Below are 57,671 nucleotides of genomic sequence, written 5' to 3' on the forward strand. Positions count from 1 at the left end.
GCCTGCCGATGCCGTCGGTCACCGTCACCGGGCACGGCAACCGCTCACAGGCCAGCGGCCGGGCGCGGGCCGACGCCGTCACCACGGCACTCGCGGCCAGGCTGGCCCGGATCCTCGGCACCTTCCAGGCGGGAGCGGACGGACCCCGCGTCGGCGTGAGGGACTTCGGCCTCACCAAATCCGCGAAGCGGATGCGCAGCGCCACCGACCCCGCCCGGGGACGCGTGGTGACGATCGACATCGACGACCACCGCACGGTCACGCCGACGCCGTCCGGCCGCACCACGCCGACCGGGGCACCGGCCCAGTCCGGCGAACCGGCCCAGTCCGGCGAACCCGTGGCCACGCCGCCGACGACCACCGAGCCCGCGACGACCGCCGAACCGGCAGTCACCCGGCCCGCGACCCCGGAGTCCGTGACCACCGCCGAGCGTGCGAGGTCCCGGCCGCCGGGCCGTTCCGCACAGCCGAGCCCGGAGCGCAGGAACAGCGAGGCGCCCCCGTGGGTCCTGGCGCGTATCCGCTATGCCGAGGAGTCCGTCGCCTTCGACAGGCGGCTCGGTGAGTATCTGGCCGAGCACGAGGCGGTGACGAAGGAGTTCCGGAAGATGGCGAGCGCCGCGTGGGCGACGGCGCGCCGCCAGTATCCACGCGAGCTGGCGACGTTCGGCGACATCAACAAGGCGAAGGCGGGTGTCGTCGGCAAGACCCGCGATGCGCTCCAGCGTGTCGTGAGGAGCGGGAACCTGCGCGAACTCGTGGCGTTCCTGTACGAGGGGATCTCCAGCGATCTCGTGCCGGAGATGCTCGGCGGCGCCGAGGAGATGCACCCCGAGATCACCGCGGAGCGGCCGGACCGGCGGCAGCGGGAGGTCTACGCCGAGTTCATGCGGCAGGCCATGGAGATCCAGGCGTCGGACATGCCTCTCGCGGAGAAGGAGGCCGCGATCGCGGAGTTGCAGCTGTCGGTGGTGACCCCGGCGGACCCGGACACCGCGCGTCCGCCGTTGAGCGCGGCGGAACGCCGGTTCGCGGTCAACGGGGCCGGGCTGACCTGGATGCCGGCGAGGTCGGTGTACGACCTCCCGATGAACACCGGCTTCCAGGGTGGTTCCGAGGACTCGGGCGGCCTCGTGGCGACCGGCACCGCCGGATCCACGTACCGCTTCATGCTGCAGGCGGCCCGGATGCGGGAGCAGTGGGGCCTCGACCTGGATCTCGGTCTGATCCGGGCCGGAATGCTGGCCATCTCGCTGACGGTGGGCCACCACACCGTCCACGAGGTGATGCGCGGAGCCCAGCTGGCGCTGAACGACGTACCGGGCCACGATCCGGCCCTGGACTACACGGACAACTGGGGCCGGTACTGGAACATCCATCCCCTCACAGAGCAGGAGCTGCGCGAGAACGTCGCTCGGGACGGGCTCTTCCCCGACGAGCACGCCCAGGCCCTGCTCGACGAGAGGGACGCCGGGCCCGCGACGGACACGGGGACGCGTCAAGGCGGAGCGGGCACCCACACCGTCCTCCCGCACCGTCCGGGACCGGTCCGGCCGATCCCCACCCGGCCCGTCGCCGAGCCGGACCGCCCGGTGCCGCAGGCACCGAACCCGCCCGGAGCCCCCGCCACCGGCCGGGCCGCCGCTTCCACGGCGGAGGCCGTGGACGAAGCCGCCGACGCGGACGAAAGGACCCCGGTCGTTCCGAGGGACGCAGGCCTGCGCCGCTGGATCGCGGGACAGCTGACCGAGGGCGACCTGCCGCTCGCCCCGCCGGGGCCCGCCGAGGGCGAAACGGTGGGCCGGGACGAGCTGGGTGCCGTCGGCATCACGCTCTCCCAGGGCCAGCGGACCGAGATGGCGCTGCGCGGCGACGGCCGGTTGCCCGCGGGCGAGCTGTCGCCGCTGGACCTGTTCCGGGTGCGTATGACACGCCCCGGTACCTGGTCGGACACCATGGACACGGCCGCCGCCCGGGCGTCACGGCGGCTGTGGGCGCAGGCCTACGCCGACTTCGAGGACGCGGCACCCGACGGAACGGACCCGGCCGACACCACCCGTGCCTGGGCCGGCGCCGTCTCCCTGGTGCTGCCGGCGGAGCCGCACCCGGTGCTCGCCGACTCGCGGTACGCCGGCGACGGCTTCCGCGACGCGGTACGCCGTGTCGCCGGCCACCTGCTGGGCGGGGCGACAGGCACCGGGGCCGCAGGGGAGCTGGCCGACACCCTCCGCTCCGGGCTGGGCCTGCCGCAGCGCCGGACCCTGCCCGCCACGGCGCCGGACACCACGGGAGCCGCCGGTGCGGGAGCGGAGCCGGCCCCGGCGACACAGTCGGGGACGGGCGCGGACATGCCCGGCCTCGACCTGTCGCTGCTGGACCACATGGACCTGGACACCCTCGACGCCGGAGACTTCAGCTTCGACTTCGACTTCGACGTCGACATGTCGGGACCGGACTTCCCCGACCTGGACATGACCGACCTGGACATGACCGCTCTGACCACGGGCAGCGGGCAGCCGGTGTTCGTCGCGCCGGCGGCCGCCTCGTCGGCCGGCCCGCTCGCCGCCCTGCCCCGGCTCAGCCTCGTGACGTTCGGCCAGGAGGCGACGAGCCCCTCGGCCGGGGCGCGCGAGGACATCGAACGGCTGGCTTTCCGGGTGGCGGAGGCCGGTCTGCGCAACCGGCGCACGCGGGTGCCGCTGCCGAAGACCGACATCGCCGGGTACGGTGCCGACGCACGCGGGATCGGAACCGCGCAGGAGCGGGAACAGGCCGCCCGGGGGAGGGGCGACCAGCGCGCACACGCCGCGCACGAAGTGTTCGTCCAGCTTCTGGACGAGTCACTGCGCACCCTTCAGCAGCACCAGCCCGCGGGACAGCCACGGCTGACCGCGAAGGACTTCACGATCACCTCACGCGGCCGTGCGCGCGTACCCGCCCAGGGCGTCACCCTGGGCTCCTCCGAGACGGTGAGCCGCGCGGACCTCGGGAGGCAGGCCACGATCACCGTCACCTCACCGGGGCACGCGGCGGCGGTCGAGGCCCTTGACGCACTGCGCCGCAAGGACCCTGCCCTGCGCGCCGGGCCGTTCGACGCGGACGCGTCCGTCCGGCGGATCCTCCACCTGGCCCCGCACGTGCTGGTCGACCCGGAGACGCGCAGGGACTTCTACACGATGGCCGGGCGCGCCGTCGCGGCCGGCCGGGCGTCCAGCGCCGCCGCACTGACGGCGTTCCATCTCGACGAGGAGGGCGTACTCGCCGAGGACCGTGCCCAGTACGTCTCCGTGGGCGGAAACCGGATGCCGGGCCTGAACTGGACCGGGACCGACACCGTCGAACTGGACAGCCTCTTCATCGACGACCTCGCACCCGACCCCGCGGGCGGCTACCTGCCCACGGGGGCCTCCGGCTTCTCCCCGTGGCCGGGGGACGTGACCCCCTACGCCGTCCTGGCCGACGGACGCCACGACACGGTGACGGCACGGCTGCCCGACGGGACGACGCGGGACCTCGACGCCGACGACTTCGCCGAACTGGTCGCGGCCGACCTGGAACGGCAGGGCGTGCCGGTCACGACCCCGATCGTGCTGGCCGTCCCCTTCGCCGGGGACCGGTACCTGGAACTGCCGAGGAAGCTGGCGGAGCGCACCGGCCACACCGTCTGGGCGCACAGCGGCCTGGCGCGGCGTCACCCCGATCCGGCCGGACCGAGCGCCATCGCCGTGATCCAGCGGGACGGACTGCCGCACGGCTCCTGGGTCCCGGTCCGCCCCGGCCTCGCCCCCGACGCCGAGGACGGCGCCCCGGACTGGCACCGCGACGTACTGACCCAGCCCATTGTCAGCGCGCTCACCGGGCAGCAGACCGGCCGCAGCCTGCACGAGCCCCGCGAACTCGCCGGGGCGCGCGAGGAGAACTTCGGCCGGCTCGACCAGATGACGATGTACGTCCACTACAACCCGGCCACGGGCACGTACTCCGCCAAGCTCCCGCTGGAGGACCCGGGTCCGAAGGACAAGGCGTACCACCTGGCGGGCCACGGACTGCCGGGCCGCCTGACGCTGCCGATGGCGGACGGCACGTCGAGGACCGCCGGCCGTCGCCAGGCGGGGGAGTGGCTGCGGCGGCGCAAGAGCCTGTCGAGCCTGCCCCAGGACCACTGGATCGACATGGTGGTCTGCAGCGCTTCGTCCCTGCGGGACAGGGCCACGCAGGACCTCTCGCAGACCGGCGCCTCCTTCTTCGTCCCCTTCGCCGCCGACCCCCTCGCGGACGACGCGATCTCCATGGGGCAGCACCTGGCGAACGTGACGGGGCGCACGGTGCGCCTGTCCTACTCTCTGCAGGCGGCGTATACGCACCAGGGCGACCCCGTGCGTGTGCTGTTCACCGACGCGAGCGGACACCGGTCGTGGTGGGACACCAGCCGTCCCGAGCCCCGCGAGGCCGAACTGGAGCGGCTGGCCCGCTCGGCCGGGTTCGAGGGCGAGCCGTCACCGGGGAACCGGGCCAGGACGCTGCGCCTCGTGCGGGCCCTGCGGATGGTTTTCGGACACGACGTCGAGGACGCCGCCGACTACGCGGCACTGATTCGCGGGGCCGGTGCGCTCGACAGCATGTGGCACGCCGATCCGGACCTCGGCCCGACCGGCCCGTTCTCGACGGAGCTGCTGCGCCGCGTGGTCGCCGCGCGTCCCGAGGCCGCCTCCGGGGTGGACCAGCAGGTCACCCGCCGGGTGCTGGCGGCGGCGGCGCAGGCAGGGCAGCCTGGATCCGCCCTGCCCGTGAGCTGGTTCGTGGACCTGCCCGTGCTCCACACGGCCGCCCGGTGGCTCCAGGACACGACGGCGGTGGACGAGGCGGCCGTCTATGTTCTGGATCTGTCCGGCCCCGACGAGGTGGGCGGGACAGAGCGGGCGCGGATGTTCTGGGCGCGGGTCAAGGCCGAGGAGACGCTGTCCGCGGCCGGCGCGGACGCGGACACGCTCGCCGCGAGGGTGCAGCACCTCGATCCCGCCGTCGAGGTGAACGACGCGATGCGCGATGACGCGCTGGACCTGTTCACCCGAGGGTTCGCGGTGGGCCGGGCCATGGCCGACCCTGACGTGGCCGCGGCGTACGACCTGGAGGAAAGCGGCGCCTTCAGGAAGCCGGTGCCGCTTCCGGGCACGGGGCCCGCCACGAGCGGTGGCCGCGACTGGAAGGACGAGCCGGCCTCCTCCCCGCCCGAGCTGGGGCGCTTCCGGGCGCCGAGCGGGCTCGTCGACGCGCCCTGGGCCGGGCAGGACGTGTCAACCGGCAAGGACAAGCCCGTTCCCTACCTGGTGCGGGCGTCCGTGGACTTCCAGGACGACGACCACCTGGACGTGAGCTTCGACGGCGCGTCGTACCGGATCCCCGCCGCGGAGTTCGCCGAACTGCTCGCCGCCGACGAGAAGTTGCGGGGCCTGCCCCTGACGACCCCGGTCCTCCTGGCGCTCGACGGGCTCGGCGGGCCGGCGCCGGGAGTGGCGGACCTGATCGCCCGGCGGCTCGGCCGGAGCGTCTGGTGGAGCCCCTTCCCGGTGGAGCTGTCCGGCACGGACGACGCCGGGAACCCGGTGCCCACGTTGACCGACTCGCTGGCCACGATGACCAACCCGACGGCTGCCGACTGGCACGAGGCCAGGCCCGTCGACCCGACCGGTACCCATGAGGTCCCGCGCCCTGTCGCGCCGGCACCGCCCCCGGGCCCGCAGTCCGGCACGGCGGGCCCGGCCGCCGACGGCCTCGAAGCCACGAACGGCGTGCCACCTGGAGACGGCACGGCTTTCGTTGCGCAGACGGGACAGCCGGGACAGACCCCGGCCTGGTCGGTGGACGGCCGCTTCGACGGCCGCTTCGCGCAGACGCTGGAGGAGTTCCCGGTGGCCGTCTCCACCGACCGGCACACCGTGTGGGGCTACGGCCAGGACGATCCGGACTTCCACGTGTTCGTTGCGGAGATTCCGTCGCTCGGACTGCGAGGCGAGTACAACCCCGGCGGTCCCTCCGCCGGAGGCGTCACCGACATGACCGGGCGGGTGTACTCCGAGGGGCCGGCCTGGGACTGGTACCTGCCCGGCCGCGGACTCGTCGCCTCCTCCCGCCTGTCGACCGTGCCGACGGCCCCGGACGCGCCGGACCCCTCGCCGGTGCCGACGGCCTGGCCCGCCACCGGGCCCGTGAGCCCGACCCCACCCGTCGATCCGGCCACCGTCGCCGCGGACCCGGCCTCGCTGGCGGACGGCGCGCTCCCCGAGGCGCTGTGGCGCGACCACGACGGCCCGCTGTACCGCTTCACCCCCGACGGGCCCGAGCAGGTCTTCCACCAGGGGCTCGAACCGTACGGCTCCGACATGGTGCACATCATCGACCACGTCTACGGCGGCAGCGCCCAGGTCCCGCACACCGTCTTCGCGAGCGCGACCGCGAACCGCGACTACGTGCGCGACAGCGCCCGCGCGAACCCGATGGGCGCTCCCGCCCTGCACCGCCGATACCGCTGGCGCTACGACCTCCAAGTCCCCGGCGGCATCGACGTGAACGCCACCCTGGGCCTGGCCTCGCCCTTCCCCGACCAGGAGGAGGTGCTCTTCCCCGGCGGTGTCGACCGCCGGTACATCCGTGGCGCGCAGCCGATGGAGTACGGCATCCCGGTCGGACCGTACGTCGCGAACCCGCACTTCGCGCCGGGCGCGCAGACCGAAGGAAGCGGCGAGGCATCCGGCCCAGGTACCCCCAGCAAACGAGGAACAGATGAGTGAGTCCGGCGCCGAGACCCCCGTCGCCCCCATGGACCCCGCGCCGCCCGAGGAGTTCGTCCAGGCGGCCAGGCTGGCACCCGACCACTGGCTCTACCTGACCGATCCCGCGTGGCAGGGGGAGGACCCACCGCCGTCGTGGGCCGTGGTCGGTCAGTGGCGCTCCGATACCCGGGGCGAGATCGTCGAGTGGGAGGACAACGAGGACTACAGGCCGTCACCCGAGGCGATGGGGTGGCCCGAGCCCGTCGATGACGTGGACCGCGCCATCCAGCTCGCCACCACCGGGTACGGCCCGGCGGAGGACGTCACCGCCGCCCTGGCCGGAGCCGAGGTCGCGGTGCTGGTCACGGCGGACGGCGAGCCGGTGAGCGCGTCCGCGCCCGACGGCACGGCGGTGGTCCCGGTCTACACCTCGCCCCACTACCTCCAGGCCGCCGGGCGGCTGGGCTTCGAACGGCTGCCGGTCGTGGATCTGCTCGCCCGGGTGCCTCCGGGCCACAGCCTGTGCCTCAACAGCTCGGCCCCGGTCAGCATGGTGCTGGGCACGGAGGGGCTCGCGGAGATGCTGCACGAGCCGTCGTAGAGGCAGGCCGACGCCGAGCGGACGAGAACCTCCGAGAAGACGTCTCCGGACTGGTGCAGCGAGGTGGCCGCCGTCGTCCGGCTGCTTGGCCGACTCGATCAGAGCGCCGAGCTCGTCCACGAAGGCCGCGCCCGCCCCCGGGCCGCTGCTCCGGCCGAAGAGTAACTCCTCCGAGTGGCGGCCAGGCCGTACGAGACTGCGCTCGCGCCGTTCGGGAAGAGCGGCAGCGGGGCACCGGCCAGGCTCTTCTCCACGCGTTCCCCGGGTCGGCCGCACTGGGGACGCAGGGGTGCGCGAGCGGGAGTCGCAACGTTTCAGGGGGCATGTCGACGAACCGAGATCAGCGAGCGTTCGGCTTGACGTAGGGACCTGCGCGGTGCCGCGTCGAGAGTCGTGCACGGCCCGGTGATGTGCGGGCCCGGGCCCGGGACTCAGCCACGCTGCGGGTGGTGGCCGCCCCGTCCTGACCCGGCGTGGGCGAGGACCCCGGAGCGGACCGCGGCGGCTGACTTCCGTACGGTGTACGGGTAGATATGAGCGGGGTCCCACCCGGCGTCCGTGGTGAAGCCGGACATGGCCCATTCCGGGGCCGCGGAGCCCGCGGCTTCCGCTTCGGCGATCGCCGTCGCCGAGGCCGTCCGGTACTTCGCCCGGGCCACCGCGATCAGGTCCACGGGCCGCCCGTTGAACCAGGAACCGTGATCGGTGATCTGATTGCCCTTGAGGTTGGCCACGGTGATGTCCGGGCTCGCGCCCGGGCCGGTGTATTCGAAGGCGTTCGCCTCCGAGACGATCCTGGACTCCAGGCCCATGCCCAGGAAGTACGAGGAGCCGCCCGCCGACTGGCTCACCAGAGGGTAGTCCGGATCGCCGACGGAACCCCGGAAGTAATTGCCGTACAGGTGGACCTGACCGAAGCGGACCCGGGGGCTGCGCTGCTGGGTGCTGTCGAAGAGGTTGCCGTGGAAGGTGACACGCAGGTGGCCGCGGTCGCGGTCGCCCTTGCCGTCGCCGGAGCCGATCATGATGGTCTTGTCGTGGCCCTGGAAGCGGCTGTGGGAGACGGTGACGTAGTCGGTTCCGTCCTCCAGATCGAGGAGGCCGTCGTGGCGGCCGACCGGTTTGCCGTGGAAGCCGGTCGGGGCTTCGCTGTCCGGGAAGTCGCCGTCGTCGAAGGTGCAGTGGTCGATCCAGAGATGGGTTCCGGTGACCACGGTGAACGCGTCGAAGCGGGCGTTCCACGAGCCCTGTGCGCCGTCGTCCGGGGACCAGCTGGGGAAGTGGTCCACCGGTGCCTTGAAGCGCAGATTGCGTACGACGATGTTGCTGCCGGTGTTCACCGTCAGATAGACGCTTTCCAGGACGGCGTCCGTGCCTTCGCCCACCAGGGTGGTGTTGGAGGGCACAGTGAGCTGGATCTGTTTCTTCTCCGCGTTGGAGCCCTGCACCCGGAGCCCGCGTTGTGCCTTGCACCATTCGTGCGCCGTATCGCTCCAGTCCCGTCCGTCCACGAAGCAGGCCATGTACGCGCTGAGGTCCCAGCCCGGGGCGTAGTCCTGCTCGCCGAGGAGGGTGCCGTCACCGGCCTCGTGCCCGTTGACCGTCCCTTCGATCCGGATGACCTTCCGGCCCGCCGGATCGCCGCCGTTGTCCAGGGCGGCGAGCAGCTCCGCACGGTCGCGGACCACGTACTCCGTGCCGCCCGCGCCGCCGGTGGTTCCGCCCGCGACGGAGGCCCAGCCCTGGGGCCGGTCCTTCTGCTGTGGGGTGGCCGCGGCCGGAGCCGCGACCAGCAGGGCGGCGCCCAGCGCCAGGGGCAGAGTCAGGGCTACAGCTCTCAACGTGACGCTCCCGCAGTGGATTTGAATCGTTACAGGCGCCCTGACGTTACCTCGCTGGATCGCCGCGGCGGAAGGCTCGTGTCACGGGATCGGCCATGCCGCTGCGCTCGGCGTGCCAGGGTGCGCGTCCGCTCCGCGGGGCGTCCACGCACCTCGTGGGGGGCCCGGGCCGCAGCAGCAGGTGCGGGTGCTGCCGAATCCGTGCGGTGCCGCCGTGCGCGACCCGATCGGGGTCGATCCTCGTTCGGGTGCGAGGTGAGGCGGGCGCGCAGCCCGGGTGGTGGTGACCGGGTCGAACATCGTCGGGTTGCAGGCGTTCCCGGCCGTGCCGTGGCCGCTCGCGCCGGACCGCCGTCAGGCCCGTGCCGGGTCTCAGCCGGCGGCGCGGTGGGAGGTGCGGGGCGTGGCGGGCAGGGGGGCCTGTGCCGTGCGCGTCACGTCGCCGACCAGCTCGACCACATCGGGGCCGTACGCCTGGGAGTTGACCACTTTCAGGAGCAGCACGAAGGATCCGCCGCGGTGCTTGCGCTGCAGCTTCTCGTAGTTACGCATCAGGTAACGGGAGGCGGCCTGGTTGGTGATGGCGCGCTGGCCGCAGAGGAGAAAGACGGGCCGGGCGTCCTGGCCGCCGGTGAGCCGGGCGAGCAGGACGTGTTCGGAGGTTCCGGGTTCCAGCCGGTAGCGTTCCGAGCCCACCTGGAAGGCCGCGCGGTCGGGGCCCGGTTCCGGCCCGGTGTTGATCTTGACTCCCGGCAGCAGGGACTGCAGGTGCGCGGCCATGCGCCGGTTGGACCCAGGGCCGCCGACGCAGAACTCCGTACGCTCGCCGAAGCCTTGCTGGGCGGTGTCGTGGGACACGATCTGGGCGTGTGCGGCGCAGTCCTTGATGAGAGCCGAGAGTTCGAGCAGAGCGAAGACGTCGTGGCGGTGGACCGCGCCGTCGCCACCGGCGTCGCGGTTGACGACGAGCAGGCACTCGGAGTTTCCCGGCAGGCCGAAGAAGGCCTGCTTGCGGCGGAGTCGGCGCCGCCACAGGTACGTCCGGGCGAGCCAGCCGAGGGCGGCGCTGATCCCGGCGGCTATGAGGCCGAGCACGATGTTGCGCACGTCGTCATTCATGAGCGGGCATATTAGCGGTCCGTTCGGACGTGCGACCGAGGCGGTCGAGGGCCTGGAGCGGCCCCCCTAGGGGGTCATAGGGGATGCGGCTCTCGGAGGCGCGTTCGTACGCTGCCCACCGGTCACCTTCATCCGACGCCGGAAAGCAGGCGGTACACCATGACGTCGGTCCTCATCACCGGTTGCAGCAGCGGGATCGGCCTGGAGACCGCGCTGGCGTTCGCCCGCAGGGGAGACCGCGTCCACGCCTGCGTACGTGATCCCGCCGGCGCCGGTCAACTGCTCGCCCGTGCCCGGGCGGAGAACCTCACCCTGGACGTGCCCAGGCTCGACGTCACCGACGACGCCTCGGTCGCCGCCGCGGTCGACGGGGTGCAGGAACGGCACGGCGCCATCGACGTACTGGTCAACAACGCCGGCATCGACCGCACCGGGCCCGTGGAGACCATGCCGCAGGACGAGGCGCGGGCGGTGCTGGAGACCAACTTCTGGGGGCCGGTACGCACCGTGCGCGCGGTGCTTCCCGCCATGCGCGCCCGCGGCAGCGGCGTCATCGTCAATGTCTCCTCCCTCGCCGGCCGTACGTTCGCCGTACCGCACGGTGGTTTCTACGCCGCCGGCAAGGCCGCCCTGGGCACGCTCAGCGAGGCGCTGTCCGCCGAGGTGCGGCCCTTCGGGATCCGCGTGGTGTGCCTGGAGCCCGGCAGTTTCGCCTCCCGCATCAACCGCGAGAGCACCTCGGGCGCCGCCCCGGCGGAGCGTTCCGCGGCAGGCGCCTACGCCGCCGACCGCGCGTGGACCGCGCACTTCCTCGCCCGGGTCCAGGAGGGCGCCGGGGACTGCGGCGAGGTGGCCGAGGCGGTCATGGCCGCCGTCGACGACCCCGGGACGCCGCTGCACATGCCCGTCGGCAAGGACGCGGAAACGGCACTGCGGTACCTGGGCACCGCTTCCTACGAGCAGTGGCTGCCGCTCTTCCTCCAGCAGGCCGAGTCCCTCGTAGGCCCCCGGCCGGAGGCGGGCCGGGGGTGAAGGATCCCCGCGCGGCCGGTGGCCCCGGGGGCGGTCCGGCCGAGGGTCAGAAGAGCTCGCCGGGGGTGTACGTGCCCCAGATCTCGCGCAGCGCGTCGCAGACCTCTCCCACGGTCGCGCCGACGGACAGGGCCTCCTTCATCGGGTACAGCACGCTGTCGTCCCCGGCCGCCGCCTTCTGCACCTCGGCGAGGTGACGGTCCACCCGCTCCTGGTCCCGCCAGGCTCGGAGCTTGGCGAGGCGTTCGGCCTGCTGAGTCTCGATGGAGGGGTCGACGCGGAGGGGGTCGTAGGGTTCTTCCTCGTCGAGCTGGAAGCGGTTGACCCCGACGACGACCCGCTCGCCGGAGTCGGTCTCCTGGGCGATGCGGTAGGCGTTGTCCTCGATCTCCCTTTTCTGGAAGCCGCGTTCGATGGCGGCGACGGCCCCACCGAGGTCCTCGATCTTCCGCATCAGTTCGACCGCCGCCGCTTCGACGTCGTCGGTCATCTTCTCGACGACGTACGACCCGGCGAAGGGGTCCACCGTCGCCGTCACGTCCGTCTCGTACGCCAGGACCTGCTGGGTGCGCAGCGCGAGGCGGGCCGACTTGTCCGTCGGCAGGGCGATGGCCTCGTCGAAGGAGTTGGTGTGCAGCGACTGCGTGCCGCCCAGGACCGCGCCCAGGCCCTGCACGGCGACCCGGACCAGGTTGACCTCGGGCTGCTGGGCGGTGAGCTGGACCCCGGCGGTCTGGGTGTGGAAGCGCAGCATCAGGGACTTGGGGTTCTTCGCGCCGAACTCCTCCCGCATCACCTTCGCCCAGATCCGGCGGGCGGCACGGAATTTGGCGACCTCCTCGAGGATCGTCGTACGGGCGACGAAGAAGAAGGAGAGCCGGGGCGCGAAGTCGTCCACGTCCATGCCGGCCGAGACGGCGGTGCGGACGTACTCGATGCCGTCCGCGAGGGTGAAGGCGATCTCCTGCGCGGGCGAGGCGCCGGCCTCCGCCATGTGGTAGCCGGAGATGGAGATGGTGTTCCACTTCGGGATCTCGGCCCGGCAGTACTTGAAGATGTCGGCGATCAGCCGCAGTGAGGGCTTCGGCGGGAAGATGTACGTGCCCCGGGCGATGTACTCCTTGAGCACGTCGTTCTGGATGGTGCCCGTCAGCCGGTCCGCGGGGACGCCCTGCTCCTCCGCGACCAGTTGGTAGAGCAGGAGGAGGAGCGCGGCCGGGGCGTTGATGGTCATCGAGGTGGAGACCTCGTCCAGCGGGATCCCGCCGAACAGGACGCGCATGTCGTCGAGCGAGTCGATCGCCACGCCGACCTTGCCGACCTCACCGGAGGCGATGGGGGCGTCCGAGTCGTGCCCCATCTGGGTGGGCAGGTCGAACGCGACGGAGAGTCCGGTCGTGCCGTTGGCGATCAGCTGCTTGTAGCGGGCGTTGGACTCGGTGGCGGTGCCGAATCCTGCGTACTGCCGCATCGTCCACGGCCGGCCCGTGTACATCGACGGGTACACACCACGCGTGAACGGGTATTTCCCCGGCTCACCCAGCTTCTCGGCCGGGTCCCAGCCCGCCTGGGTGTCGGGCCCGTGGACCGGCTCGATGGGCAGCCCGGATTCGGAGGAGCGAGGTCGGTTCGTCACACGGGTTCACGTCCTCGGTTGTCGTCATCGTGCGGGGCGGACGGCGCGCCCCGCAGTACGCAGGCCGGGCGCCCGCGCCGCGGTGCCGGGTGGGACCGCGGCGCGAGGGGCGGAACGGATCAGCCGGTGACGTGGATGGACCGCGACGGGCACAGGTCCGCAGCACGGTGGACATCGTCGAGCAGCTCCGCGGCCGGCCTCTCCTGGAGGACGACGACGAGACCGTCGTCGTCCTGGTCGAAGACCTCAGGGCTGAGCATCGCGCACTGGCCGGAGCCCACACACCGGTCGTGGTCCGTGGTGACATGCATGACAGGGATTCCGATCGGGTCGGCCGTCACCAGGTGACGGGCAGTTCGTAGACGCCGTAGACCATGGCGTCGTCCTTGAAGCGCAGTTCCTCCGAGGGCACGGCCAGCCGGAGGCCCGGAACGCGGCGTAGCAGGGTGCCGTAGACGATCTCCAGCTCCGCGCGGGCGAGGTTCGCGCCCATGCACTGGTGGATCCCGTACCCGAAGGCGAGGTGGCTGCGCGCCTCCTTGCGGTGGAAGTCGAGGGTGCCGGGGTCGGCGAAGACCGCCTCGTCGTGGTCGGCCGCGTTGTTCAGCGCGAGGATGCCCTCACCGGCGCGGATGGTGACACCGCCCACCTCTATGTCCTCGACCGCGACGCGGGCGGTGCCCGAGTCCGAGATGGAGAAGACCCGGAGCAGCTCCTCGATGGCGTTCGGCAGCAACGTGTGGTCCGACCGGAGCTCGGCCATGTGGTCCGGGTGCTCCAGCAGGGCCAGCACACCGAGCGCGATCATGTTGGCCGTCGTCTCGTGGCCGCCCACCAGCATCATCCGGGCCATGGTCACCACGTCGACGTGGTCGGCGGCCTGCTCGGTTCGGTTCTTCTCCAGGAACCGGCTGATCAGGTCGTCACCCGGCTCGGTCTCCTTGAGGGTGACCAGCTTGTCGAGGTACATGTCCAGGGCCTGCACCGCCGCCCCGTACTCCTCGGGGCTGAGGTCGTGGTTCATGAGCGCCCCTGACCACTCCTCGAACTGGGCGTGGTCCTCGTAGGGGACCCCGAGCAGCTCGCAGATGGTCAGGGACGGCACCGGCAGGGCGAGGGCCTGGACCAGGTCCACCGGGCCGCCCGCGGCGAGCATGGCGTCGATGCGCTCGTCGACGATCTCCTGGATACGCGGGCGCATCTCCTTCGTCCGCCGGGCCGTGAACTCCGGTATCAGCATGCGGCGTTGCGCGGTGTGGTCCGGCGGGTCCATGGACAGCATCATGAGCCGGACGTGGGCCAGCATCTCCTCGGAGATGTGGAACTGGTGCGGGTAGCCGGGACGCTTGAGGTTGGAACTCACCCGCGGGTCGCCGAGCACCTGCTTGACGTGCTCGTGCCGGGTCACCAGCCAGGCCGGCTTGCCGTTCACCTTGAGCGAGGCGCGCGACACGGGCTCGTCCGCGCGCAGCCCGGCGTACTCCCGCGGCTCGCTGAACGGGCAGGTGCGTCGCATCGGGAACTGCGGATACGGCGACGCCGTCTCGCCGGCCGGGTCTGCGGACTGGGTCATGGCTGCCTCTCGAACGGAACGGTGGGGGAAGGAATGCTCATCGGGGTGTGCCCGGTGTCACCAGGTGACGGGCAGCTCGTACAGGCCCCAGACGATGGCGTCGTCCTTGAAGCGCAGCTCGTCGGCCGGTGTGGCAAGGCGCAGTGTCGGCACCCGGCGCAGCAGCGTGGAGTAGACGACGTCGAGTTCCATCCGGGCCAGGTTCTGGCCGACGCACTGATGGACGCCGTACCCGAAGGCCACGTGGCTGCGGGCCTCGCGGCGCACGTCCAGCCGGTCCGCGTCGGGGAAGACCTCCTCGTCGTGGTTGGCGGCGTTGTTCAGCGGCAGGATGCCGTCACCGGCGCGGATGGTGACACCCCCGAGCTCGATGTCCTCCATGGCCACGCGCGCCGTGCCGGCGTCCGAGATGGAGAACAGACGCAGCAGTTCCTCCACCGCTCGTGGCATCAGCTCGGGCTCCTCGCGCACGGCCGCGAGCTGGTCCGGGTGCTCCAGCAGCGCCAGCACACCCAGCGCGATCATGTTCGCCGTGGTCTCGTGACCGGTGACCAGCATCAGCTTGGACATGCTGACGATGTCCGAGTGCTCCACCGCCGGAGTCTCCCGGTTGAACTTGATCAGCCGGCTGATCATGTCGTCGCCGGGCTCGCTCTCCTTCGCGGTGACCAGTCCGTCGACGTAGCGGTCCAGCTCGTAGTGGGCCATGCCCCGGTCCTCGTCGCTGACCTCGTGGTTCATGATGGCCCACGCCCACTGCTCGAACCGGGCGTGGTCCTCGTAGGGGACGCCGAGCAGTTCGCAGATCACCAGGGACGGCACCGGCAGCGCCAGGGCCGTGACGAGGTCCACCGGACCGTCGCAGCCCTTGGCGAGCATGTCGTCGATCTGCTCGTCCACGAGCTGCTGCACCCGGGCGCGCAGCTCGCGCATACGGCGCACGCTGAACTCCGGTGCCAGCATGCGGCGTTGCACGGTGTGGTCGGGTGGGTCCATGGACAGGAAGGTGAGGGGGACCGACTGGAGCGTCTCCTCCGGCACCGGCACCTGGAGCGGGTAACCCGGCAGCTTCAGGTTGGCGCTCACCCGCGCGTCGCCGAGCAGCTTCTTGTACAGGTCGTGGCGGGTGACCAGCCAGGTCGGCTTGCCGTTGACCTTCAGCTGCGCCCGCGAGACCGGTTCGTTCTCGCGCAGCCCGGTGTAGGCGGCCGGCGGACTGAAGGGGCAGGCCCTACGCATCGGGAACTCCGGGAGAGCGCCCTCGGCGGCCGCTTCGGCAGGTGCAGTCATGGTGTCCTCTTCGCGCGGGAGGGAGCGGGCCGCGCCGATCACCCCGGGGGAGGGCTCCCGGCCCGGCGCCGGCGCGGTTGCCGCCGGCCGTTTCCCGCACGCTAAGGAGCGGCGCCCGGGATGGCCCACCCCTATGTGCCCCTAGCGGCGCGACCCGCTCAGGGGTGCTGCCGTGGCCCCCGTCACTCCCCGTACCACTAGGGGCGGTTAGGGGTCCGTCGAACGTCTGGGCGACGGTTAGCGTCGGCTGCGGACCACGGCGGAAGCACGGTTCGCCCAGCACCACACGCTCCGCGGTCCCGGCCGGATCTCCCGACCCGACGGCCGCCGCACTCCACAGCCGACCAGAGGTGATCAGCGTGTCCCCGAAACCCAGCGCGCAGGGTCTGGTACCCGGCGTCAAGGGCACCGTCCCCTTCGGGGAGTACCGGACCTGGTACCGCGTGACCGGGGAACTCGGGGCGGGGCGCCCCGCGGTGGTCGTCGTCCACGGCGGCCCCGGCAGTACGCACGACTACCTGCTGCCGCTCGCCCGCCTCGCGGAGGACGGCTGGCCGGTCGTCCACTACGACCAGCTGGGCAACGGAGGCTCCACCCATCTTCCCGACAGTGCACCGGACTTCTGGACGGTCGACCTCTTCCTCGACGAACTCGGCAATCTCGTACGGGAACTGGGCATCGCCGACGACTACGTCCTGTTCGGCCAGTCCTGGGGCGGTCCGCTGAGCGCACGGCACGCCATGGGCCGTCCCCCCGGCCTCCGCGGTCTCGTCGTCGCCAACGCGCCCGCTTCGTACCCCATCTGGCTCCAGGAGATGGCCCGGCTGCGGGCCGCACTGCCGCCGGACGTACAGGACGCCCTCGTGCGGCACGAGAGGGCCGGCACCTACGAATCCGAGGAGTACCTGGCCGCGATGCGGGTCTTCTACGACCGCCACGTGTGCCGCCTCACGCCGTGGCCCCGCGACTTCCTCTCCTCCTTCATGGAGATCTACAACGACCCGACGGTCTACTACGCGATGAACGGCCCCACCGAGTTCCACGTGATCGGCTCCCTGAAGGACTGGTCGATCGTCGACGAACTGGACACCATCCGCACGCCCACGCTGCTCCTGAGCGGACGTCACGACGAGGCCACCCCGGCCGTCGTCCAGCCCTACATGGACCGTGTCCCGGGGGCCCGCTGGGAGATCTTCGAGGAGTCCAGCCACCTGCCGCACCTGGAGGAACCGGACCGGTTCTTCGAGGTGCTGACCGACTTCCTCGCCGGCCTGTGACACGCCGCGCCACGACGCCGGCCCGGGCGTCGCAGACCACCGTGAGAGGGGGCGGGGACACCGCCATGGCGTACGACACCGCTCTCGTCTTCCCCGGCATGGGGCCCGTCCCGTTCGCCGAGGTGGGCCGCTTCATGGTGGCCAACCCCGTGGCCCGGGACCTGGTCGCCGTCGCCGACGACGCCCTCGGCTACTCGCTGGTGGACACCTTCCGCCGTTCCGAGGGCGACTACTCGGAGGCCGCCCAGGTCGCCTTCTTCGTGAACTGCCTGGCCAGCGCGTACTGGGCGACCGAGCACCTGGACGTCGTCCCCGACATCGTGGCCGGCCCCAGCTTCGGGGAGAAGGCCGCCCTCGCCTACACCGGCGCCCTCGAACTGCCCGACGCGGTCCGGCTCACAGCCGAGATCGCGCGGTGCCTCGAGTCGTACTTCGCCGAACACCACAAGGACATCGTCACCCTGTCCTTCGTCCGTGCGCCGAGCGAGGAACTGGACCCGATCCTCGCCGAACTCGACGAAGCCGGCGAGTGGCACGAGATCTCCTGCCACGTCGACGACGGCTTCTGGATGGTCTCCCTCGCCGAACACCGTGTGGAGTGGATGCGGGAGCGGCTGCGCGGCATCGGCAGCCTTCCGCTGTACACCATGCGTCCCCCCATGCACGCGTCCGCGTTCGCGCCGCTGCGCGCCAAGGCGGAACGCGAGGTCATCTCGCGCTACACCTTCGCCGATCCCTCCCTGCCGGTCGTCGCAGACCAGGACGGCAGGCTGCTGCACACCGGCGCGGAACTGCGCACCATGCTGCTCGACGGCTTCGACCACGCCATGAACTGGCCGAGCGTCACCACGGCCCTGCGGGACGCCGGAGTCCGGCGGATGTGCGTCGCCGGCCCCGACAGTCTCTTCGGCCGGGTTCCCTGTACCACCCGCACCTTCGAGGTCGTCGCCGCGCACCCCCGCCTGGCGATGACCCCCCGGCGCCGTGCACGCGCCGCCTGAACCGTCCGATCCGCCCTATCCGCAGGAGGCACACCCATGTGGGACGACCAGTTCGAAGAGATACTCCGCACCTTCCTGCCGTTCCTGCCCCCGCAGGAGCCGCTGACCACCGACGACGAGCTGAAGGACCTCGGCCTGGACTCGCTGGGCATGGTCCAGCTGCTCGGCACGCTGGAGGACGCCTACCAGGTGCGCTTCCGTGACAGTGCGCTGACCATGGGCACCTTCCGCAGCGCGGGCACGCTGTGGGAGACCGTCGAGGGCATGCTCCAGCGCACCACGAGCTGACGGGACGGACCCCTTGGACGCCACCATGGACGGAGCCCTGTCCGGACGGTTCCTGCGCGGGCTGGCCCTGGCGCCCGACCGGCCCGCGCTGCGGGCCGACGGCGCCGCCCTCACCTACCGCGAGCTGCACGAGCGGGCCCTCCTGCTCGCCGGCTCCCTGCTGTCCGGTCTCCCCGGCCAGCCGCCCGCCGTGGGCGTGCTGGCAGGCAAGGGAGCGTCGGCGTACCCGAGCCTGCTGGCGGGCCTCTACAGCGGGGTCACCGTCGTCCCCCTGCAGCCGGCCTTCCCCGCCGCCCGCACCCGGCAGATGATCGAGGCCGCCGGAGTGGGCGCCCTGCTCGCCGACGACGACGCCCTGCCCGCGCTGACCGCACTGCACGAGGAGGGCGTCACCCTGCCCACCCTGTTCGCCCCCGGCGGGCAGCCGATGCCGGCGCTCGCCGTCGACCCCGACAGCGTGCTGAAGGCACCGATGCCCGCCCGCCCGGACGACACCGCCTACGTGTTGTTCACCTCCGGCTCCACCGGACGGCCCAAGGGCGTGCCGGTCACCCACGCCAACACCGCGCACTACTTCTCCCTGCTCGACGAGCGGTACGACTTCGGCCCCGAGGACGTCTTCTCGCAGACCTTCGACCTCAACTTCGACTGCGCGATGTTCGACCTGTTCTGCGCCTGGGGGGCCGGAGCCACCGTCGTACCGGTCCCCGCGCGGGAGTACGCGCGCCTGCCCGAGTTCGTGGCCGAGCAGGGGGTGACCGTGTGGTTCTCCACGCCCAGCGCGATCTCCCTGGTGCGGCGCACCGGCGGCCTCGCACCCGGTGCGCTGTCCTCACTGCGCAGGAGCTTCTTCGCGGGGGAGGCGCTCAGCTGCCGGGACGCCGAGGACTGGGCGGCCGCGGCCTCCGGCACGGTGCTGGAGAACATCTACGGGCCGACCGAGCTGACCATCACCGTCACCGCGCACCGCTGGCAGCCGGGCCACCGACACCTGCACGGAATGGTGCCGATCGGCACCGTGCACCCGGGCCACACGGTCCTGCTGCTGGACGCCACCGGCTCGCCGAGCACGACCGGCGAGGGCGAACTGTGCATCGCCGGGCCCCAGCTGACTCCCGGCTACCTCGACCCGGCCGACGACACCGGACGCTTCCTGGAACGGGACGGCCTGCGCTACTACCGCACCGGCGACCGGGTCCGCAGCACCGAGAACGACGGACTGCTGTACCTGGGCCGCCAGGACGCCCAGGTCCAGGTGCACGGCATCCGGACGGAACTGGCCGAGGTCGACGCCGCGGTACGTACCTGCCCGGGTGTCGAGGACGCGGTGACCGTCGCCGTGCCCGTGGACGGCACGGTCGAACTCGCCGTCTTCCACACCGGCGACCCGGTGCCGGCCGCCCGGCTCGCCCGTCACCTGCGGGAGCTGCTGCCGGCCGCGGTCGTCCCCCGGGCCTACCACCACCTGGACACACTTCCGCTCAACCCCAACCGCAAGACCGATCGCAGGAAGCTCACCTCCCGCGCCGCGGCCCTGCGACAGCAGCCCGCCGGAGCCGGGACCAGGACCGAAGGACGGCAGGAGTCGCAGTGAACGGTCAACCGACAGCGCAGGCCCGCACCGACGCCCGGATACATGACCTGCTCGACGAGGCCACCGCCGAGCACCCCGACGCGGCGGCCGTCACCGACGGCACCGGACGATGGACCTACCGGGAACTCACCGCCTGGAGCCACGCCGTCGACGCGTGGCTCCAGGCCCAGGGCATCGGCCACGGCGACCGCGTCCTGGTGCAACTGGCCAGCACCCGCGAGCTCGTCGCCCTGCTGTACGGCACAGCCCGCCGCGGCGCCGTCCTCGTCCCCGTCAACACCGGCATGAAGGACTACCACCTCACGGCCGTCGTCGAGAACTCCGAGCCGTCACTGGTGATCGTCGACGGATCCGCAGTGTCCCGCGTCTCCACGCTCGCCGAGCCGGTCTCCGTCCTCGGCCTGGACGAGGTCTGGCAGGGGGTCACCGACCTGCGCGACAAGGACGCCCGGGGTGACGGCGCTCCCGTCCACAGCGACGACCTCGCCGTCCTCGTCTACACGTCCGGCTCCACGGCGGCCCCCAAGGCCGTCGTCTGCCCGCACGGCCGGATGGTCTTCGCTACCGAGGCCATCAACCTCGAACTCGGCTACCGACCCGACGACGTGGTCTTCTGCCGTTTCCCCATCTCCTGGGACTACGGCCTCTACAAGGTGCTGCTCACCGCGGCCGGCCGCAGCGAGATCGTGCTCGCCGACGGGGAGTCCGACCTGGTGCTGCTGCGCCGCATGCGGGAGACCGGGGCCACCGTCGTCCCCATCGTGCCGTCCCTGGCCACCATGATCTGCGCGCTCGCCGAACGCGAACCGCGGCAGGACTCCACCGTCCGCATGTTCACCAACACCGGGGCCGCGCTGCCGAAGCCCACCGCAGACGGGCTCCGCACGGCCTTCCCCGGATCCGAGGTGGTCATCCAGTTCGGCCAGACCGAGTGCAAGCGCGTCTCCGTCCTGCCGCCCGACCAGCAGGACGCCAGGCCCGAGTCCGTCGGCCGGCCGCTGCCCGGCACCCGGGCCTTCACCGTCGACGACGACGGCAACGCGCTGCCGCCCTGGCAGACCGGGGAGATCGTCGTCGAAGGGCCCCACGTCATGCCCGGCTACTGGCGCGCGCCCGAGCAGACCGCACGCGCCTTCCGTCCCACGCCCGACGGCGGACTGCGCCTGCACACAGGCGACTTCGGACACGTCGACGAGGACGGGTACCTGTACTACGAGGGCCGCCGGGACGACATGTTCAAGCACAAGGGCGTCCGTATGAGCACCACCGAGATCGAGGCCGCGGCCACGGACGTACCCGGTGTCCGGGCCGCCGCGGTCCTGCCGCCCGCCCCCGGCCGCGATCTCGCGGTCTTCGCCGAGGGCGGCATCGACCCGCACGTGCTGCTCCGGGAGCTGTCCCTCCGGCTGGAGCCCGCCAAGGTGCCCGGCGTCAGCCGTGTCGTCGACGAACTGCCGCTGACCGCACACGGCAAGCACGACCGCAAGCAGCTCCTCAGCCTTCTGGAAGGAACCACGCCGTGACCGGCACCACCGACCTCGCCCGGCGCTTCGGCACCCCCTCCTACGTCTACGACCTGGACCGGGTCGCGGCGGCGCGGGACGAGCTGTTCGCCGCGCTGCCCGACGAGGTGGCCGTGTACTACGCGGCCAAGGCCAACCCGCACCCCGAGATCCTTCGTGAGATGAGGGCCGGCGGCCCCCGGGTCTGCCTCGCGGAGATCAGCTCCGTCGGGGAACTCGACGCCGTCCTGCGGGCCGGCTTCGAGGGGACCGAGATTCTGTACACCGGCCCCGGCAAGACCACCGAGGAGCTGGCCGAGGCCATGACCCGGGGCGTGCGGACGTTCTCCGTGGAGTCGCCCGGCGACCTGAGGCACGTCGGCGACACGGCCGTGCGGCTCGGCATCACAGCCGACTGCCTGATCCGGGTCAACAACCCCACCGGGGCCGCCGCCACCAGCATCCGCATGACCGGGGTGCCCTCACAGTTCGGGTTCGACGGAGAGACCCTGGCCGGTCTCGCCGCGGAACTGCGCGACGTACCCGGCACCACCCTGGCCGGCCTGCACTTCTTCCCGCTGAGCAACGCCAAGGACGAGGCGAGCCTCATCGCCGAGTTCCAGCACACCATCGCCACCGCCGCCGCACTCCAGCGCGAGCTGGGCGTCGACTTCCGCATCGTCGACCTCGGCGGGGGCTTCGCCGCACCGTACGCGGTCCAGGGACGGCGGCCGGTCTACGGCGAACTGCGCGAAGCCCTGGCCACGTCGCTCGACGAGCACTTCCCCGGCTGGCGCGACGGTGGCCCGCGCATCGCCTGCGAGTCGGGACGGTATCTGGTCGCCGACAGCGGCACCCTTCTCACGAGCGTCGTCAACGTCAAGGACAGTCGGGGCACCCGCTACGTCGTCCTCGACGCCGGCATCAACACCTTCGGCGGCATGTCCGGCCTCGGCCGCATCCTGCCGGTCTCCATCGAGCCGCACGAGTCCGTCGGCACCGGCGGAGTCCCGGTCCAGCTCGCCGGACCGCTGTGCACGCCCGGCGATCTGCTCGGACGCCAGGTCCCGCTGTCCGACCCGGCCCCCGGCGACCTGCTCACCGTTCCCAACGCCGGTTCCTACGGGCCCACCGCCAGCCTCCTGATGTTCCTCGGCAGGCCCGCCCCCACGGAGATCGTCGTCCGCGGCGACGACCTCGTCTCCGTGTCCCGCATCGAGCACACCCGAACCTACGAACACGGACAGGCCCTGTGATGAGCAATCCCCTCACCCCCGCCCCGGGCGACCAGCCCGTCCTCGTGGCGGGCGGTATCTCCGACTCGCACACCTGGAACCTGGTCTACCTCCAGCTCCTCGTCGAGGAGCACGGCCACCGCGTGGTCAACCTCGGCCCATGCGTCCCCGAGGACCTGCTGATCGGCGAGGCCCTCGCGCACGACCCCGCACTGATCGTGATCAGCAGCGTCAACGGACACGGCTACCACGACGGCATGCGCACCGTCACCCGGCTGCGTGAGCACCCCGGCCTCGGCGACGTGTCCGTCGTCATCGGCGGCAAGCTCGGCATCGCCGGGCCCTGCGGCGACGAGGAGGCGGCCGCACTGCTCGCGGCCGGCTACGACGAGGTGTTCGAGGAGTCGGCCGACGGCATAGCGGCCTTCCGCCGGATGCTCGACGCCCTGCCCCAGCGGGCCCTGGTGTGACCGGTGCCGGATTCGGCGCGTTCGTGCGCCGGGCCCACGACGCCGGCCGGCTGGTGGTGCAGCCCCGGATGGGAATGAGCAGCCCGCAGCGCATGCGCGCCGGGCTGCTCGCCACCCGGGACGCCGACGCGACGACCGTCGGCACTCTCACCCTGGACAGCTACACGCGGGTCGGCGACCTGGAGTCGGCGCAACTCGCCGTCCTCGAAGGGGTCGACCTCAACGGCTATCCGCTGGTGAGCCATGAAACGGCCACCACGCGCCGGGTCCTGGACGGCATCCACGGGCCGGAGTTCCCGGTGCAGGTGCGGCACGGCTCGGCGGCGCCCCAGTACATTTTCCGGGCACTGACGGCCGTGGGGCTCGACGCCTCGGAGGGCGGGCCCGTCTCCTACTGCCTCCCGTACGGCAGAGTTCCGTTGCGCGAGTCCGTCGCCCACTGGACGGAAGCCTGCGAACACTTCGCCACGCTCCGCCGGACCGGTGCCGAACCACACCTGGAGACCTTCGGGGGATGCGTGCTCGGCCAGCTCTGCCCGCCCGGCCTGCTCGTCGCGGTGAGCGTGCTCGAGGCGCTGTTCTTCCGCCGGCACGGAATCCGGAGTATTTCGGTGAGTTACGCCCAACAGACGAATCGACGTCAGGACTCCGAAGCCGTCGCGGCGTTACGCAGCCTGTGCGCGCGGTTCCTTTCGGACACCGAATGGCACGTGGTCGTCTACGCCTATATGGGATTGTTCCCGGAAACCGAGCACGGTGCCCGCCGACTGCTCGCGCAGGCCGCCGAACTGGCCGTCGGGAGTGGCTCCGAGCGTCTCATCGTGAAAACCGTCGCAGAATCCCGGCGCATTCCGTCGGTGGCGGAGAACGTGTCCGCGCTGGAATACGCGGCCGCGGTCGCCGCGCACACCGCCCAGGATCCCTTGGAGGGCACCGGGACGGAGACGTACGCCGAGGCGTACGCGCTGGTCGACGCGGTGCTGAACCTGGACGACGACCTCGGCACCGCACTGCTGAAGGCGTTCGCCGAGGGCCGGCTGGACGTGCCCTACTGCCTGCATCCCGACAATGCCGGACTGAGCCGGAGCTATATCGCGGAGGACGGCCGGCTGTGCTGGTCCGACGTGGGAAAGATGCCGCTCTCCGGTGCCGTCGACACGCGCCCGGCCCACACCGTCACCTCCGCGGAGCTGCTCGCCTCCCTGTCCTACGTCCGGCGTTCGTTCGACGACCACAACGCCTTTCCGTAAGCCGCGGATCAGCCCGGACCGGCCCCTAGGGGTGCCTAAGGGTGTGGGCCTTCAGGGGTCGTCATTACCGTGAGAAAAAAGGTGGAAAACGGTGTCGGTCGAAAGTGGAGATGCGTGGATGAACGGGCCCGGATCCGAATCAGCCCTGGCACGACTGCTCGCCGAGGCCGCACCGACGCAGCACCGCAGACTCGTGACGGATCTGGTGCGCACCGCCGTTACCGAGGCGGTCGAGGCGGCCAGGCCGGGCACCTCGCAGACCCTGGACCCGTCCGTACCGCTGGCGGAACAGGGGCTCGACTCGCTCGCGGCGGTGGACCTGCACCGGAGGCTGACCGAGCGGACCGGCCTCGACCTGCCGGTCGGTCTCGCCTACGACTGCCCCACCGTGCGCGATCTGGCCGACCGGCTGCTGGCCGGGGACGGTGCCGCCGACGAGGCCCCGCCGGAGCCGGCCGGTGACGGCCACACCGACGAACCCGTGGCGATCGTCGGCATCGGCTGCCGCTTCCCCGGGGGCATCGAGACCCCGGCCGACCTCTGGCGCCTGCTGACCGACGGTGGCGAAGTGCTCTCGGACTTCCCCCAGGACCGGGGCTGGGACCTGAAGCAGCTGTTCGACGAGGACCCGGACGTCCCCGGCAGCTCCTACGCCCGCACCGGCGGATTCCTCGACACGGCAACCGAGTTCGACGCAGAGTTCTTCGGCATCAGCCCGCGCGAGTCGATGGCCATGGACCCGCAGCAGCGACTGGTCCTGGAGACCTCCTGGCTGGCCCTGGAGGACGCCGGCATCGACCCCACCGCACTGCGCCGCACCGCGGCCGGCATGTTCTTCGGGGCCGAGGTGCAGGAGTACGGTCCGCGCCTGCACGACGCGCCGGACGGACTCGACGCCCATCTGCTGGCCGGCAACGCCTCCAGCGTCATCTCCGGCCGCGTCGCCTACGTGCTGGGCACCGAGGGACCGGCCGTCACCGTCGACACCGCCTGCTCCGCCTCCCTGGTCGCCGTCCACCTGGCCTGCCGCTCGCTCCTGCAGGGCGAGTCGTCCCTGGCGCTGGCCGGCGGGGTCGCGGTGATGGGCGGGCCGGGAGTCTTCACCGCGTTCAGCAGGCAGCGCGGTCTGTCCGCGGACGGCCGCTGCAAGGCCTTCGCCGCCGCCGCGGACGGCACGGGCTTCGCCGAGGGCGTCGGCGTCCTCGTCCTGGAACGGCTCTCCGACGCCCGCCGCAACGGCCACCAGGTGCTCGCCGTCGTACGGTCCTCCGCCGTCAACCAGGACGGTGCCTCCAACGGGCTCACCGCCCCCAACGGCACCGCGCAGCAACGGCTGATCCGCCGGGCGCTGGCCGTCGCCGGACTCGGACCCGCCGACGTCGACGTGGTGGAGGCACACGGTACGGGCACCCGCCTCGGCGACCCCATCGAGGCGACCGCTCTCCTTGCCACCTACGGGCAGGGCCGCCCGGCCGGAGCCCCTCTGCTGCTCGGCTCGGTCAAGTCGAACCTGGGCCACACCCAGGCCGCCGCGGGCGTGGCCGGCGTGATCAAGACCGTCCTCGCCATGCGGCACGGTCAGGTCCCGGCGACCCTGCACGTCGACGCCCCCACTCCGCACGCCGCCTGGGCGTCCGGCAGCGTGGAACTGGTCACCGAGCCGAGGCCCTGGCCCCGGACCGGCCGCCCGCGCCGGGCGGGTGTCTCCTCCTTCGGCGTCAGCGGCACCAACGCCCACGTCATCCTGGAGCAGCCGGACTCCGAGGACCACGCAGAGGACCCGGCCGGTGTCCGGGCCCCGGACCCGGAGGCGGCGCACCTCACCCACGGGAGCGATGCCGGGAACGCCCCCGACGGTGTCCAGGTCCCGCTCGTCTTCCCGCTGTCCGCCCGTGGCGGGGCCGCCCTGCGGGCCCGTGCCGCCGACCTGCTGCCACTGGCCGGCACCACGGAACCGGCCGACCTCGCCCACGCCCTGGCCACCACCCGCGCCGCCCTGCCCGACCGGGCCGTCCTCGTCGCGGCCGACCGCGCCGAACTGCGGGCGGCGCTCACCGCCGTGGCCTCGGGCAGCACCCCGGCAACCGGGCGGGCGGGCGGCGAAGTCGGCTTCCTGTTCACCGGGCAGGGCAGTCAGCGCCCCGGCATGGGCCGCGAACTCGCCGCCGCGTACCCCGCGTTCGCCGATGCCCTCGACGACGTCTGCGCCCACTTCGACCTCCAGCTCCCCAAGCCCCTCAAGAGCGTCCTGTTCGCCGGGCCGGACACACCCGACGCGGAGCTGCTGCACCGCACCGAGTACGCGCAGCCGGCCCTGTTCGCCGTCGAAGTCGCCCTCCACCGCCTGCTGGAGAGCTGGGGGATGCGCCCCGACCACCTGGCCGGGCACTCCGTCGGCGAGATCGCCGCCGCGCACGTGGCCGGGGTCCTCACCCTGCAGGACGCCACCATCCTGGTGGCCGCGAGAGGCCGGCTCATGCAGGCGCTGCCCGAAGGCGGCGCCATGGTCGCGGTCCGCGCCGGCGAGAGCGACGTCGCGCCGCTGCTCACCGAGCGCACGGGCATCGCGGCCGTGAACGGCCCCGCCTCCGTCGTGATCTCCGGCGACCTGGACGATGTCGAGCGCATCGCCGGTGAACTCGCCGCCCGCGGGCACGACACCAAACGTCTGCGCGTCAGCCACGCCTTCCACTCGCCGCTGATGGAACCGATGCTGGACGAGTTCCGCCGGGTGGCGCAGGTACTCGACTACGCCGAACCCACCGCGCCGGTCGTGTCGACCGTGACCGGCGCCCCCGTCGGCCGCGAACTGTGCGATCCCGAGTACTGGGTGGAACACGTCCGCGCCCGGGTCCGCTTCCACGACGCCGTGCGGTGGCTCTCCGACGCCGGAGTCCGGACCTTCCTGGAGATCGGCCCGGACGCGGTGCTGAGCGCCATGGGACCGGACTGCACGGACGCCCCCGGCACAGCCTTCCTGCCGGTGCTCCGGCGCGATCGGCCCGAGGCCCGCGAGGCCGTCACCGCGCTCGCCGCGGCCCACGCCCGCGGCGTTCCCGTCGACTGGGCCCGGCACCACGCCGGCCGGGACGCCCGCCGCGTCGAGCTGCCCGGCTACCCCTTCCAGCGGCGCCGCTTCTGGCTGGAGCCGGGCACCCCCGCCGACGCGGCCGGGCTGGGGCAGATCGCGGCCGGACACCCGCTGCTGGCGGCCGTGGTCGCGGTCGGCGCGGAGGGCGTCGTCCTGACCGGACGCCTCTCGACCCGCACCCACCCCTGGCTCGCGGACCACGTGATCGCCGGCCGCGTACTGATGCCCGGCACCGCCTTCGTCGAACTCGCCCTGCGGGCTGGCGACCACGTCGGCGCCACCGAGCTGGAGGAACTCACCCTCGGCGCCCCGCTGGTGCTCGCCGCGGACGAGCACGTCGCCGTCCAGGTGGCCGTCGGGGAACCCGACGACTCCGGACGCCGCACCGTCACCGTCCACTCGCGCGCCGACGAGGACGCGCCCTGGACCCGGCACGCGGCCGGCCTGCTCACCGACGCCGGCACCGCCGCGCCGGCCGCCCGCACCGAGCCGGGTGCCTGGCCGCCGCCGGACGCCGTACCCCTGGACATCACGGAGGTCTACGCGGACCTCGCCGACCAGGGTTACGCCTACGGCCCCGTCTTCCAGGGCCTGCGTGCCGCCTGGCGGCACGGCCAGGACGTCATCGCCGAGGCCGCCCTGTCCGGTGACGCCGCCGCCGACGCCGCGCGCTTCGGACTCCACCCCGCGCTGCTGGACGCCGCGCTGCACGCCGCCGACCTCGACGCCCCGCCGCGCGGCGAGGTGCTGCTGCCGTTCGCCTGGACCGGTGTACGCCTGCACGCCACCGGCGCCTCGGCCCTGCGCGTACGGATCACCCGTGGCGACGGCGACACCATAGGCCTGCACCTGTTCGACACCACCGGTGCCCCCGTGGCCGGCATCGAGGCCATGACCTCGCTGCCCGTGCCCGACGACGACGTCCTGTACGCCGTGCAGTGGTCGCCGCACCCCCGGCCTGCGGCCACCGCGCCCCTGCGCACCGCCGTCCTCGACGGCGCCCACGCGGCCGGCCCGTCCGACGACGGTCCGGCCGAGGACGCGCTCGCCCGTGCCGTGGACGCGCTGCTCGACGCCCCCGCCGCGGACGCCGTGGTGTACCGCCCGGCCGGCCCCGCGGGAGCCGACGCCACCGAGGCCCGCGCCCACGTGCTTCGCACCCTGCGCCTGCTGCAGACCTGGCAGTCGGACGAACGGGCGGCCGGAACCCGCCTCGTCCTCGTCACCCCGCCCGGCAGCCCCGCCCACGCCGCGGTACGCGGTCTGGTCCGCTCGGCCCAGGCCGAGAACCCGGGCCGTTACGTCCTCGTCGAGCACGACGGCCTGCCCTCCGAGGCGGAGCTGGGCCAGGCGCTCGCCACCGGGGAGCCCGAACTCTCGCTCTCCGGAGGCCGGTTCGCCGTGCCCCGGCTGGCCGCCGAGCCGGCCGTCGCACCCCGGCCGGCGGCCGACTGGGGGACCGTCCTGATCACCGGCGGCACCGGCGGTCTCGGCGCCCTGCTCGCCCACCACCTGGTGCGTGCCCACGGCGTCACCCGCCTGGTCCTGGCTGGCCGCCAGGGACACGCCCCCGAGCTGCACGCCGAACTGACCGCGCTGGGCGCCGAGGTGACCGTGGCCGCCTGCGACGTCGGCGACCGGGAGGCGCTGCGCGACCTGCTGGCCCGGCACCCGGTCGACTCCGTCGTCCACGCCGCGGGCACCGTGCGCGACGGCATCGTCGAGAGCCTCACCGACGACATGGTCGACGAGGTCTTCCACGCCAAGGCCGCCGGCGCCTGGCACCTGCACGAACTCACCCTCGACCGGGACCTGTCCCACTTCGTGCTGTTCTCCTCGCTCGCCGCCGTCCTCGACGGACCGGGCCAGGGCAACTACGCCGCCGCCAACGCCTACCTGGACGCCCTCGCCACCCACCGGGCGGCGCACGGACTGCCCGCCACCGCCCTCGCCTGGAGCCTCTGGGCCACCGGCACCGGCATGGGCGCCGCGCTGGACGCCGCAGCCCTGGAGCGCGTGGCCGCGTACGGGGTCCCCGGGCTGTCCGCCGGACACTCCCTGCGGCTCTTCGACGCCGCGATCCGTTCCGGCAGCCCCCACCTCGTCCCCGTGGAGATCGACGCCGCAGCCGTACGCCGACGGCCCGACGGCCCGCCGCCGCTGCTGAGCGGCCTCGTCCGCCCCGTCACCCGCCGGGCCGCCGCCCACACGGCACCCCACCAGGAGCGGGTGATGGCGGACCTGCCCGCCGCCGACCGGGAGCGCGCCCTGCTGGACCTGGTCCGCACCGAGGTGGCCGCGGTACTGCGGCACGACTCCCCGTCGGCCATCGACCCCGGCCGGGCCTTCACCGAGCTGGGATTCGACTCCCTGGCCGCCGTCGAACTGCGCAACCGGCTCAACACCGTCACCGGACTGCGGCTGCCGGCCACCCTCGTCTTCGACCACCCCACCTCGCGTGCCCTCGCCGACCACGTCCGGGACGCCCTCTTCGGCACCTCTCGGCCGGCCGGCGAACCCGCCCCCGGACCGCGCCCCGCCGACAGCGACGACCCCGTCGTCATCGTCGGCATGGGCTGCCGCTACCCCGGCGGCGTCCGCTCCCCGGAGGACCTGTGGCGCCTCGTCGCCGACGGCGTCGACACGGTCGGTGACTTCCCCGCCGACCGGGGCTGGGACACGGACACCCTGTACGACCCGGAGCCCGGCACTCCCGGCCGCACGTACACCCGGGAGGGCGCCTTCCTCTACGACGCGGCCGACTTCGACCCCGGCTTCTTCGGCATCGGTCCGCGCGAGGCCACCGCCATGGACCCGCAGCAGCGTCTGCTCCTTGAGGTCTCCTGGGAGGCACTGGAGCGATCCGCGATCGACCCGGCGGCCCTGCGCGGCTCACGCACCGGTGTGTTCGCGGGCGTCATGTACCACGACTACGGCACCTGGCTGACCGACGTCCCCGACGACCTCGCCGCCTACCTCGGCAACGGCAGCCTCGGCAGCGTCGTCTCGGGCCGGGTCGCCTACGCCCTCGGACTGGAGGGCCCGGCCGTCACCGTCGACACCGCCTGCTCCTCCTCGCTGGTCACCCTGCACCTGGCCGCGCAGGCCCTGCGGCAGGGCGAGTGCGACCTCGCCCTGGTCGGCGGCGTCACCGTCATGTCGACCCCGGACACCTTCGTCGACTTCGCCCGCCAGCGCGGCCTGGCCGCCGACGGCCGCTGCAAGTCGTTCGCCGCGGCGGCGGACGGCACCGGCTGGGGCGAGGGCGTCGGCATGCTCGTCGTCGAACGCCTCTCCGACGCCCGCCGCAACGGTCACCGGGTGCTGGCCACGGTGCGCGGCTCCGCCGTCAACTCCGACGGCGCCTCCAACGGCCTGACCGCTCCCAACGGCCCCTCCCAGCAGCGTGTCATCCGCGCCGCGCTCAGCGCCGCCGGGCTCACCACCGCCGACGTCGACGTGGTCGAGGCGCACGGCACCGGTACGACCCTCGGCGACCCGATCGAGGCGCAGGCACTGCTGGCCACCTACGGACAGGAGCGGCCGGACGACGAGCCGCTGTGGCTGGGCTCCGTCAAGTCCAACATGGGGCACACCCAGGCCGCCGCCGGAGTCGCCGGCATCATCAAGATGGTCATGGCGATGCGGCACGGCACCCTGCCGCGCACCCTCCACGTCGACGCGCCCTCGCCCCAGGTGGACTGGACGGCGGGCGCGGTGCGGCTGCTCACCGACGAGCGGCCCTGGCGCACGCCGGACCGGCCGCGTCGCGCCGGTGTCTCCTCCTTCGGGATCAGCGGCACCAACGCCCACGTCATCCTGGAGGAGTTCACCGCCGACGAGCCGGAGACCTCGGAGCCCGACCCGGCCACCGTGCCGCCCGTGGTCGCCCTCGCGGTCTCCGCACGCTCGCCCGAGGCACTGCGCGGCCAGGCCGCCCGGCTGCGGGACCTGACCGGCATCGCACCCGCGGATCTCGGCCTGGCCCTTGCCACCACCCGCACCACCCATCCGCACCGCGCCGTCGTCCTCGCCACCGACGAGCCGCGGACCGCGGAAGCGCTGGACGCCCTGGCCCGGGGACACGAGGCGCCCGGCCTGCTCGTCACCGGTGCCGCCACCGACGGAACCCTCGCCCACCTGTTCTCCGGGCAGGGCGCCCAGCGGCCCGGCATGGGCCGCGACTGGTACGACAGCTACCCGGTCTACGCCGAACACTTCGACCGCGTCGCCGAACTCTTCGCCAAACACCTGGAACGGCCGCTCGCCGAGGTCGTCCTCGGTGACCACCCCGACATCCTGGAGCAGACCGCCTACACCCAGGCCGCCCTGTTCACCACCCAGGTCGCCCTCCACCGCCTGCTGGAGTCGTTCGGGGTGCGGCCCGCGTGGCTGGCCGGTCACTCCGTCGGCGAGTTCGCCGCCGCGCACGTCGCAGGGGTCTGGTCACTGCAGGACGCCGTGACCGCCGTCGCGGCACGCGGCCGGCTGATGCAGGCGCTGCCCGGGGGCGGCGCGATGATCGCCGTACAGGCCACGGAGGAGGAGGTGGCGCCTCTGCTGGACGAACGGTGCGGCATCGCCGCGGTCAACGGCCCGCGCGCCGTGGTCGTCTCCGGGGAGGAGGACGCCGTCACCGCCGTCGCCGCACACTTCGCCATCACCCGGCGGCTGCGTGTCTCGCACGCCTTCCACTCCCCTCGCATGGAGCCCATGCTGGAGGAGTTCCGCCAGGTCATGGCGGCCCTCCCGGCCGCGGAACCGGTCCTGCCGATCGTGTCCACCCTCACCGGCGCCCAGGCCACGGCCGCCGAACTCGGCTCCGCCGACTACTGGGTGCGGCACGTACGGCAGACCGTGCGGTTCGCCGACGCCGTCGGGACGCTGGCCGCGCGGGGTGTCGACACCTTCCTCGAACTGGGCGCCGCACCCGTCCTGACGGCCATGGGCCCGGACTGCCTCCCCGACGCCGAGGGGACCGCGTTCGTCCCCACGGCCCGCAAGGACACAGCCCAGGTCCCCGGCCTGCTCGCCGCGCTGGCCACCGTGCACACCCGGGGCACGGACGTCGACTGGCCGGTCCTGTACGACGGCTACGCGGGCCGCCGCACCGAACTGCCCACCTACGCCTTCGAGCACCGCCCCTACTGGCTGCCGACGACCGCGGCCAGGGGCGACGCCGCCGGACACGGGCTCGCCACCGCCGACCACCCGTTCGTCAGCGCCCGGCTCGACCTTCCCGGTGACGGCGGAACGCTGCTCACCGGACGGATCTCCACCGCCACCCACCCGGTGCTCACCCAGCACGCCGTGCTCGGATCGGTGCTGGTACCGGGCGCCGCCCTGGTCGACCTCGCCCTGCACGCCGGCCGGCTGACCGGCCGGCCCGTCCTGGAGGAACTCACCCTCCAGGCCCCGCTGGCGCTCCCCGGGGACGGCGCCGTACATCTCCAGGTCGCCGCGCGGCCCGACGGCTCCGTGGAGATCCACTCCAGGCCCGGGAACGCACCCGAGGACGAGGACTGGACGCGGCACGCGACCGGGACCCTCACCGCCACCGGCACCCTCACCGGCACGGAAACGGCACCGGACGGTGTCTGGCCGCCACCGGACGCCGTCCCCCTCGACACCGCCGGCCTCTACCCCCGCCTGCACGGCGAGGGCTACGACTACGGGCCCGTTTTCCGTGGCGTACGGGCCGCCTGGCGGCTCGGCGACACCGTCCTGGCCGAGCTGGAACTGCCCGCCGACGCACGGCAGGACGCCACCCGGCACACCCTGCACCCCGCGCTGCTGGACTCCGCCCTGCACACCACGTCCCTCACCGGGGAGGACCCCGGCGACGACACGCCCGCCGGCACGATCGCCCTCCCCTTCGCCTGGACAGGCGTCACCGCGCACGGCCGGGGGGCGCTCACCGCGCGCGTCCGGGTCACCCCGCGCGAGGAAGGCACCCGGCTCGAACTGACGGACACCGAAGGAAGGCCGCTGGCCACCGTCGAGTCCTACGTCACCCGCCCCGTCACCGCCGACCGGCTCACCGGACGTGTGCGTTCCCTCTACGTCACCGAGGGCGAACCGCTGCCGGACGCCGCAGGGCGCCCCGAGCGCCGCACCTGGGCCGTGCTCGGCCCCGACGACGCCGGTCTCGGCGCCCCCGCCCACCCCGGACTGGCCGCGATCGGCGGTCCCGCACCCGATGTCGTCGTCCTCCCGGTACGGGCCCCGCACCACGACGCGGAGCAGGTGCCGGGGGCGGTGCGCAGCACGCTGGACGCGACCCTCGCGACCGTCCAGGAGTGGCTGGGCGACGAGCGATGGGCCGGCTCGGTGCTGCTGGTCCTCACTGCCGGCACCCTCGCCGACGCCGCCGTGCACGGACTCGTACGGGCCGCCCAGGCCGAGGACCCGGACCGGATCGTCCTCGTCGGCCGGACCGGGCCCGACAGCTCCGTGCCCGACCGCGCCGCGCTGGCCGCCGTCCTGGACTCCGGTGAGCCGGAGGTGCTGTGGCGGGACGGCCGGGCCCACGCACCGCGCCTGACACGCGTCGCGGAACCGGACGCCCCGCACACCGGCCGCCCCTGGGGCACCGTCCTCGTCACCGGCGGCACCGGAGGGCTCGGCGCCCTGGTGGCCCGCCACCTCGTCACCCGGCACGGCGTCACCCGCCTCGTCCTCGCCGGCCGCCGGGGGCCCGACGCCCCCGGCGCCACCGAACTGGCCCAGGAACTGTCCGCCCTGGGCGCCCGCACCGACCTCGTCGCCTGCGACGTCGCCGACCGGGCCGCACTCGCCGCCCTGCTCGCCGCCCACCCCGTCGACAGCGTCGTGCACACCGCCGGTGTACTCGACGACGGGCTGGTCCCCTCCCTCACCCCCGAGCGCCTGGACACCGTGCTCCGGCCCAAGGCGGACGCCGCCTGGCACCTGCACCAGCTCACCCTCGACCGGGACCTGTCCCACTTCGTGCTGTTCTCCTCGGCCGCCGGCACCATCGATGCCACGGGTCAGGGCAACTACGCCGCCGCCAACGTCTTCCTCGACGCGCTGGCGGCCCACCGCGCCGGCCGGAACCTGCCGGCGACCTCGCTCGCCTGGGGCCTCTGGGCCGGCAGCGGCATGGGAGCCGGCCTCGACCGGGACGACGTACAGCGCATCGAGCGGTCCGGTATCGGCGCGCTCGACCCGGCCGAAGGGCTGGAACTGTTCGACGCGGCCCTGGAGTCAGGGCTCCCGGCCCTGGTGCCGGTCCGGCTGGACACCGCCGCGCTGCGCCGACGCGGTGACGACGTACCCGCCGTGCTGCGCACCTTGGCCGGTGTCACCGCCCGCGCGGCGCAGGACGACCGGACCCGCACACTCGGCGAGCGCCTGGCCGGGCTGCCGGAGGCCGACCACGGGCACGCGGTGCTCGAAGCGGTCCGCACCGAGGTCGCCGCGGTGCTCGGCCACGACGGACCCGGGGCCGTCGACCCCCGGCGCGCCTTCACCGAACTGGGCTTCGACTCACTCGCCGCGGTCGAGCTGCGCAACCGGCTCAACGCCGCCAGCGGACTGCGTCTGCCCTCCACCCTCATCTTCGACTACGCCACCCCGACGGCCCTGGCGGACCACCTGCTCGACCGGTTCGCCCCGGCCGCCGCCCCGGAGCCCGCCGACCCGCGGGCGGACGAAGAGGTGCGGAACCTCATCGCCCGCATCCCGGTCGCGAGGATCCGTGAGGCGGGACTGCTCGACGGACTGCTGAGACTGTCCGGGTCCGCACCGGCAGAGGCCGCCGCCGAGCAGCCCATGGACATCAAGTCCATGGGCGTGGCGGACCTGGTGCGGGCCGCCCTGAGCCGCAGCACCCCCGAGTGATCCGCCCCGGTGCCGGACGCCGCGCCGCGTCCGGCACCGGCGATCCGCCTCCGGCGCACCACCACCGCATCTCCACCTTCACCGCATCATCAGCGCCGCCGAGTCAGCAGGGAGCGACACCGACCGTGGACACATCTGTCGAGCAGATCGTCGAGGCGCTGCGCGAGGCCATGCTCGAGAACGAGCGGCTGCGCCGGCACAACGACCGGATCTCCGAAGCCGCGCACGAGCCCGTCGCCGTCGTCGCCATGAGCTGCCGCTATCCCGGCGGCGTCAGCACGCCCGAACAGCTGTGGCAGCTGGTCGACGCCGGAGTGGACGCCGTGGGCGACTTCCCCGCGGACCGGGACTGGGACGTCGACGCGATCTACGACCCCGACCCCGACGCGCCGGGCCGCACCCATGTGCGCGAGGGCGGATTCCTCCACGACGCACCGCAGTTCGACCCGGGGTTCTTCGGCATCAGCCCGCGCGAGGCCGTCGCCATGGACCCGCAGCAGCGGCTGCTGCTGGAGACCGCCTGGGAGGCGTTCGAACGCGCCGGCATCGACCCGCACACCCTGCGCGGCAGCCGTACCGGCATCTACGCGGGCGTCATGTACCACGACTACGGCAGCTGGCTCACGGATGTTCCCGAAGGCGTCGAGGGTTACCTCGGCAACGGCAACCTCGGCAGCGTCGCCTCCGGCCGCGTGTCCTACACCCTCGGGCTGGAGGGCCCGGCCGTCACCATCGACACCGCCTGCTCCTCCTCGCTGGTCGCCCTCCACCTGGCCGTGCAGGCCCTGCGCACCGGTGAGTGCGGCCTCGCCCTGGCCGGCGGGGTGACCGTCATGTCCACCCCCGACACCTTCATCGACTTCTCCCGCCAGCGCGGCCTCGCCCTGGACGGCCGCTGCAAGTCGTTCGCGGAGGGCGCGGACGGCACCGGCTGGGGTGAGGGCGTGGGGATGCTGCTCCTGGAGCGGCTGAGCGACGCCCGTCGCAACGGCCACCGTGTGCTCGCCGTCGTGCGGGGCACCGCCGTCAACCAGGACGGTGCCTCCAACGGCCTGACCGCCCCCAACGGCCCCTCCCAGCAACGCGTCATCCGCGCCGCCCTCGCCGACGCCCGCCTGGAACCCCGCCAGGTCCACGCCGTGGAGGCACACGGCACCGGCACCCCGCTCGGTGACCCGATCGAGGCCCAGGCTCTCCTGGCCACCTACGGCCAGGACCGCGAGGAGCCGTTGTGGCTGGGCTCGGTGAAGTCCAACATCGGGCACACCCAGGCCGCCGCCGGAGTCGCCGGAGTCATCAAGATGGTGATGGCCATGCGCCACGGCCGGCTGCCCCGGACCCTGCACGCCGGACGGCCCACCACCCAGGTCGACTGGGAGGCCGGCGCCGTCGAACTGCTCTCCGAGCCACGCGAGTGGCCCGCCCCCGGGGAGCTCCGCCGCGCCGCCGTGTCCTCCTTCGGGATCAGCGGCACCAACGCCCACGTCATCGTCGAGGCGGCCCCCGACCCCGAGCCGCGCGACGAGGAGCCGGTCTGGGACCGCCCCCTGCCCCTGGTGCTGTCCGCCCGTGACGAGCCGGGACTGGCCGCCCAGGCCCGCCGCCTCCTGGACCACCTGGAGGCCGGCACCGATCCGGTGCCCGACGTCGCCCACACCCTGGCCACCACCCGCGCCGCCCTGGACCGGCGGGCCGTCGTCGTCGGCGCGGACCTGGCCGCCGTGACCGCCGACCTCACCGCGCTGGCCGAGAGCGACCCGGCGTCCGGCGTGGTGCGCGGCGCACCGGCGGGGGAGTCCCGCATCGCGTTCGTCTTCCCCGGACAGGGCTCCCAGTGGGCAGGCATGGCCGCCGACCTCCTGGACGCCTCCCCGGTGTTCGCCGCCACCATGGCCGACTGCGCCGAGGCCCTCGCCCCCTTCACCGACTGGGATCTCCTCGGGACCGTGCGCGAACGCCGTCCACTGGAACGGGTGGACGTCGTACAGCCCGCCCTGTGGGCGATCATGGTGTCGCTGGCCGAGGTGTGGCGCGCGCACGGGGTGCGACCCGCCGCCGTCATCGGACACTCCCAGGGAGAGATCGCCGCCGCCTGCGTGGCCGGTGCGCTCAGTCTGTCCGACGGAGCCCGCGTCGTGGCCCTGCGCAGCCGGGCCATCGCCGAGTCGCTCTCCGGCCGCGGCGGCATGATGTCGGTGGCCCTGCCCGAGTCCCGGGCACGCGAACTCGTCGCCGCCCACGACGGGCGGGTCTCCGTGGCCGCGGTCAACGGCGCCTCCTCCGTGGTGCTCTCCGGGGACGCCGACGCCCTCGACGCCCTGCGCGAGACGATCGTCGCCGACGGCGGACGCGCCAAACGGCTGCCGGTGGACTACGCCTCGCACTGCGCCCACGTCGAGTCGATCCGCGAACGGCTCCTCACCGACCTCGCGGACGTGCGGCCGCGTCCCGCCGCCGTGCCCTTCTACTCCACCGTCACCGACGGCGTGCTGGACACCACCACGCTGGACGCCGGGTACTGGTACACCAACCTGCGCCAGGGCGTCCTGTTCGAGCCGACCACCCGGACCCTGCTGGCCGCAGGCTACGGGGTGTTCGTCGAGTGCAGTCCGCATCCGGTCCTGCTCAACAGCATCGAGGAGACCGCCGACGCGGCCGACGCGGCCGTCACCGGCCTCGGCTCGCTGCGCCGCGACGACGGAGGTGCCGGACGTCTGCTCACCTCGCTGGGCGAGGCGTTCGTGGCCGGCGTCCCGGTCGACTGGTCCCCGGTGTTCGCCGGGATGCCGGTGCGGACCGCGGACCTGCCCACCTACGCCTTCCAGCGTGAGCGCTACTGGCTGGGCCGGTCCGCGGCCGCCGGCGACGTCACCGCCGCAGGCCTCCGGGGCGCCGGCCACCCGCTGCTGGGCGCGGCCGTCCCGGTCGCCGGCGGCGGCACGCTGTTCACCGGCCGGCTCTCGCTGTCCACCACGCCCTGGCTGGCCGACCACGCGGTCTCCGGCACCACCCTGCTGCCCGGCACCGCACTGGTCGAATTGGCGCTGAGCGCCGGCCACGACCTCGGCTGCGGACACGTCACCGAACTCACCCTGCAGGCCCCCCTGCTGCTGCCCGAGCGGGGCGCCGTCCAGCTCCAGCTCCACGTGGCCGCCGCCGACGGCCAGGGGCACCGCGCGGTGACCGTCCACTCCCGCCCCGAGAGCGCCGACGAGGCCGCCTGGACCCAGAACGCCTCGGGCCTCCTCGCACCGCAGTCCGCGCCGCCCGCCTTCGACCTCGCGGCCTGGCCGCCCCCCGGCGCCGCACCGGTCCCGGTGGACGACGCCTACACCGCACTGGCGGCCCTCGGTTACGACTACGGTCCGGCCTTCCAGGGCCTGCGCGCGGCCTGGCGGCGCGGCGACGAGACGTACGCCGAGGTCGAACTGCCCACCGAGGCGGGCGGCTTCGGTCTGCACCCGGCCCTCTTCGACGCCGCCCTGCACGCCGACGGCCTCGGCGCGCACGGCCAGGAGGCGGCCCGGCTGCCCTTCGCCTGGACCGGCGTGTCGCTGTACGCGTCCGGGGCCACCGCCCTGCGGGTCCGCCTTCGCGGCGGTGACACGCTCTCCCTGGAACTGGCCGACCCCACCGGTGCCCCGGTCGCCGCCGTCGAGGCACTGGTCTCCCGCCCGGTCGACGGCGGAGCGCTGGCCTCCCCGGTCCGCGCCGACGACCTGTACCGGCTGGACTGGCCCGTGGTGCCCGTACCGGATGCCGCGACCCCCGCCCATGCCGTCCTGGCGGAGGACGGCACGGCCGCGCTCGCACCGCTGCCCGACTGGGTGGTACTGCCGGTGGCCGGCGGCGACGACCCGGCGGCATCGGTGCGCGAGGCGACCGGACGGGTCCTGACCGCCCTGAAGGACTGGCTGGCGGACGAACGGACCGCCGAGGCCCGCCTGCTGGTCCTCACCGGCGGCGCGGTCACCACCGGCGAGGAGAGCCCCGTCGACCTGGCGGGCGCCGCCGTCTGGGGCCTCGTCCGCGCCGCCCAGGGCGAACACCCCGACCGCATCGTCCTCGTGGACACCGCCCCCGGGACGGCGGACGACGACCGGATCGCCGCCGCCGTGCGCGCCGCCGCCGCGAGCGGCGAGCCGCAACTGGCCCTGCGGGGCGACACCGTCCGGGTGCCCCGGCTGGCCCGCGCCGTCGTACGCGGGAGCGCCGCCACGCTCGATCCCGACGGCACCGTACTGATCACCGGCGGAACCGGCGTGCTCGGCGCCGTGGTTGCCCGGCACCTCGCCACCGGACACGGCGTGCGCCGTCTGGTCCTGGCCGGGCGCAGCGGCACATCGGCGGACGACTTCGCCGACCTCGCCGAGTCCGGTGTCGAGGTCGTCGTCGCCCGCTGCGACGCCGCCGAGCGCGACGACCTGGCCGCGCTCCTGGCCGAAGTGCCCGCCGCACATCCCCTGACCGCCGTGGTGCACCTCGCCGGCGTTCTCGACGACGGGCTGGTCACCGACCAGACCCCCGAACGCCTGGACGCCGTGCTGCGGCCCAAGGCGGACGCAGCCTGGAACCTGCACGAACTCACCCGGGACATGGACCTCGCGGCGTTCGTACTGTTCTCCTCGGCCGCCGGCACCGTCGACGGAGCCGGGCAGTCCGGATACGCCGCCGCCAACGCGTTCCTCGACGCCCTCGCCGCGCACCGTGGCTCCCTGGGGCTGCCGGCGCTCTCGCTGGCCTGGGGCTTCTGGGAGCAGCGCACCGGCATGACCGCCCACCTCACCGACGCCGACGTCGAGCGCATGACGCGTGCGGGAGTCCGGCCTCTGCCCACCGAGGAGGGACTGCGGCTGCTCGACGCCGCGTTCGCCGCCGACGAGCGGCTGCTGCTGCCCATCGGCCTGGACCTGCGTGCCCTGCGCGGCGCCGACGGCGTACCCGCCCTGCTGCGCGGCCTCGTGCCCGCTCCCGCCCGCCGGGCCGCCGCCGCCCGGACCGCGGGGCCCTCGCTCGCCGACCGGCTGGCCGCCCTGGGCCGCACCGAACAGGACGCAGAGCTGGCGGAGTTGATCCGTACACAGGTGGCCGCCGTCCTCGGTCACGGTTCCGACATGGTGCTCGACCCGCGCCGCTCCTTCCGTGAGGCCGGGTTCGACTCGCTGACCGCGGTCGAACTGCGCAACCGTCTGGGCGGCGCCGTCGGCCTGCGGCTGCCCGCCACCCTCGTCTTCGACCACCCCGACGCCGACGCCCTGGTGAGGTATCTGAGGACGGAACTCCTCGGCGCCGACGCCGGGGACGCCCCCGGGGCCGTGATGCCGGAGACGGCAGACGCCGCGGACGAGCCCGTGGCGATCGTCGGCATGGCCTGCCGCTACCCCGGCGGTGTCACCACGCCCGAGGAGTTCTGGCGGCTGCTGGCCGACGGCGCGGACGGCATCGGCGACTTCCCGGACGACCGGGGCTGGGACCTGGACACCCTGTACGATCCGGAGCCCGGCAAGCCCGGCCACTGCAGCACCCGCTCGGGCGGATTCCTCTACGACGCAGCCGAGTTCGACCACGACTTCTTCGGCATCGGCCCCCGTGAGGCCCTCGCCATGGACCCGCAGCAGCGGCTGCTGCTGGAGACCTCCTGGGAGGCCCTGGAACGCGCCGGCATCGATCCGCACAGCGTGCGCGGCACCCGCACCGGGGTGTTCGCGGGCGTCATGTACCACGACTACGGCAGCCGGCTGCGCGACGTCCCCGAGGCCGTCCGCGACTACCTCGGCAACGGAAGCCTCGCCAGTGTCGTCTCGGGCCGGGTCGCCTACGCCCTCGGCCTGGAGGGCCCGGCCCTCACCGTCGACACCGCGTGCTCCTCGTCCCTGGTCGCGCTGCACCTGGCCGCGCAGGCGCTGCGGCGGGGCGAGTGCACCCTGGCGATGGCCGGCGGCGTCTCCGTGATGTCGACCGTCGACACGTTCGTCGACTTCAGCAGGCAGCGCAACCTCGCCGCGGACGGCCGGGTCAAGTCCTTCGCCGACGCGGCGGACGGCACGGCCCTGTCCGAGGGCGCCGGTGTGCTGGTGTTGGAGCGGTTGTCGGATGCGCGGCGGTTGGGGCATCGGGTGTTGGCGGTGGTGCGGGGGAGTGCGGTGAATCAGGATGGTGCGTCGAATGGTCTGACGGCGCCGAATGGTCCGTCGCAGCAGAGGGTGTTGCGTCAGGCGTTGGTGTCGGCGGGTGTGTCGGCGGGTGATGTGGATGTGGTGGAGGCGCATGGTACGGGGACGGAGTTGGGTGATCCGATCGAGGCGCAGGCGTTGTTGGCGGTGTACGGGGTTGAGCGTGAGGTGCCGTTGTGGTTGGGGTCGGTGAAGTCGAACGTCGGGCATACGCAGGCGGCTGCGGGTGTGGCGGGTGTGATGAAGATGGTGTTGTCGTTGGGGGAGGGGGTGTTGCCGCGGACGCTGCATGTGGGTGAGCCGTCGCGGAAGGTGGAGTGGGGTGCGGGGCGGGTGCGGTTGCTGGATGAGGAACGTCCGTGGGCGCGGGGTGAGCGGGTGCGTCGTGCGGGGGTGTCGTCGTTCGGGATCAGCGGGACGAACGCGCATGTGATTTTGGAGGAGGCACCCGACGACGACACCTCCCCCCTGCCGGACGCGGAGATCCAGGCCCCCCTCCTTCCCGTCGTCGTCTCGGGGGCCACCCCCGAGGCACTGGCCGCCCAGGCCGGCCGGCTGCGCGCCGTCGCCGACGAGCGGATCACCGACATCGTCCACTCGTTGGCCACGGGCCGCGCCGACCTCACCCACCGGGGCGCGATCGTCGCCCGTGACCGGGACGAACTGCTGGCCGGCCTGAACGCGCTGGCCGACGGCGCCACCACCGACCACGTCGTGCGCGGACGGCCCGTCGCCGGCCGCACCGCCTTCCTGTTCACCGGGCAGGGCGCCCAGCGCCCCGGCATGGGCCGCGGCCTGTACGACACCCACCCGGCCTTCCGGCAGGCCCTCGACGAGGTGTGCGAGGCGCTGGACGCCCACCTGGACCGGCCGTTGCGCGAGGTCATGTGGGCCGAACCCGGAACCGACGCGGCCGAGTCGCTCGATCACACGCTCTACACCCAGAGCGCCCTGTTCGCGGTGGAGACGGCCCTGTACCGCACGCTGGAGTCCTACGGCATCCGCCCGGACCGCCTGGCCGGCCACTCCATCGGCGAACTGACCGCCGCTCACGTCGCCGGCGTATGGGACCTCGCGGACGCGGCCCGGCTGGTCACCGCCCGTGGCCGCCTCATGCAGGCCCTGCCCGCCGGCGGCGCCATGCTCGCCGTGGACGCGTCCGAGGCCGAGGTGCTGCCGCATCTCGGGCCCGACGTGTCCCTGGCAGCCGTCAACGGCCCGCGCGCGGTCGTGGTCTCCGGGACGCGGGCGGCGGTGAACGCGGTCGCCACCGCCTTCGCCGACCGCCGTACCAAGCGGCTGCGGGTCAGCCACGCCTTCCACTCGCCCCTCATGGACCCGATGCTGGCCGAGTTCGAGAAGGCCGCCCGTGAACTGCGCTACGCCGCGCCCGCGATTCCCGTCGTCACCGGTACGCACGCCACCGAGGACGACCTGCGCTCGCCCGAGTACTGGGTGCGCCACGTCCGGGACGCGGTCCGCTTCGGGGACGCGGTCCGCGCCCTGGAGGACGACGGCGTCCGCACCTTCCTCGAACTCGGCCCCGACGCCGTCCTGTCGGCCATGGGCCCGCACGCCCTCGCCGACCCGGAGCGATCGGCGTTCGTACCGGCCCTGCGCCGCGAGCGCGACGAGGAGGTAACGCTCGCCGCGCTCGTCGCCACCGCCCACGTCCGCGGCCTGACCCTCGACTGGCAGCGGGTGCGGGCGGGCGCCGACGCCCGGCGCGTCGAGCTGCCGACGTACGCCTTCCAGCGGCAGCGGCTGTGGCTGGACGACGGGCCCGGGGGGGCCACCGACGCCGGCGGGCTCGGCCAGTCGCCCGCCGGGCACCCGATGCTCGGCGCCGCCCTCACCCTGGCCGCCGCCGACACCGTCGCGCTGACCGGCCGCCTCTCCCTGGCCACCCACCCCTGGCTGGCCGACCACGCCGTCGCGGGAGTCGTCCTGGTGCCCGGCAGCGCCTTCGTGGAACTTGCCCTCCAGGCCGGTGACCGCGCCGGCTGCCCGCACGTGGAGGAGATCACCCTGGAGCGGCCGCTGGTTCTCCCCCCGAAGGGTTCGGTGCACCTCCAGGTGACCGCCGCGGCTCCCGACGCCGACGGGCGCAGACAACTGGCCGTGCACGCCCGGCCCGAGGGCACCGGCGGAGACTGGACCCGCCACGCCACCGGCAGCCTCACCCCGCGGACCGCGCCCGAACCGGCCCCCGTCGACGTCTGGCCGCCGGAGGGTGCCGTCCCCGTCGAGGTGAGCGGACTGTACGACCACCTCGCCGAGCAGGGGTACGGCTACGGCCCGCTGTTCCGCTGCCTGCGCGCGGCCTGGCGGCTCGGCGACGAGGTCTGCGCCGAACTCGCCCTTCCCGACGCCGACGCGGCCGACGGATTCGCACTGCACCCGGCGCTCCTCGACTCGGCGCTTCACGCCATCGACCTGCTGGACGGGCAGGACCCGGCCGTCATGACCCTGCCCTTCGCCTGGGAGGGGGTCACCCTGCACGCCACCGGTGCCACGGCCCTGAGGCTGCGGCTCACCCCGCACGGCACGGACCACATGACCCTGGGGCTGTACGACACCTCGGGCGCACCGGTCGCCGAGGCGGCGTCGCTGCGCATCCGCCAGGTGACGGCCGAGCAGCTGACGGCCGCCGCGCCCGCCTCCGGCGACCTGTTCGCCCTGCGCTGGACCCCGGCGGACGTGATCGCCGACGGGGCGGCGGCCGAGCCCCGCACCCTGACCGTGACCCTGGACGACGCCGCGGCCGGCGACCTGCCGGCGCGGGCCCGCGGGACCGCCGTGCGCACCCTCGCCGCGCTCCAGGAACACCTGGCCGAACCGGCGGACGGTACCCCCCTGGTCGTCGTCACCCGGTCCGCGGTCGCCGTCGGCGCCGACGGGGCGCCGGACCCGGCCCAGGCCGTCATCTGGGGCATGGTCCGGTCCGCCGCCGTCGAGCACCCCGGCCGGTTCGTGCTGGCCGACACCGACGGCGACGACGCCTCGTCCGCGGTCCTGCCGGCCGCCGTCGCGACCGGCGCGCCCGAACTCGCCCTGCGCGGGGGCACGGTGTACACACCGGAGCTGACCCGGGCCGACGAGACCCGGACCGTGCCGGCCATCCCGCTGAACCCCGAGGGCACCGTCCTCATCACCGGCGGCACCGGCAGTCTCGGCCGCCTGGTGGCCCGGCACCTGGCCGAGCACCACGGCGTCCGGCACCTGCTGCTGGTCGGCCGAGGCGGCCGGACACCGGACGCGCGAGGGTACGAGGAGCCCGTCGCCCCCGGCGCGCGGATCACGGTCGCCGCCTGCGACACCACCGACCGCGCCGCGCTGGCCGAGCTGCTGGCCTCCGTTCCCGAAGCCCATCCGCTGACCGCCGTCGTGCACGCCGCCGGCGTCCTGGACGACGGTCTGCTCACCGATCTCACCGCGACGCGCACGGAGACGGTGATGCGGCCCAAGACCGATGCCGCCTGGCACCTGCACGAACTCACCCGCGACCTGGACCTGGCCGCCTTCGTCCTCTTCTCCTCCGCCGCCGGCACGCTGGGAGCGGCGGGGCAGGCCAACTACGCGGCGGGCAACGCCTTCCTCGACGCCCTCGCCGCCCGGCGGCGGGCGGAGGGGCTGCCCGCCCTGTCACTGGGCTGGGGGCTGTGGGACACCGGCGACGGCATGGCGGCCGGCCTCGGCGAGGCCGAGATGCGCAGGCTGGCCCGCGACGGCATCCTGCCGCTGCCCGCCGGCCGGGCGCTGTCGCTGTTCGACCGGGCCCTGACTACCGACGCGCCGTCCCTGCTGCCGATCCGCGTCCAGGTCACCGACGACGCCCCGGCCCTGGTCCGCGCCCTGGAACCGGCGTCGGCGCCGGTCCGCCGGACCGTCCGGGCGGTGGAGGCCGCCCCGGAGGAGGCGGAGCCGTTGGTGCGGCGGCTGGCCGAGCTCGGGGTCGCGGACGGCAGGCGGCTGCTGGTCGACACGGTGTGCGGGCACGTGGCCGATGTCCTCGGACACGGTTCCGGAGGCGCCGTCGACGCCGAACGCCCGCTGGGCGACCTCGGCGTGGACTCGCTCGCCGCGCTGGAGCTGCGCAACCGCCTGAGCGCCGACACGGGCCTGCGGCTCTCCACCACCCTCACCTTCGACTACCCGACCTCCGAGGCACTCGCCCAGCACCTGTTCGAGGAACTGGGCGGGGCCGGGACCGACGAGGAACTCGTCGACGTGGAGGGGGAGGTGGTACGCCTGGAGACGCTGCTGGACACCGTGCTCGGCTCCGACGGGCTCGACGACGAGCGCCGTGCCCGGGTGGCCGCGCGGCTCAGGTCCCTCACCGCCCGGTGGGACGGCGCGGCGCAGTGGCCGGAACCCGGGAAGGCCGGCGACACCGGGGAGAAGGGGCTGGAAGCGGCCACGGCCGACGAGCTCTTCGGCATCCTCGACGGCGAACTCGGCAGCTTCGGCTGAACCGACGGACGCACGGACGGGTGAGCCCGGGGCGCGCGTGTACCGGCCCCGGGCTCACCCGCGCCCGTCCCCGCACGACGCGTCTGTTCGGTGCCGGTGCAGGGCGCCTGTCCCGGCGCCCGTCCTTGTCCTTGTCCGGGCGGGCCCGGTCGGCAGAACGGCCCCCTCCGGAGCCCGTGGGGACTCGTGGAGGGGGCCGTGCGGTGCGGAGAGCTACGGAGGTCAGCCCGCCGAGGAGTGGCTGGTCGCCCAGCGGTCGGACAGTTTCGGGATGCGGTGCTCCAGCATCTTCGGCGGCAGTTCGGACCGGCTGGCCACGTGCAACTTGCGGTAGACCCTGGTGAGATGCTGTTCCACCGTGCTGATCGTGACGTGCAGCCGGCCACTGATCTCGCGGTTGGTGTACCCCAGCGCGGCGAGGCCCGCGACCCGGCACTCCGCGTCGCTCAGGATGGCCGAGCCCTCCGCCTCGGACCCCTCGGACTGGCCGGGATCCTCCAGCAGATGCGCGTCGACCGGTGAGTCGACGCTGCACGCCTCCGCCTCAAGGGCCGCCTGGCGGGCGACCAGCCGGGCACGGGCGTACTCGCCCAGTTCGTAGTGCGCCGCGGACAGATCGGCGTAGGCCTGGGAGAGGGTGTGCTGGTCGCCGCAGAGCTTGAGCAGGTCGATCGCCTCCCGCAGCAGCGAGGCCCGGCGGTGCGGCTTGCTCGTGGCGGCCAGCATCCGTAACGCCATCGCCCGCGCGCGGGAACTGTGACCGCCGGGCAACCGCAGCTGCTCCTCGGCGCACTCCCGGGCGGTACGGGCCTTGCCGATCCGGAGATTGGCCAGGGCCAGGTCGGACCGCCAGGGAATGCCCTTCTGCAGGCTGGAGTTCCCCTGCCGCATCAGGCTGCTGCACGTCTCGAAGTCGTTGAGCGCGGCGAACGGCCGGTCGGTGACGAGGTAGTGGTGCCCCCGGGCCCGCAGGTACTGGATGCCGAAGACGGTGCGGAACATCGGCTCGGGGACGTCCCGTCTGAGCACCCGCTCGGCCTCGTCGTAGGCGCCCATGGCGGTGTGGGCGAAGACCGCCGTCGACAGCGGGAGCCCGGCCAGGACTCCCCAGCTTCCGTCGTGCAGGCTGCTCAGCGCCCTGTCGGCGCCCTCGGCCGCGGTCGTCATGTCTCCGCGGAGCAGCGCGATCTCCGCCCGTACGCTGCCGAGCAGCGCCTGCCACGTGGTCGCACGGCGCTCGACCGCGGACTCCAGCAGCGCGTCGCAGGCTTCGGCGGCGACCGCGGGCCGGTCGGCGTGGGCGATCGCGAGGAGCGCCATCGCCACCAGTTCCAGGTTGAGGTGGTCGAGTTTGCGGCCCTGCAGCGCCTGGGCCACGGCCGCGGCGGAGTCGTCCGTCGCGACACCGCCGACCAGGACCGCCACCTGCGCGGCAAGCCCGCCGTACCGGTCGGCGGGAGTCCGCCGGCGCGGGTCGCCACCGGTGCCCCGCGGGCTCCTTGCGGGCAGCGCGACGCCGTAGAACCACTGGCGTACGAACTCGACCTCGAGGAGGATCTGCGCGTCACGGGGGGAGTGCGCGGGCACCAGTGTGGCCACGGTCTCGGCGGCCAGTTCGGTGTCGCCCTGCCACAGCATGTGCCGCAGGACGGTGGTGGTGTCGCGCATGTTCAGCTCGCCGTCCAGCGCGGGCCGGCGCAGCGGCTCCAGGTGGGCGCCCGCGGCTGCGGGGTTCACCCGCCACTCCGCTCGGGCGAGGGCGGCCGACAGGGCGTTGCGCTCCTGTGGGTCGGTGCAGTCGCGCAGCATCAGATTCAGGTAACCGCAGCACAGTTCCACGTCGTCCGCGGCCAGGGCCTGTTCCGCGGCGGCGCGCAGCACGCCAGGACCCCACGGCTGCGGGACCCGGTCGGCGGCGCGCAGGTGCCGGGCCACGTCGCCCACCGGCGCGCCGCTGCGGTACAGCAGGTCGGCGATGCGTGCGTGCAGTGTGGTGCGCGCGGTGGCGTCCATGTCCTCCAGCACCGCGGTCGCCGCGGCCGGCAGCCGGAAGACGTGACCGTCGAGCAGCCCCGCGGAGTCGAGGGCCTCGACGGCCTCCTCGACACCGGCGGGCGTGGTGTCGGCCAACTCCCCCAGGACGTAGGCGGAAGCCGGTGCGCCGAGGGCGGCGAGCGCCCGGATCACCCGTATGTGGCGTGGTTCGCCGCGGTGCACGAGCGACAGCACCGCCTGGCGGTAGGCGGTGCTGGCGATGGGCCGGTCCATGTCGCGGCCGAGCCGGGTGCTGTCGTCCAGCAGGGCGTGCACCAGCAGGGGGTTGCCCGCCGTGGCCCGGTGGAAGGTGCGGCCCACCCCGGCGGCCCGGGCGACTGCCGACTGGGCGGTGATCAGTTCGCCGACGCCCTGCTCCGACAGGGGGCCGAGCCGGGCCCGGCGGTGCGGTCGGCGGATCAGTCCGGCGTGGGAGGCGGAGTGTCCGGTGCCCGGGTGGCCGGATGTGGTGCACACCACGAGGACGGGCCGGAAGCGGCTCCTGTCGAGCAGGTGGACGACGGCGCCCAGCGAGGCCTCGTCCATGAGATGGGCGTCGTCGACGGCCACCACCAGGGGGCGTTCACCGTCCGCGAGCCGCAGCAGTGCCTCCGTCGTCGCGTTGTCCGGATCGCCGAATTCCATGTCGGCCCGGCGCTCGGAACTCCGGGGGAGAGGCTCCGTGTGTCTGCCCCCCGGACGAGCGGGGTCCGGCGGAACGGGCAGTACTTCACCGTTGCGCAGCAATTGCCGCAACAGGCTCATCGGCCGGGCACGCTCGGCCGGGTGTGCCGTGCCCTGGAGTATGTGTGCACCCGAGCGGCCCGCAGCCACCAGGAATTCGTGCAGAAGCTGGGTCTTCCCGGAACCCGGACCACCCGTGACTATCACGAACCGGCCGGATCTTCGAGTGCTTTCGGTTAACGCTTCGTTAAGTATGTGTAATTCTTTGGAGCGGTCGTAAAGGCGCAAGGTGTTCCCCCTGTGTCCAGTTAACGCCCGTGGATTTCGCGCCCGTCTGGGGTGAAGTGCTGTTGCGCGGGATCGGTCCGAATCCCCGTTTAACCTGCATTTTTTCTGTTCGAGGGCTGTTACCGCAGCGCTGAGGAGGCAGCCCTTGGTATGAGCACAGTAAGAATGAAGGACAGTCATTTGTGGCGCGATTTGATCGGCTCGGCAAGTTTTTCCGGAGGGAGGAAAAAGGCTAATCGATCAAACAAACAGCGAGGTTATAGGCCCTTGTCAACGTTGTCAACCAGGCCTTTCCGGAAGTTACTTCTCACTCACGATGCCAGTCCGAGGCGACTTTCCGCGGTCAGTTGATTTACCGGGAAGTAAAGAAAGGAAGCGGGCCGCCGCACACGCGACTCGGGCACGTATCCGCGCCGCGCTGCCCGTTCGGGCACATCGTACGACCGCCCGCGTACCGGCCCACGGCCCCTGGGGGCCGTAGGGGTATCAAGCGCACCCGCCCCCTACCTAGCCTCCGTCAACGGAGGGGGAAGCGGACCGGGATCCCGTCCGGAGACAGTCCGCAGGACCGAGGCCCACTTTCGATCCCGATCGGATGGCGCGCTGGTGAACAACGAAGAGCAGCTGCTCGACTACCTCAGGCGGACGACCGCGGATCTGCGGGAGGCGCGACGCCGGCTGCGCGAGAACGAACAACGCGCACACGGCCCGGTGGCCATCGTCGGCATCGGCTGCCGCTACCCGGGCGGTGTCACCTCGCCCGACGACCTGTGGAACCTTGTGGCGACGGGGGCCGACGCCGTGTCGGAGTTCCCCGTCGACCGCGGCTGGGACGTGGACGCCCTGTACGACCCCGACCCGGACCGGGCCGGCACGACCTACGCGCGCACCGGTGGCTTCCTGCACGACGCCGCCGACTTCGACTACGACTTCTTCGGCATCAGCCCCCGTGAGGCCCTTGCCATGGACCCGCAGCAACGCCTGCTGCTGGAGACCTCCTTCGAGGCGTTCGAGCGGGCCGGCATCGTCCCGGCCTCCCTGCGCGGGAGCCGCACCGGCGTGTTCGCCGGCGTGATGTACAACGACTACGCCACCCGGCTCGACACCGTCCCCGACGACCTCGACGGCTACCTCGCCAACGGCAGTGCCGCGAGCATCGCCTCCGGGCGCATCGCCTACACGTTCGGCCTGGAGGGCCCGGTCGTCACCGTCGACACCGCCTGCTCCTCCTCATTGGTCGCCCTGCACTGGGCGGTGCGCGCCCTGCAGGCCGGCGAGTGCTCCCTCGCGCTGGCGGGCGGGGTCACCGTGATGTCCACCCCGGAGACGTTCGTCGACTTCAGCAGGCAGCGCGGGCTCGCCCCCGACGGCCGCTGCAAGGCCTTCTCCACCGCCGCCGACGGCACGGGCTGGGGCGAGGGCGCCGGCATGCTGCTCGTGGAACGCCTGGCCGACGCGCGGCGCAACGGCCACCCCGTGCTCGCCGTGGTGCGTGGCAGCGCCGTCAACTCCGACGGCGCCAGCAGTCGGCTGACCGCACCCAACGGCCCCTCCCAGCAACGGGTCATCCGTCAGGCGCTGGCCGGCGCGGGTCTCACCGCCGCCGACGTCGACGTGGTGGAGGCACACGGCACAGGGACCTCGCTCGGCGACCCGATCGAAGCACAGGCGCTGCTGGCGACGTACGGCCGCGAACACCCCGCCGACCGGCCGCTGCTGCTGGGCTCCGTCAAATCCAACCTCGGCCACACCCAGGCCGCCGCGGGCGTCGCCGGGGTCGTCAAGATGGTCCTGGCCATGCGCCACGGCGAGGTGCCGCCCACCCTCCACGTCGACGCCCCCACGGACCAGGTCGACTGGGACGCGGGAGCCGTCGAACTCGCCCTGGAGCGAAGCCCCTGGCCCGACACCGGCGGCCCGCGCCGCGCGGCCGTCTCCTCCTTCGGCATCAGCGGCACCAACGCCCACGTGGTGCTGGAGCAGGCCCCCCTCGGAGAGGAAGCGGCCGCCCCCGACGCGGAGGCGACACCGGCCGCCACATCGGCGGAACCCCGTGCCGCCACACCCGTGCCCTGGATCGTCACCGGCCGCAGCCCCGAGGCCCTCGCCGGTCAGATCGCCCGCCTGCGCGAGCACCTCACCGGACGCGAGGACGCCGCTCCGGCGGACGTGGCGCTCTCACTGGCCACCACCCGCACCCACTTCGAGTACCGCGCCGTCGCCGTCGGCAGCGAGTCCGGCGCATTGCTGGACGCCCTGGCCGCCGCGCCCCCGCTCACCCCGGCCGGCGGCAGAACGGCCTACCTGTTCACCGGGCAGGGTGCCCAGCGCCCCGGTATGGGCCGCGAACTGCGCCGCGCCTACCCGGTCTACGCCGAGACGTTCGACGCGGTGTGCGCCCTCGCCGACCCCCGTCTGGAGCGTCCGCTCGCCGAGGTGATCGACGGCGACCCCGCGCTGCTGACCCGCACCGACTACGCGCAGATCGCGATCTTCGCCACCGAGGTGGCCATGTACCGGCTGCTGGAGTCGTGGGGCGCGGTGCCGGACTACCTGGCAGGCCACTCCGTCGGCGAACTGGCCGCCGCCCACGTCGCCGGAGTGCTCTCCCTGCCGGACGCGGTCTCCCTCGTCCTCGCCCGTGGCGGCCTGATGGCGGCGCTCCCGGCCGGCGGTGCCATGGCCGCGTTGCGGACGTCCGAGGAGGAGGTCGCCCCGTACCTCGACGAGCGGGTCGGCCTCGCCGCCGTCAACGGCCCCCGTTCCGTGGTGGTCTCGGGAACCGAGGAGGCCGTCGACGCACTCGCCGCCCGCTTCGGAGGCGGCAAGCGGCTCAAGGTCTCCCACGCCTTCCACTCGCCGATGATGGACCCGATGCTGGAAGCCTTCGCCGAGGCCGCCTCCCGGTGCGCCTACGAGGAGCCCCGGATCCCGGTGGTCTCCGCCCTCACCGGCGCCCTCGCCGCCCCCGGCGAGCTCACCACCCCCGGCCACTGGGTGGACCATGTCCGCCGTCCCGTCCGGTTCGCTCCCGCCCTCGCCGCCCTGCACGGCCTGGGCGTACGGGCGTTCCTCGAAGTCGGCCCGGACGCGGCGCTCACCGCCCTGGCCGCCGAGTGCCTCCCCCCGGACAGCGTCTGCCTGCCCGTCATGCGCCGTGACGGCGACGAGCCGCACGACTTCGTCACCTCCGTTGCCCGGCTGCACGCCGCCGGCGGAACCGTCGACTGGGAGGCGTTCCACGCACCGCACCACGCACGGCGCACGGACCTGCCCACCTACGCCTTCCGGCGGACCCGCCTGTGGCTGGAAGCCGCCGCGGGGGGCACCGGCGACGCCGACGGACTCGGACAGCAGACCACCGGCCATCCGCTGCTGACCGCCGCGACCGAACTGCCCGACACCCAGGGCGCGGTCCTCACGGGACGGCTGTCGCTGTCCTCCCACCCCTGGCTCGGCGACCACGCCGTCCACGGCACCGTCCTGCTGCCCGGCACCGCCTTCGTCGAGATGGCCCTGCGGGCCGCGGCGGAGACCGGCTGCGACACCGTCGGGGAACTCACCCTGCACGCCCCCCTCACGCTGCCCGGACAAGGCTCCGTGGCCGTGCAGGTCGCCGTCGACGCGGAACGGGACGGACGTCGTGAACTGATCGTCTGGTCGCGCCGCACCGACACCCCCGGCACCCCGTGGACCCGCAACGCCGGTGGCGTCCTCACCACCGTGCCCTCCGACGGTGAACCACCCGCCGACCCCGCGGCCTGGCCGCCCCCCGGTGCGGAACCCGTGGACCTGGAAGGGCTCTACGACCGGCTGGCCCGCACCGGATACGGCTACGGCGAGGTCTTCCAGGGCCTGCGCGCCATGTGGCGCCGGGGCGAGGAACTGTACGCCGAAGCCGCCCTGCCGGAGGGGGCACGCACCACCGCCGGCGCCTTCGGCCTCCACCCGGCCCTGCTGGACGCCGCCCTGCACGTCAACCTGCTGGACCTGCCCGGCGGACAGGCCGTGCTGCCGTTCGCCTGGAGCGGCGTCACGCTGCACCGGGCCGGCACCGACCGCCTGCGTCTGCGCCTGTCCCCGGAGAGCAACGACGCCGTACGCCTCGACCTGGCCGACGGCGACGGCGCACCCGTCGCCACTGTCCGGGGCCTCGTGGCCCGCCCCGTCACGGCCGAGCAGCTCACCGCGGACGCGGACGACCCCCTGTACCGGGTCGACCTCGTCCCGGCCCCCGGCGCGGCGCGACCGGCCCCGTCCGACCTGGCCGTGTGCGGTGCCGACGCCGGCCTCGACGCACCCCGGTACCGTGACCTCGCCGCGCTGGCGGACGGGGGCGACGTGCCCGGCACGGTCGTCCTGGCCGTACCCGCCGACCCCGACGCCGGCGCCGGCCTGCCGGATCGGGCACGTGACCTGGTGGGCGCCACCCTGGACACCCTGCGGCTCTGGCTCGACGACGAACGCTTCACCGGCCGCCGGCTCGCCGTACTGCTGCGTGGCGACCACCTCACGCACACCCCGCTGTTCGGCCTGGTGCGCGCCGCGGCGGCCGAGAACCCCGGCCGCTTCCTGCTGATCGGCACCGACGGCAGCGCCGCCCCGAGCGCGGCACTCGCCACGGCGCTGGCCTCCGACGAGCCGGAGACCGCGGTCCGCGACGGCGAGGTACGCGTGCCGCGCCTGGCCCGAGCCAAGCCCGGCAGCCCCCACGTCTGGGACCCGGACGGCACGGTCCTCGTCACCGGCGGCACCGGCGGCCTGGGCGCCCTGATCGCCCGTCATCTGGTCACCGAGCACGGCGTACGGCGTCTGCTGCTGGCCGGCAGGCGCGGCGCGGACGCCCCGGGCGCGGCCGGCCTCCGGGCCGAACTCGCCGCGCTCGGCGCCGAGGTCACCCTCGCCCGCTGCGACGTCGCCGACCGCGCCGACCTCGCCGCACTGCTCGGCCGGCACCCGGTCCGCGCCGTGGTGCACGCCGCCGGCGTCGTCGACAACGGCGTCCTGGCCACCCTCGACGCGGATCGGGTCGAGCGGGTCCTGCGGCCCAAGGTGGACGCTGCCTGGCACCTGCACGACCTGACCCGGGAGTCGGACCTGTCCGCGTTCGTCCTGCTGTCCTCCACCGCGGGTCTGCTCGTCGGCGGCGGCCAGGCGAACTACGCAGCCGCCAACACCTTCCTCGACGGCCTCGCCGCCCACCGCCGCTCCCTCGGGCTGCCCGCCGTCTCCCTGGCCTACGGCCTGTGGGCATCGGGCGGAGGCATGAGCGCCGGCATCGAAGCGGCCGACCTGGAGCGGCTGCGCCGTCTCGGCCTGCCGCCCCTGGCCCCCGCCCAGGGACTGCGCATGTTCGACGCCGCCCTCGGCGCCGAGGACGCCCTCGTGGTCCCCGTCCGGGTGGACGGCGCCGCCGTACGGGCCCGGCCCGACGGCGTCCCCGCCCTCCTGCGCGGACTCGTCCGCCCCGCGGCCCGCAAGGCAGGCGCCGGGACCGCCGAGGGCACGTCGTCCGCCTCCTGGCGCGAGCGGCTCGCCGGCCTGCCCGACGGTGAACGCGACCGCGCCCTGCTCGATCTGGTCCGCACCCATGTCGCGGGCGTGCTCGGGCACCCCTCACCGCAGTCGGTGGACCCCGGACGCGCCTTCCAGGAGATGGGCTTCGACTCGCTCGCCGCCGTCGAACTGCGCAACCTCCTCGCGGGCGCGACCGGCCTCACCCTCCCGGCGACGCTGGTCTTCGACCAGCCCTCGCCCCGCACGCTCGCCGCCCACCTCAAGACCGAACTGGTCCCGGGACCGGCCGACCTCGCCCGGACCGCCCTGGCCGACGTGGACCGGCTCGAGGCCGTGCTGCTCGGCCTGCCCGACGAGGAGGGCAGCCACACCCGCGTCACCGCACGCCTCGAAGCCCTCCTCCGCGGCTGGCAGGACGCCCGTGGCGGCGCCGCCGCGCCCGCGCCGGCGCAGGACTTCGGCGAGGCCAGCGACGCGGAACTCTTCGCGACGATCGACAACGAACTGGGAGCCCTGTGATGGAAGACCCGGCAACGGCCGACAAGCTCCGCGACTACCTGAAGCGGGCCACGACCGAGCTGGAGCGCAGCCGGCGCCGCGTGAGGGAACTGGAGGAGCAGGACCACGAGCCAGTCGCCATCATCGGTATGGGCTGCCGCTACCCCGGAGGTATACGCACCCCCGAGGACCTGTGGCGCATCGTCGACGAAGGCATCGACGTCGTCTCCGACTTCCCCACCGACCGCGGCTGGGACGTCGACGCCCTCTACGACCCCGAGCCCGGGGCCCCCGGCAAGACCTACGTGCGCCACGGCGGATTCCTCTACGACGCCGCCGAGTGCGACCCCGCCTTCTTCGGCATCAGCCCCAAGGACGCGCCCGGCACGGACCCCCAGCAGCGCATGCTGCTGGAGGTCACCTGGGAGGCCTTCGAGCGGGCCGGCATCGACCCCACGGCCGTGAAGGGCACCCAGACCGGTGTCTTCGTCGGGCTGATGCACCACGACTACCTCGGCGGCACCATCTCCGGCAGCATCGTCTCCGGCCGGATCGCCTACACCCTCGGACTCGAGGGCCCGGCGGTCACCATGGACACCGCCTGCTCCTCCTCCCTGGTCGCCCTCCACTCGGCGATCCAGTCACTGCGCAGGGGGGAGTGCTCCCTCGCGCTGGCGGGCGGCGCCGCCGTAATGGCCAGCCCCGAGATGTTCGTCGAGTTCAGCGAGCGCCGCGCCCTGTCGCCGGACGGCCGTTGCCACTCCTTCTCCGACGACGCCGCCGGCGCCGCCTGGGCCGAGGGCGCGGGCATGCTCCTCGTCGAGCGGCTGTCGGACGCCCGCCGCAACGGCCACAAGGTGCTCGCGGTCGTCCGCGGCAGCGCCGTCAACCAGGACGGTGCCTCCAACGGGCTGACCGCGCCCAGCGGACCGGCCCAGGTCCGCGTCATCCAGCAGGCGCTCGCCGACGCCCAACTGGCGCCGCACCACATCGACGCGGTGGAGGCCCACGGCACCGGCACCACGCTCGGCGACCCCATCGAGGCCCAGGCCGTCATCGCCGCCTACGGGCAGGACCGCCCCGAGGGTCTGCCCCTGTGGCTGGGCTCCATCAAGTCCAACATGGGCCATGCCCAGGCCGCCGCCGGAGTCGGCGCCGTCATCAAGATGGTCATGGCGATGCGCCACGGCATCCTTCCCAGGACCCTCCACGTCGGCACCCCCAGCACCGCCGTCGACTGGAGCGCGGGCGACGTCGAACTGCTCACCGAGCCCCGCCCCTGGGGCGGCGACGGCAGGCCGCGCCGGGCCGGCATCTCGTCCTTCGGTATCTCCGGCACCAACGCGCACACCGTCCTGGAGGAGGCCCCGCCCACCGGGACCGACGGGAGCATCCCCCACCGCACCGAGCTGCCCGTCGTGCCGTGGCTGCTCTCCGGCAAGGGCGCCGACGCCGTACAGCGCCAGGCGGAACGGCTGCTGGCGGCCGCCGGCGACCTCGACCCGTACGACGTCGGCTACTCGCTGGCCACCACCCGCTCCCTGTTCACCCACCGCGCCGCCGTCACGGGACGCGACCGGGACGAGCTGCTGACCGCCCTGCGTGAGGTCGCCGACGGCACCCGCACGCCCGTCGTGGCCCCCGAACCCGGCCGCCTCGCCGTCCTCTTCTCCGGACAGGGTTCGCAGCGCCCCGGCATGGGTCGCACCCTGCACGCCGCCTTCCCGGTGTTCGCCGCGGCCTTCGACGACATCTGCGCCGCCTTCGACGAGCATCTCGACCGGCCGCTGCGCGACGTCATGTTCGACGAGGACGCCGACGGCGCCGACGCGCCGCTGCACCGCACCGTGTACACCCAGGCGGCGCTGTTCACCTTCGAGACCGCTCTCTACCGGCTGCTGGAGCACTGGGACGTCCGCCCCGACCTGCTCGCCGGACACTCCATCGGCGAGATCGTCGCCGCCCACGTCGCCGGCGTACTGGACCTGAAGGACGCGGTCACCCTGGTCGCCGCACGGGGCCGCCTCATGCAGGACCTGCCGGCCGGCGGCGCGATGGTGTCCCTGCGCGCCACCGAGGCCGAGGTCGTCGCGCTCCTCACCGACGGTGTCGACATCGCCGCCGTCAACGGCGCGCGCTCCGTCGTGGTCTCGGGCGACGAGGAGGCCGTCCTCGCCGTCGCGGCCCAGGCCGAGAAGAGCACCCGGCTGAAGGTGTCGCACGCCTTCCACTCGCACCGCATGGACCCCATGCTCGAGCCCTTCCGCGAGGTACTGGCCGGCCTCACCTTCCACGAGCCCGCGCTCCCGGTCGTCTCCAACGTCACCGGACGGATCGCCGACGACCTGGCCGACGCCGACTACTGGGTACGGCACGTCCGCGAGGCCGTCCGCTTCCACGACGGGGCCACCACGCTCGCCGCCGAGGGCGCCACCCGCTTCCTGGAGATCGGCCCCGACTCGGTGCTCAGCACCATGGCGCAGGACGTGGTCCCCGACACCATCGGCACCCAGCGGCGCGACCGTGCCGAGGACACGGCCCTCGTCGACGCCCTCTGCCGTCTCCACCTCA

General features: G+C 73.5%; 22 protein-coding genes (2 of these 22 cut by a window edge). 15 read left to right on the plus strand and 7 right to left on the minus strand.

The window, feature by feature from the left end:
- Both OG379_RS31220 and OG379_RS31225 read left to right on the plus strand, forming a co-directional pair.
- On the plus strand, positions 1-6,788 hold the end of the coding sequence (locus OG379_RS31220; protein WP_405666343.1) for a lonely Cys domain-containing protein. Its footprint begins 19,642 nt before the window's first position; 6,788 of the gene's 26,430 nt are visible here — the last part of the coding sequence; its start codon lies beyond the left edge, outside the window; the stop codon is at positions 6,786-6,788.
- Positions 6,781-7,371, plus strand: coding sequence for a type VII secretion system-associated protein (locus OG379_RS31225; protein ID WP_405666345.1), 591 nt, complete (start codon positions 6,781-6,783; stop codon positions 7,369-7,371). Before OG379_RS31220 ends, OG379_RS31225 begins: the two co-directional genes overlap by 8 nt.
- A gap of 431 nt (positions 7,372-7,802) precedes the next feature.
- On the opposite strand, the gene OG379_RS31230 is transcribed toward OG379_RS31225, so the two are convergent.
- Positions 7,803-9,212: a polysaccharide lyase family 1 protein gene (locus OG379_RS31230; protein ID WP_405666346.1), complete on the minus strand. Its 1,410-nt coding sequence runs from the start codon at positions 9,210-9,212 to the stop codon at positions 7,803-7,805.
- A gap of 372 nt (positions 9,213-9,584) precedes the next feature.
- On the minus strand, positions 9,585-10,331 hold the full coding sequence (locus OG379_RS31235; protein WP_405666348.1) for a hypothetical protein: 747 nt from the start codon (positions 10,329-10,331) through the stop codon (positions 9,585-9,587).
- Between the two features lie 159 nt (positions 10,332-10,490).
- On the opposite strand from OG379_RS31235, the gene OG379_RS31240 reads away from it, so the two are divergent.
- Positions 10,491-11,363, plus strand: a complete 873-nt coding sequence (locus OG379_RS31240) for an SDR family oxidoreductase (RefSeq protein WP_405666350.1) — start codon at positions 10,491-10,493, stop codon at positions 11,361-11,363.
- Between the two features lie 46 nt (positions 11,364-11,409).
- Here the strand turns inward: OG379_RS31240 and OG379_RS31245 are convergent, their stop codons facing one another.
- The 4 genes from OG379_RS31245 to OG379_RS31260 form a co-directional block, all read right to left on the minus strand.
- Positions 11,410-12,999 carry a methylmalonyl-CoA mutase gene (locus OG379_RS31245; RefSeq protein ID WP_405666352.1) on the minus strand — a complete coding sequence of 530 codons (1,590 nt, stop codon included), beginning with the start codon at positions 12,997-12,999 and terminating at the stop codon, positions 11,410-11,412.
- A gap of 119 nt (positions 13,000-13,118) precedes the next feature.
- Entirely contained in the window at positions 13,119-13,310 is a 192-nt protein-coding gene (locus OG379_RS31250; protein WP_104791608.1) for a ferredoxin, read from the minus strand.
- Between the two features lie 26 nt (positions 13,311-13,336).
- Positions 13,337-14,572, minus strand: a complete 1,236-nt coding sequence (locus tag OG379_RS31255; protein WP_405666354.1) for a cytochrome P450 — start codon at positions 14,570-14,572, stop codon at positions 13,337-13,339.
- A gap of 57 nt (positions 14,573-14,629) precedes the next feature.
- Positions 14,630-15,862 carry a cytochrome P450 gene (locus tag OG379_RS31260; protein WP_405666356.1) on the minus strand — a complete coding sequence of 411 codons (1,233 nt, stop codon included), beginning with the start codon at positions 15,860-15,862 and terminating at the stop codon, positions 14,630-14,632.
- 359 nt (positions 15,863-16,221) lie between these two features.
- Between OG379_RS31260 and OG379_RS31265 the strand changes: the two genes are divergently transcribed.
- The 10 genes from OG379_RS31265 to OG379_RS31310 all read left to right on the plus strand — a co-directional run bounded on the left by OG379_RS31265 (position 16,222) and on the right by OG379_RS31310 (position 46,079).
- Entirely contained in the window at positions 16,222-17,139 is a 918-nt protein-coding gene (locus tag OG379_RS31265; RefSeq protein WP_405666357.1) for a proline iminopeptidase-family hydrolase, read from the plus strand.
- Positions 17,140-17,204: 65 nt separating this feature from the next.
- Positions 17,205-18,140, plus strand: a complete 936-nt coding sequence (locus OG379_RS31270; protein ID WP_405666359.1) for an ACP S-malonyltransferase — start codon at positions 17,205-17,207, stop codon at positions 18,138-18,140.
- A 36-nt stretch (positions 18,141-18,176) separates the two neighbouring features.
- Positions 18,177-18,428 carry a phosphopantetheine-binding protein gene (locus OG379_RS31275; RefSeq protein WP_104784371.1) on the plus strand — a complete coding sequence of 84 codons (252 nt, stop codon included), beginning with the start codon at positions 18,177-18,179 and terminating at the stop codon, positions 18,426-18,428.
- 25 nt (positions 18,429-18,453) lie between these two features.
- Entirely contained in the window at positions 18,454-20,022 is a 1,569-nt protein-coding gene (locus OG379_RS31280; RefSeq protein WP_405668715.1) for an AMP-binding protein, read from the plus strand.
- A complete protein-coding gene (locus OG379_RS31285; RefSeq protein WP_405666361.1) occupies positions 20,019-21,545 on the plus strand; it encodes an AMP-binding protein in 1,527 nt (508 codons plus the stop codon). The genes OG379_RS31280 and OG379_RS31285 overlap by 4 nt, the downstream gene beginning before the upstream one ends.
- Positions 21,542-22,780 carry a type III PLP-dependent enzyme gene (locus tag OG379_RS31290; protein ID WP_405666363.1) on the plus strand — a complete coding sequence of 413 codons (1,239 nt, stop codon included), beginning with the start codon at positions 21,542-21,544 and terminating at the stop codon, positions 22,778-22,780. Before OG379_RS31285 ends, OG379_RS31290 begins: the two co-directional genes overlap by 4 nt.
- Positions 22,780-23,229 (plus strand): cobalamin B12-binding domain-containing protein, encoded by a 450-nt coding sequence (locus OG379_RS31295; RefSeq protein ID WP_405666364.1) that lies wholly within the window; start codon positions 22,780-22,782, stop codon positions 23,227-23,229. The genes OG379_RS31290 and OG379_RS31295 overlap by 1 nt, the downstream gene beginning before the upstream one ends.
- Complete coding sequence (locus tag OG379_RS31300; RefSeq protein ID WP_405666366.1) at positions 23,226-24,479, plus strand: methylaspartate mutase; 1,254 nt, start codon at positions 23,226-23,228, stop codon at positions 24,477-24,479. Before OG379_RS31295 ends, OG379_RS31300 begins: the two co-directional genes overlap by 4 nt.
- Before the next feature lie 118 nt (positions 24,480-24,597).
- Positions 24,598-35,433 carry an SDR family NAD(P)-dependent oxidoreductase gene (locus OG379_RS31305; protein ID WP_405666368.1) on the plus strand — a complete coding sequence of 3,612 codons (10,836 nt, stop codon included), beginning with the start codon at positions 24,598-24,600 and terminating at the stop codon, positions 35,431-35,433.
- A 125-nt stretch (positions 35,434-35,558) separates the two neighbouring features.
- Complete coding sequence (locus OG379_RS31310; RefSeq protein ID WP_405666370.1) at positions 35,559-46,079, plus strand: SDR family NAD(P)-dependent oxidoreductase; 10,521 nt, start codon at positions 35,559-35,561, stop codon at positions 46,077-46,079.
- A gap of 222 nt (positions 46,080-46,301) precedes the next feature.
- Here the strand turns inward: OG379_RS31310 and OG379_RS31315 are convergent, their stop codons facing one another.
- Positions 46,302-49,085, minus strand: a complete 2,784-nt coding sequence (locus OG379_RS31315) for an AAA family ATPase (RefSeq protein ID WP_405666372.1) — start codon at positions 49,083-49,085, stop codon at positions 46,302-46,304.
- 606 nt (positions 49,086-49,691) lie between these two features.
- Between OG379_RS31315 and OG379_RS31320 the strand changes: the two genes are divergently transcribed.
- Positions 49,692-55,121: a type I polyketide synthase gene (locus tag OG379_RS31320; RefSeq protein WP_405666374.1), complete on the plus strand. Its 5,430-nt coding sequence runs from the start codon at positions 49,692-49,694 to the stop codon at positions 55,119-55,121.
- Positions 55,118-57,671 carry the 5' portion of a type I polyketide synthase gene (locus tag OG379_RS31325; protein ID WP_405666376.1) on the plus strand. Its footprint extends 2,201 nt past the window's final position, so the window shows 2,554 of its 4,755 coding nt (coding positions 1-2,554); the start codon lies at positions 55,118-55,120; its stop codon lies beyond the right edge, outside the window. The genes OG379_RS31320 and OG379_RS31325 overlap by 4 nt, the downstream gene beginning before the upstream one ends.

Source organism: Streptomyces sp. NBC_01166, assembly GCF_045039765.1.
In the GTDB taxonomy this organism is placed as follows: Bacteria; Actinomycetota; Actinomycetes; order Streptomycetales; family Streptomycetaceae; genus Streptomyces.

Excerpts from the sequence above, each read along its gene's own strand:
- OG379_RS31225 (WP_405666345.1), top strand. The coding sequence starts at position 6,781 with ATGAGTGAGTCCGGCGCCGAGACCCCCGTCGCCCCCATGGACCCCGCG.
- OG379_RS31235 (WP_405666348.1), bottom strand. The coding sequence starts at position 10,331 with ATGAATGACGACGTGCGCAACATCGTGCTCGGCCTCATAGCCGCCGGG.
- OG379_RS31240 (WP_405666350.1), top strand. The coding sequence starts at position 10,491 with ATGACGTCGGTCCTCATCACCGGTTGCAGCAGCGGGATCGGCCTGGAG.
- OG379_RS31250 (WP_104791608.1), bottom strand. The coding sequence starts at position 13,310 with ATGCATGTCACCACGGACCACGACCGGTGTGTGGGCTCCGGCCAGTGC.
- OG379_RS31255 (WP_405666354.1), bottom strand. The coding sequence starts at position 14,572 with ATGACCCAGTCCGCAGACCCGGCCGGCGAGACGGCGTCGCCGTATCCG.
- OG379_RS31260 (WP_405666356.1), bottom strand. The coding sequence starts at position 15,862 with ATGACTGCACCTGCCGAAGCGGCCGCCGAGGGCGCTCTCCCGGAGTTC.
- OG379_RS31270 (WP_405666359.1), top strand. The coding sequence starts at position 17,205 with ATGGCGTACGACACCGCTCTCGTCTTCCCCGGCATGGGGCCCGTCCCG.
- OG379_RS31275 (WP_104784371.1), top strand. The coding sequence starts at position 18,177 with ATGTGGGACGACCAGTTCGAAGAGATACTCCGCACCTTCCTGCCGTTC.
- OG379_RS31280 (WP_405668715.1), top strand. The coding sequence starts at position 18,454 with ATGGACGGAGCCCTGTCCGGACGGTTCCTGCGCGGGCTGGCCCTGGCG.
- OG379_RS31295 (WP_405666364.1), top strand. The coding sequence starts at position 22,780 with ATGAGCAATCCCCTCACCCCCGCCCCGGGCGACCAGCCCGTCCTCGTG.
- OG379_RS31305 (WP_405666368.1), top strand. The coding sequence starts at position 24,598 with ATGAACGGGCCCGGATCCGAATCAGCCCTGGCACGACTGCTCGCCGAG.